Below are 41,104 nucleotides of genomic sequence, written 5' to 3' on the forward strand. Positions count from 1 at the left end.
CAGCGGTCTCCATGGCAGCGACCAGTGCGCGTACCTCATCTGCGGACCCGACCTTGGGAACCACGATGGCGTCCGGGCCGGCGGCGCACGCCGCCCGGAGGTCGTCGTCGTGCCACTGGGTGCCGATGCCGTTGATGCGGATCGTCAGCTCGCGCGAGCCGTACTCGCCGGATCGAGCTGCGGCGCAGGCATTCTCGCGCGCCTGGTCCTTCGCGTCAGGCGCCACTGCGTCCTCGAGGTCGAAGATCAGCGCGTCGACCGCGAGGGTCTTGGCCTTCTCCAGGGCGCGCTCGTTGGAGCTCGGCATGTAGAGCACCGAGCGGCGCGGGCGGTATGCCGTCCGGGCCGCCATCACGCACCCGCGCCTTCGCCGGAGGCGGAGTCGGAGTCGGGCTCGGCGGCATACAGCTCGGCCAGTGCAGGGTCGATCGCGGCCAGCCGCTCCGCCAGCTCGACGATGACCAGGCACTGCTTGACGCTGGCGTCGTCCTCCATCTTGCCGTCGATCATGACCGCACCGGTGCCGTCGCCCATCGCCTCGACGACCCGTCGCGCGTGGGCGACGTCCTCGACCGAGGGGCTGAAGACTCGCTTGGCGATCTCGATCTGCACCGGGTGCAGAGACCAGGTCCCGACACATCCGAGCAGGAACGCGTTGCGGAACTGGTCCTCGCAGGCGACGACGTCCTTGATGTCCCCGAACGGCCCGTAGAACGGCAGGATGCCGTGCATCGCGCACGCGTCGACCATGCGCGAGATCGTGTAGTGCCACAGATCCTGTTGGTACGTCTGGCGATCCGCGTTGATGTCGCCGTTCACGGGGTCCTGCCGCACGAGGTAGCCGGGATGTCCGCCGCCCACCCGCGTGGTCTTCATCCGGCGGTCGGCGGCGAGGTCGGCGGGCCCGAGCGACATGCCCTGCATGCGCGGGCTGGCGCCGGCGATCTCCTCGACGTTGGCGACACCGCGCGCGGTCTCGAGGATCGCGTGGACGAGGATCGGACGCGTCAGGCCGGCCTTGGCCTCGAGCTGGGCGAGCAGCCGGTCGACGTAGTGGATGTCCTCGGGGCCCTGGACCTTGGGCACCATGATGACGTCGAGCTTGTCGCCGACCTCGGTGACGAGCGTGGTCAGGTCGTCGAGCACCCACGGGCTGTCGAGGGCGTTGACTCGCGTCCAGAGCTGGGTGTTCTCACCGAAGTCGGTGGCCCGGGCGACCTGCACGAGCCCGGCGCGCGCGGCCTCCTTGCGGTCAGCCTTGACGGCATCCTCGAGGTTGCCGAGCAGGATGTCGACGGTGCCGACCATGCTCGGGATCTTGGCCGCCATCTTCTCGTTGCTCGGGTCGAAGAAGTGGATCACCCGGGACGGCCGAGCAGGCACCTCACGAAGGGGTGCGGGGGCACCGACGGCAAGCGGGGCGAAGAAGTCCTTGGGGCTGCGCACGCGGCGAAACTAGCAGCGACACCGGCGAAGCGGTTATGACACAGTTCACGGTGTGACCGACTCCCCGCCCGCGAACGTCACCCGGAACGTCACCGCGAACGTCACCCTGAACGTCACCGCGCTGTTCGCCGAGGCCGCGTCGAAGTCGGGCCTGCTCTGGGTCGACATCCCCGGGGACCGGGCGTGGCCGTTCTGGCACGCCTGGGACGGGGAGACCGTGTATGCCGTGTCCGGCCCGGGTGAGCAGACCCTCCCCTGGGTGCCCGAACGGGTCCACCTCATCGCCCGCAGCAAGGACAACGGTGGGCGGCTGTTGACGGTCCAGGCCGCCGCGCGCGAGCTGCGCCCCGAGGACGAGGAGTGGGGACCCGCGACGCAGGCACTGAAGTCCGAGCGCCTCAACGCGACCGACGACCTGCTGACCCGCTGGGCGGCGGAGTGCACGGTGCGCGCCTTCCGGCCGTTCGGATCCCCCGTCGAGGCCCCGGGCTCCTACCCCACCACCTCGGGCGCGGCCCCGGTCCCGCCAAGCGAGGCCACCACCGCAGGGTGGCGCCCCTGGCACTGGCGCGGGCGTCCGCGACGGCGGCGCGGTAACCGCCTCCCCGACGAGCACTGACCCGCCGGATAGCCTTACTGCGTGAGCACTCCGTCGCGCGTCTTCGTGGGCCGGCTGACCAACCTGAGCGTGTTCGACCCGCTCGGCGACCAGGTCGGCCGGGTCCGTGACGTCGTCGTCACCTTCGGCGCCTCCCGGCGTCGCCCCCGCGTCATCGGCCTGGTCGTCGAGGTGCCGGGCCGACGTAGGGTCTTCGTGCCCATGACCCGCGTGACCTCGGTCGACGGCGGCCAGGTCATCACCACCGGCCTGGTCAACATGCGCCGGTTCGAGCAGCGCACCAACGAGGAGCTCGTCATGGCCGAGCTCCTCGAGCGCACCGTCACGGTCCATGACCCCGAGGGCGACTACGAGGCCACCGTCGAGGACGTGGCCATCGAGCGCGAGCGTAACCGCGACTGGGTGGTCTCCAAGGTGTTCGTCCGCCAGGGGGCGACCCGGGCTGCGCTCGGGCCGTTCCGGCGTCGCCGCGGCGCGACGGTGCTGGTGCCCATCGAGGACGTCGAGGGTCTGCACCAGTCCGGCTCGGGCCAGTCCGCCGCGCGGCTGCTGGAGACCTACGACAACCTCAAGTCGGCCGACCTCGCCGACGTGATCCACGACCTGTCGCCCAAGCGCCGGGCCGAGGTCGCCGAGGCGATGGCCGACGAGCGCCTCGCCGACGTCCTGGAGGAGCTGCCCGAGGACGACCAGGTCGAGATCCTCGAGACCCTCCCCGTGGGTCGCGCCGCCGACGTGCTCGAGGCGATGGAGCCCGACGACGCCACCGACCTGCTGCACAACCTCACCGAGGAGAAGCAGGAGGAGCTGCTCCAGCTGATGGAGCCTGACGAGGCCGCAGACCTGCGCCGCCTGCTCACCTACGACGAGGAGTCGGCGGGCGGCATGATGACCACCGAGCCGGTGATCCTCGGCCCGGAGGCCTCGATCGCCGAGGCGCTGGCTGTGGTGCGCCGGGCCGAGATCTCCCCCGCCCTCGCCTCTACCGTCTATGTCTGCCGCGCCCCCCACGAGACGCCGACCGGCAAGTACCTCGGCATGGTGCACATCCAGCGTCTGCTGCGCGAGCCCCCGCACGGCGCGATCGGCAGCATCCTCGACAAGGAGATCGAGCCGCTGGGGCCCGAGGCGCCCCTCGGTCAGGTCACCCGCATCCTGGCGACGTACAACCTCGTCGGAGTCCCCGTGGTGGACGCCGACGGCCGGCTCCTCGGGGCCGTCACAGTGGACGACGTGCTCGACCACATCCTCCCCGACGACTGGCGCGAGGAGCGGCGCGAGGTGACCCATGCCTGACCGCCCCACCGCCCGCGCCAGCAGCGTGCGTCTCGACCAGCCGCGCGAGACGAGGCGACCACTCCTGCCGCGGCCCACCGTGTCCCAGGAGACCTTCGGCGTGTGGAGCGAGCAGTTCGCGCGCTTCATGGGCACCGCGAACTTCATCATCGCCATGACGGTGTTCGTCGTCCTGTGGATCGCGTGGAACGTCTTCGGTCCGAAGCAGTACCGCTTCGACCCCTACGCGTTCATCTTCCTCACCCTGATGCTGAGCCTGCAGGCCTCGTATGCCGCGCCTCTGATCCTGCTCGCTCAGAACCGTCAGGCCGACCGCGACCGGGTGGCCCTCGAGCAGGACCGGGCCCGCGACGAGCGCAACCTCGCCGACACCGAGTTCCTCACCCGCGAGGTGGCAGCGCTGCGGCATGCCCTGCGTGACTCGGTCACCCGCGACTTCCTGCGTTCCGAGCTGCGGAGCCTGCTCGATGAGATCGAGGAGCGCGGACCGGGCGGGCGGCGAGACGAGGACGACGCCGCCCAGGAGCCGGGCGGTGCGTCGGGCGACCATCCGGCGACCTAGCATGGGGGCATGCCCCAACCTGTCGCACCGGTGACCGACGAGGCGCTCCACCAAGCGCTGTCGACCGTCATCGACCCCGAGATCCGCAAGCCCGTCACCGAGCTCGGCATGGTCGAGAGCGTCGAGGTGGACGAGGCCGGCCGGGTCGCCGTGACGATCCTGCTCACCGTCTCGGGGTGCCCCATGAAGGACACCCTGACCAAGGACACGACCGCGGCCCTCGCCGCCGTGCCCGGTGTCACCGGCGTCAGTGTGAGCCTCGGCGTGATGAGCGACGAGCAGCGCGCGGGGCTGCGCCAGCAGCTGCGCGGCGGCAACCCTGAGCGCGAGATCCCCTTCGCTCAGCCCGGCTCGCTCACCCGGGTCTATGCCGTGGCCTCCGGCAAGGGCGGCGTGGGCAAGTCGTCGGTCACCGTCAACCTCGCGGCGTCACTGGCCCAGAGCGGGCTGAGGGTGGGTGTCGTCGACGCCGACGTCTACGGCTTCTCCGTGCCGCGCATGCTCGGGGTGGAGCACCGGCCGACCCAGGTCGACGACATGATCCTGCCGCCGGTCAGCCACGAGGTGAAGGTCATCTCCATCGGCATGTTCGTGCCCGGCAACCAGCCGGTCGTGTGGCGCGGACCCATGCTCCACCGGGCACTCCAGCAGTTCCTCGGGGACGTCTTCTGGGGCGATCTCGACATCCTGCTGCTCGACCTGCCGCCGGGCACAGGAGACATCGCGATCTCCGTGGCCCAGCTCATCCCCACCGCAGAGATCCTCGTCGTCACGACCCCGCAGCAGGCCGCGGCCGAGGTGGCCGAGCGCGCCGGGTCGATCGCCCTGCAGACGCACCAGCGCATCGTCGGCGTCATCGAGAACATGTCCTGGCTCGAGCTGCCCGACGGCACCCGCCAGGAGATCTTCGGCTCCGGTGGTGGCCAGGCCGTGGCCGACTCCCTCACCCGGTCCGTGGGTGCCGACGTCCCGCTGCTGGGCCAGATCCCGCTCGACACCAACCTCCGCGAGGGCGCCGACGAGGGCACCCCCGTTGTGCTGCGCAACCCGCAGTCGCCGGCGGCGGTGTCGCTGCGGGCCATCGCCCGTGGTCTGGGCACACGCTCACGTGGCCTGGCCGGTCGCTCCCTCGGCCTGTCGCCCGTCGGACGCTGACGGGCCTGCTCGGCCGCTGACCGGCCCGCTCCACCGGTGACGGCCGGGCGGGGGCTCAGGTGGCGTCGAGGTCGTACGGCGTCGGCGCGGCCGGGTCCCGTCGCACCCCGGACCCGTAGGTCGGCGCGACAGCAGGTTCGTCCAGCGGCGAGGGGTCCATCAGCGCCTCGCGCACGATCCGGCGGGGGTCGTACTGCCGCGGGTCGTACTGCCGCCAGTTGATGTCGTCGAACTCCGGCCCCATCTGCTCGCGCAGCTGACCCTTGGCGCCCTCGGCCATGGCCCGGGCCTGGCGGACGAGCCGGCCCAGCTTCGCGGCATACTCCGGGAGCCGTTCGGGGCCCAGGATCACCACCCCGAGCACGATCAGGATGACGAACTCCCAGCCGTTGATGTCGATCATCGTGGCCTCTGCTCGGTCAGCTGCCGGCGGCGCCGGTCAGGGTCATGGTGACCGTGATCGTCTGGCTGCCGCGCCGCACCTTCATCGTGACACGGTCGCCGACGTTCTTGGCGCGAATGGCCACCACGAGGTTGTCGGGGTCGTTGATCGGTCGCCCGTCGAACTCCACGATGATGTCGCCCGCCTTGACGCCGGCCTTTCCGGCGGGGCCGTTCGGGTCCACGGGGTTGCCAGTGGCGGACGTGCCCTGGGCCAGGATGCGGACGCCGTCTCCGGTGTACTGCCGGTCGAGGATGACGCCGATGACCGGGTGGACGGCCTTGCCCGACTTGAGCAGCTGCTCGGCCGTCTTGACGGCCTGGTCGCTCGGGATCGCGAAGCCCACGCCGATGTTGCCCGACTGGGTGTCGGTGGTGGCGCCGGGGATCCTGGCGATCGCCGAGTTGATGCCGATGACGTGGCCCTGCATGTCGAGCAGGGGACCGCCGCTGTTGCCAGGGTTGATGGCAGCATCGGTCTGGATCGCGTTGATGTAGGACTGCTGGTTGCCGTTGCCACCCGGGCTCACGGGCCGGTTGAGCGCGCTGACGATGCCGGTGGTCACGCTCGACTCGAGCCCGAGCGGAGCGCCCATGGCGATGACCTGGTCACCCACGACCACGTCCTTCGACACGCCCATGGTCAGAGGCGGCAGGTCGCTCCGGCCGGTCTTGAGGACGGCGAGGTCGTAGGACGCGTCCCGGCCCACGATCGAGGCGTCGATGGTGGACCCGTTGCTGAGCTCGACGGTGATCGAGCCACCGGAGGCGGCTCCCTCGACCACGTGGTTGTTGGTCAGGATGTGACCGCTGTGGTCGATGAAGAAGCCCGAGCCCGTGCCGGTGCCGTCGGCGCCGCTCACCTTGATCGTGACCACACTGGGCAGCGACCTGGCCGCGATGGAGGCGATGCTGCCCGACGGGCGCGAGGTCGCTCCGGCGCCTGCGGTGGGGATGGGTGACTGGCCTGCGCCCGTGCCGGCGAGGTCGGTCTGGTGCGTGGCGAGGTACCCGCCGAAGAGGCCACCGATGACGGCCGCGAGGAGCGCGGCGACCGCGACCAGGGCGATGACCGCGCCCCAGCCCGGCCCGGTATGCCGGCCAGCAGGGTCCACCCGCGCAGGCCCGAACGGCCCGTGGCCGCCAGGTCCCTGAGGCGGTGCCGGGTAGGGCGCACCCATCGGGAGCGCAGCTGCTTCCCAGCCTGGCGCGGCGGCCGGCGGCGGGGGGACGGACCCGGCCGCGGCGGCAGCGCCAGCACCGGCCCACGACCCCTGGGACGGCGCGCCCGGTGCAGCAGGCCACCCGGTCGGCTCCGAGGCCCATCCCTGGTCGTTGGCCCATCCCTGGTCGTTGGCCCATCCCTGGTCGTTGGACCATCCCTGCTCGTTGGCCCATACCCGGTCGGAGGACCAGTCTTGGTCAGAGGCCGCGCCGTGGTCGGCGGGTGCCGGTGGGGGTGGGCTGGGCTCAGACCGCTCCGGCAGCTCTTGGGTCTGGTCGAACCAGACCGGGGCCGTCTGGTCCCGGTGCGGCGCGTCGGACGCGGCCGGCGGCAGCGTTGGCGCAGCACCGGGCGTCCCCGGACCCTCACCGCGGCCCCTCGCGTCAGCCGCCCGCTCAACGGGGTCGGGCCCCGACTCTGGCGGAGTGCCGGCTGGGTCGCGCTCGTCGCTCATGGGGTCGATTCTGCCGAACGGACCGGCATACCGCTGACAGCGGGGCGCACGGTCGAGCCCACCGAGGCAGAGCGGAGGGCCGTCGCGGCACGGGCTGCGGGGGGACGCGCCGCGCCGGAGGCGAACGGGACGGCCGCGGTCCGGGCACGGCCCAGGTTGGCCACCATGAACGCGGCGGGGGCGAACGGCGAAGTGGCTGGCGGCGTCCCGTGGACCAGGCCCGGCGTCGCGGCCGGCCCCGGCAGCGGTGCGGTCGCGCCAGTCATCGCCACACCCCAGGCCGCCGCGGCGGTCGCGCCCGCGGCGAGGCCGGCGAACATCGTGGCCCTGCGCGCGGAGCGATGCATCGCGGGAGTGCCCCGGTCGACGACCCGGACCGGCGCGACGGGGATGCCTGGCGCGAAACCCTCACGACCATAGTCCGCAGCGTCGTCAGGGCCCCGGACGGCGCCCTCGGCACCGGACCGGTCCAGTGAGCCGGGCGCCGCCGAGCGCAGGCCCCTGGCGGAGGGGTCGGCGGCCAGCGCCAGCAGCATGCCGCGCAGGTCGCCAGGCACGGTCGGCGCCGCCGGGGCACGCAACGCCGCCAGCACGCGCCGCTCCTCTGCCACTGCGGCGCGGCAGCACGCGCAGGTGAGGACGTGCCGGTCCCAGTGCAGCAGGGTTACGGGGTCCATGGCCCGGTCGGCATAGGCCGTCAGGGCCGCACCCAGGCAGCGTCCGCGACCGGGTGAGACACCCGGCATGCCGCCCCAGAGCTGCCGTCCCACGGGCCGGTTCACCGCGCTCCTGGCACCGCCCGGCCCAGCACCGGAAGACGGCGCTTGGGGGCGGGCGCAGGCTCGAAGTCCGTCGCTGCGCGGCCGAGGGCGGGGTCACGGTGGGCCAGCGCCTCGCGCAGCTGGGCGCGGCCACGGTGGATCCGCGAGCGCACAGTGCCGAGCTTGACGCCGAGCGTGGCGGCGATCTCCTCGTACGAGAGACCCTCGATGTCACACAGCACCACTGCCGCGCGGAAGTCCGGCGACAGCGCGTCCAGCGCACGCTGGACGTCGTCATCGAAGTGGGTCGCGTCGAAAGTGGCTTCCGGCCCGGCGTCCTTGGTGGGCAGCCGGGCGGCGGACTCGTCGGAGAGCGCGTCGAACCGGATCCGTTGCTTGCGGCGCATCTTGTCCAGGAAGACGTTGGTCGTGATGCGGTGCAGCCAGCCCTCGAAGGTGCCCGGCTGGTAGGAGTGCAGCGACCGGAAGACGCGGATGAAGACGTCGTGGGTGAGGTCCTCCGCGTCGTGCTGGTTGCCGGTGAGGCGGTACGCCAGCCGGTAGACGCGGGCAGAGTGCTGCTCGACGATCTCCTCCCAGGTGGGAGGGACCCAGACCTGCTCAGCCCGCTCGCCGGGGGCGGTGGCCTGCTCCGCCGAGCCCCGCTGCGCGCCGATGGTGTCGGTCGCGGTCACGTCGTTCACCTCCGTTGGCCGCGCCGGTGCCGGCGCGGAGCGTGCACATCGGTCAAGACGACCGGACGTGTCTCATGGTTCCCCAACAACCTGAGCATCCCCTGTATGCCGCAGCGGCCGGTTCACCACCCTCGCCGCAGGTAGGGTTTGGCGCATGAGTGCACAGAAGCCCGCCAGCTGGGCGTACGCCGAGGAGTTCGTCACCGAGAACGAGGTGATCGAGCAGGCCCGGCGGCGCGGCGAGGAGCTCGGGGCGGTGCCGGTCGGCAACGGGGCCGGCGTGCTGCTGCGGCTGCTGGCGGCCGCTGTGAAGGCCAAGTCCGTCGTGGAGATCGGCACCGGCGCCGGCACCTCGGGCCTCTGGCTCCTGCAGGGCATGCCCGAGGACGGCATCCTCACCACCATCGACGTCGAGCCGGAGCACCAGCGCTCGGCGCGGCAGGCGTACGCCGAGGCGGGGATCGCCCACCAGCGGACCCGGGTGATCAGCGGGCGCGCCCTCGAGGTGCTCCCTCGCATGACCGACGGGGCCTACGACCTGGTCGTCATCGACGCCGACAAGAACGACTACCCCAGCTATGTCGACCACGCGATCCGGCTGCTGCGTTCGGGCGGAGTGCTGGTGCTCGACAACATGCTCTGGCACGACAAGGTCGCCGACCCCGCTGCCCGCGACGCCGAGACCGTGGTGCTGCGCGACCTCGGCAAACGGCTGCGGGACGACGAGCGACTCATCCCGGCGCTGCTCCCGGTCGGTGACGGGGTCTTCGCGGCCGTCAAGCGCTGAGGGTCAGGCGGTGCCCGGCCCGGGGCCCCGGCGGAACTTGGCCGGCCCCTCGGCGATGGCCACCACCTCGAACGGCTCGATCGACACCGGGGCGGAGCCGATGATCGCGCTGCCCGGCGCCGCCTCGGCCGTGCCCGTGAACTCCGCGGCGAAGTCGTCGCGATAGACCGCCTGGTCGAAGACATAGGTGCCCTCGAACCACCGGCCCTCCACCATCCGCCAGGTCTTGAAGGCGAGCCCGTCGAGGAACATGAACCTCGCCATCGACGTGCCGACCACATAGTCGCGGAGCTTGGGAGCCACATCCTGCGGGGCGTCCTCGAGCGACCAGCGCACCGAGAGCCCGTATCCGGCGTTCATGCCATGTCCTCCAGCCAGCTCAGCAGCAGCCGGGCACCGAAGCCCGTGCCGCCCTTGGTGAGGAGCCCGCGGTCCACGTCGGAGCGACCCACCCCGGCAATGTCGAGATGCGCCCAGCGACGTGAGCCCACGAACTCACGTAGGAACAATGCTGCCGAGATCGAGCCACCGCCGCCTCCAGTGCCCGCAATGTGGTTGATGTCGGCCACCTGGCTGTCGAGCTGGGGCCGGTAGTCCTCGACCAGCGGGAAGGGCCACAGCAGCTCGCCGGTGGCCTGGCCGGACCCCACCAGGGCGTCACGCAGGACGTCGTCGGTGGCGTACACGGGAGCCATCGACCGGCCCAGAGCCACCCGGGCGGCGCCCGTCAGGGTGGCGATGTCGAGGAGCAGGTCGGGCTCGAGGGTGAGGTCGGCGTAGGCGAGCGCGTCGGCCATGACCAGCCGGCCCTCGGCGTCGGTGTTGCCGATCTCGACGGTCGTGCCGCCGTACTGCGTGACCACGTCCGAGGGGCGGAACGACCCTCCCCCGACCGCGTTCTCGGCCAACGCCAGCAGTCCCGTGACGCGCACCCGCACACCCAGGTCCCGGCAGGCGGCGAGGACGGCCAGGACGACCGCGGCGCCGGTCATGTCCGTCTTCATCGCCAGCATGCCGTCGACGGGCTTGATGTCGAGGCCACCGGTGTCGAAGGTGATCCCCTTACCCACCAGGACCACCCGGCGCGTGTCGGCCGTCGATCCGGCCGGTTCGTAGTCGACCTGCACCAGCCGGGGCGGTGTCGCCGACCCTGCCCCCACGGCCAGAAGCCCACCGAAGCCCTCGCTCTTCAGCTCGCGCGGTGACCAGACCTTGACGCCCAGCCCGGCTCGCCGGGCGACCGTACGTGCCTGCGCGGCGAGCCATTCCGGACTCTTGATGTTGGAGGGGGTGACCGCGAGGTTGCGCGCCAGCATGGTGGCCCGCGCCCGCACGACCGCGGCGTCCACCCGGTCCTGGTCGTACGCCCCACACAGCACCACGGTGTCCACCGGTCGCTGGGGGGTCCGACTCGACGGTCCCAGCCAGCGCGGCGAGTCATATCCGCCGAGGGCCAACCCCTCGACGAGCGCCCCTTGGGCCTCGAGCGTGGACTCTGACCCGACCGTGGTCACGAGCACGGCGCGGCCCCGGCCGGCGCGCCCCAGCGCAGCGCCCGCCTCGCGCAGCGCCGCCGGCGACCCGTCGCCCACTCCGACGAGCAGCACCGCCCTGGCGGCCCGCTCTCCCGGGACCAGTGGGATGCACGTGACAGAGCCCGCCGCGGACGCGGGCTCGTAGGCAGCCAGGACCCCGGGCAGGTCCAGTCCCACCAGCGCGAGCGCCTCGCCGGTGGCGTCGGCATCGCCCGAGTGGTCTGTGTCGCCCGAGTGGTCTGTGTCGCCCGAGCGGTCTGTGTCGCCCGAGCGGTCTGCCGTCCCCGGGTCGGAGGACGGCACCGGGACCGCGAGGAGCAGGTCGTGAGCGTCGAGATCGGCCAGGGCGTCGGCCAGAGGCGTCGGCTGCACGACCCAGTGGCTGGAGGGGGGGCTCAGGAGGTCGGGAGCGGGCACGGGGGCGACCCTACCGACCTGCCCTGGGCTCCCCGGCATACCCACACCGTCGTGCCTGGTCCGAAGCCAGGTGCGAGGACAGACGAAGGCCCCCTCCGGCTGGTGTCGGAGGGGGCCTTCGTCTTGTCGCAGAGCTAGGAGGTCACTTGAGGCCTTCGCAGTTGTCGATGGCCTGGCCCAGGGCGCGCACCTCGTCGGGGGTCATCTCGACGACGAGACGGCCGCCGCCCTCGAGAGGCATCCGCAGAACGATGCCGCGACCTTCTTTGGTCACCTCGAGCGGACCATCGCCGGTCCTCGGCTTCATCGCCGCCATGGGTGCGTCCCTTCTGTCAGGCGTGGTCTTCTGCTGGGCACGCGGGTCCACGCCAGTGCTTGTGCTCATCCCGTGCGTGCCAGATTTGCTCCAGTATCTCGTGAACACGCTCGCAGGCGAAATCCGCCCTCCCCCCGCGGGACCCCTTGATCGGTGACACTGCAGGGGTGCAAGCCCGCTCCGCCCTCTTCGACCTGTACGGCGACCACCTCCTCGACCGGGGCGGCTGGGCGCCGATCTCGGCCTGCGTCGGACTGCTCGGCTCCCTGGGCATCTCGGCGCCCGCGGTCCGCACCGCGGTGTCGCGGATGGTGGGCGAGGGCTGGCTGGAGCCCCTGGAGCGCGACCTGCGCGGGTATGCCGTCTCAGCCCGCGGGCGTGAGCGGCTGAGCGAGGCGCACGCCCGGATCTACCGCACTGAGCCCGTCCACTGGGACGGGCAGTGGCATCTGGTCGTCGTGGAGCGCACGCCGGACCGCAACGTCCGCGCCCGGAGCGCCCAGGCCCTGGCCTACCTCGGCTACGGGCGGCTCTCGGGAGACACCTGGATCGCCCCCCGGCCCAGCCGCGAGCTCGGCTCCGCACTGGCCGCTGCCGGGGTGCGCTGGAGCGGCTTCACGGGCAGCGCCCAGGGCGACGCCCGGGAGGTGGTGGCCCGCGTCTGGGACCTGGAGTCGCTGGCGCAGGCGTACGGCGAGTTCCAGGAGGGCACTCTGCGATCCGGGGCGGTCTCCACGCCGGAGGAGGCGTTCGTGGTGCGCTCGACGCTGGTCCACGAGTGGCGTCTGTTCCTGTTCCGAGACCCGGGACTGCCCGACGAGGTGCTGCCGACCCGGTGGGCCGGCCGGGACGCGGCGAGGCGCTTCGACACCCGCGCCCGAGAGCTGCTCCCCGCAGCACGTGACTGGGTCGACACGTGGCTCGACGGCGCGGTGCGTCCCTGAGCCGTCATGATGAGCCCATGACAGAGCAGACCGCGTCCACCAGCCGCCCCAGCGACGAGCCCGCGGAAGAGCCCTCCCCGGTCGCGGTCGTGCGCGAGGGAGCCGTGGCCACCGTGCGGTTCAACCGTCCCGAGGCCATGAACGCCCTCGACATCGCCACCAAGGAGGCCCTGCTGGCCGCCCTGACCGACGTCGCCGAGGACCCCTCGGTGCGCTGCGTGGTGCTGACCGGCTCGGGCCGGGCGTTCTGCGTCGGCCAGGACCTGCGCGAGCACGTCGGGCTGCTCCAGCGCGACGACCCCTCGCTGTGGGAGACCGTGCCGCGGCACTACAACCCCGTGGTGGAGCTGATCGCGACGATGAACAAGCCCGTGGTCGCGGCTCTGAACGGGGTGGCGGCCGGCGCCGGCGCGGCGTTCGCGATGGCGGCGGACTTCCGGGTCATGGTCGACACTGCGGGCATCAACCTGGCCTTCGCCGGGATCGCGCTGTCGTGCGACTCGGGGTCGTCCTGGTGGCTGCCGCGACTGGTGGGCCCGGCCAAGGCGAAGGAGCTGCTCCTCCTGCCCCGGACGGTCGCAGCGGCAGAGTGCCTCGACCTCGGCCTGGTGACCACGGTCGTCGCTGCCGACGAGCTGGCCGCCACCGTGCGGGAGCTGGCGACCACCCTGGCAGACGGCCCGACCTTGGCCTACGGCTCGATCCGCCGGGCGGTGGCCTTCAGCTCGGGACACGACTTGAGTGCATCGCTGGCCCAGGAGGCCGAGTACATGGCGTTGACCGGCGCGAGCGAGGACCATCACGCGGCCGTGGCGGCCTTCCTGGCCAAGGAGCGGCCGGAGTTCAACGGACGCTAGACCCGGGCAGGGCCGTGGTCACGGGGGCGTCGCGGCCCAGGGCACGAACGTCAGCAGCGTGCAGGTGAACCACACCATCCCGCCCACCAGGACCAGCGCCACCACACCCACCCGGCGGCGCCAGTGTCCGACGACGCTGGCCCCGGTGGAGGTCCGCATCGCCACCGAGGCCACCAGGGCCGCGATCGGGAAGTCCAGGAGCAGGAAGCGCCACATGCTCGTGATCGGCCGCACCACGGCCAGCAGGTAGAGCGGGTAGGCCAGCGCCCAGACCCGCAGCTCCATGGCCAGCCACCGGCCGTGGCGCCCGAGGATCAGGGCGACGTACGTCGCGACGAGCGCGAGCAGGACCAGCACACCGGCGAGCCCGTGGGAGTCCCAGGCCCAGGACAGCCACAGCACGAACGGGCCCGACTGTGGTTTCTGGCCCCAGGCCGCCTGCACCTTGAAGAACGCCATGGGCAGCCCGCTCGCGACACCGACGACCACGGGCCAGGCGACGGACGACACGGCAGTCGCCAGGATCATGAGCGCCGCGCTGAGCCGCTGGCCGTACAGCGGTCGCAGCCCCGCCGCCCGGTCGTCGCGCCAGCGCAGCGCGAGCTGGGCCAGCACGGCGCAGGCGATGGCGGGCGCGGCGGCTCGCGTGAAGCCCAGTGCCAGGGCCACCAGCGCCACGAGGGCATAGCGCCGTTGCATCAGCAGCAGCAGGGAGGCGGCGACCAGCACGCACGCGAGCGCCTCGGTGTACGGCATGAGCATGATGCCCGTCGCGGGATAGAGGCACCACAGGGCGGCGGCGACGAGTGCGAGCCGCTCCCGGGCCGGCTGCGGGCTGGCGTGCAGGGCGAAGTGGAAGCAGCGCCAGACCAGGATGACCGCGCCTGCCCCGAGTACGAGGTTGAGCAGCACCGCTGCGGGCTCGAAGGGCAGCCCGGTGAGCATGAGGACGCGCACCATCATCGGGAAGGCCGGGTAGAAGGCCCACGCGCTGTACGTCAGCTGGCCCGTGTCCGGATCGGCCGGCAGCGGGATCGGGTACCCCGTGGTGGCCACGCGCTTGTACCAGACGCTGTCCCACGAGCCCAGGATGTCGCCGACCGTCGGGTGCAGGTGGCCCACCCCGGCCGGCGTCTGGAACCACAGCGCCGACACGACCATGGCCAGCAGCGCCAGGACGCGGCTCACGGCATACACGACGAGCAGGAAGGTCACGGGACGCGTCAGGGCATGGGCCGCCACGGCACTGCGTCCCTGCGAGGTGCGCAGCGAGGAGAGGGCGACTGGCGCGGTCACGGCGGGTAGTCCGAGGGGGGCACGAACACCAGCAGCGTCCACACCCAGACGACCTGCGCCACGACGCCCACGGCAACGAGCACGGCGGCCCTGGCCCAGAGCCAGCGTGCGGCGCGCCGGGCCCAGCCTCCGCCGAGCACGACGGCGACGAGGGGGAAGAGCGGGAGCGCATAGCGGACGATGCTCGTGAACGGGTCAAGGACCACGGCGAGGTATGCCGGGTAGGCCAGGCACCACGTTCGCAGCTCCGGTCCCAGCCGGGTGGCCCACGGTCCGAGCGGCAGCGCCACCAGTGTCACCGCGAGCGCTGCGAGGGAGATCGGACCCAGGACGTCCGCATTGGCGTAGTCGCGGAAGACCCACGTCGACATGGACAGCCACGGGGTGAACGGGACGATCTGGCCGCCGGCACGCCAGGCCGCCATCGTGTCGGTGTATGCCGTGCGCGAGCCCGTGACAGCCCAGGCCATCAGCGGCCAGGTCACCGCGGCGAGTCCGGAGGCGGCCAGCGCCAGCGCGCCACGCAGGTACTCACCCCCTGAGATGGGGTGGGTGCGGCGACCCCGCCATCGCACGAGGATTGCCACGGCCATGACCACGGCGACGGGCGCGGCGATGGGGCGGGTGATCCCGAGCAGCAGCACCAGGGCGGCGGCGGTGAGCCACGCCCGGCGCATGACCGCCCACAGCACCCCGCACAGCACGAGCATGGCGATCGACTCGGTGTAGGCCAGCTGCAACGAGACCGCAGCGGGGAATGCCGCCCAGACCGCGACCGTGGCCAGGGCCACCCGCTCGCCGACCCGTTCGGCCAGCAGCTGGGCCATGAGCATGCTGGCGCCCAGACCGCACACGAGCGCCAGGGTGCTGGCCACGACCGGGAAGGCGAGACCGGTCAGGTCCATCAGGGCGCGGGACAGCAGCGGGAACAGCGGGTAGAACGCCCAGGCGTTCTGCGCCACATGGCCCGAGGCCGGGTCGAGCGGCAGAGTCGTCGGATAGCCGTGCAACGCCACGGTGCGGTACCAGCTGCCGTCCCACAGGACCGTCATGTCGAGGTAGCCGACGTGCGGCCCCGTCCAACCGGGCACGGGAACCTGGCGGTGGCTGGCGGCGACCAGGATGACGGCCGACACGCCCCGCAGCGCGAGGTAGGCCAGGCCAGCCCATAGGGCGACCCGGCGCATCAGGGCCGACCGCCCACACCCGCACGGTGACAGCCGGCGAGGTGGTCGTCCACCAGACCGCAGGCCTGCATGGCGGCATACATGGTCGTGGGCCCGACGAAGACGAAGCCGGACTTCTTGAGCGCCTTGGCGAGGGCCACGGACTCGGGCGAGGTGGCCCGCAGGTCCTCGGTCCCGCGAGGGGGGACGTGGTCCGCGGGGGCATGCGACCAGAGGAGCTCGTCGAGGCCGCCGTGCTCGCGCAGCGCGAGCACGGCGGCCGCGTTGCGGATGGCGGCATCGATCTTCAGCCGGTTGCGGACGATGCCGGCATCGGCCATGAGCCGGGCGCGGTCGTCGTCGCCGAAGGCCGCGACCACCTCGGGGTCGAACCCGGCGAACGCGGCGCGGAAGGCCTCGCGCTTGCGCAGGATCGTCAGCCAGGACAGTCCTGACTGGAACGCCTCGAGGGTCAGCCGCTCGTAGAGGGCCTGCTCGCCGTGGACGGCCACACCCCACTCGGTGTCGTGATAGACGAGGTAGTCGGGCGTGCTCCCTGCCCAGGCGCAGCGCGACAGGCCGTCGGGGCCGACGAGCACCCCGGTCATGAGGCTCCCCCAGTGGTCGTCTCGGTGTGGGCCCTCCCGGCGTGGGCCAGCATGGCGTCGACGGCTCGCCCGTAGAGCCACCGGCTGACCCGGTCGAGTGCCGGTGCGAAGGCGGCTGGGAACGGCAGTGGGCGCACGACCACCTCCTCGACCCAGTCCACCCGGGTGCCACCGCCTTCGCGCGGGGTGAGGCTGATCTCGGCCCACCCCCCGAGGAGGCGCCCCGTCTTCACCACCCGGAAGCGCGCCGTGCCGCCGCCCTCGGTGGGCGGCACCCACGCACTGACGAGCATGGAGTCGGAGAACGTGAGCGGGCCCCACCCGCTGAGCCCGGCGAAACCCCACCCCAGCCGGACCGGGCCAGGGTCGACGCGCATCGAGGTCATGGGCATCCAGCGGCCATAGCCGGCGAAGTCGGTCAGGACGGCCCAGGCCACCTCAGGCGCAGCCGACGTCTCCCGGGTGAGGTGCAGGAGGCCCATGTCAGGTCGAGGGCTCGGGCCGAGCCTGACCGTCGGCGGCGGGAGCCTGACCGTCGGCGCCGTGGCCGGCCTCCAGCTCCGCGATCCGCCGCTGGAGCTGGTCGAGGACGGCGTCCACCTGGTCCATCCGGTAGCCGCGCAGTGCCGTGTCGAAATGCACGTCGGCCACGTCCTGCGCGTGGAGCTCCTCGGGGAGGGCGGCATCGTGCTGGGTCGTGGGCGCCTCGGCCAGCGGGTCGTACCCGACGCGGCCTGCGATCAGCGCCGCGAAACCAGCGACCAGCACGACCGCCACCGCGATGAAGAACACCCAGATCACGCAGGTGATCGTCGCACGAAGTGCGCGACAGACCTACTCAGCCCCCCGTGCCCGTGCCCAGACCGTGATGAGCGGGCTCGTGGTCGGCGGTCGAGGACTCGATGGCCGAGCGGGTCAGCATCTCGACGAACTGCGGCACGTCCTCCGGAACCAGCCGCAGCGTGGCGCGGCAGACGTTGTCCTGCCAGATCGACAGGACGACGCGACCGGTCCTCGGGTGACCGGAGATCCGCAGGGTGCGGCCGGCGACGTCACGCCCGACGATGACGTCACCATGGCTCGGCAGGGGCGAGATGGTCACCGCCTCATGATCGACGCTGGACCGCCCGCGCGTCCATGGCTCACTCGGGTCGTTTTGGCGACACGTGGTTCTCAGCGGCGACCACGAGCCGGACGGCCTCGTCCACGTCGTCCGTGAGATGCAGCAGGTCGATGTCCTTGGAGCTGACCGTGCCGGCCTCGAGCGCGGCCCCGCGCAGCCAGTCGAGCAACCCCGTCCAGTAGTCCCGGCCCAGCAGCACGATGGGGAACGACGTGACCTTCTGGGTCTGGACGAGCGTGACTGCCTCGAACAGCTCGTCGAGGGTGCCGAAACCACCGGGCAGGACGATGAAGCCCTGCGCGTACTTGACGAACATCGTCTTGCGGGCGAAGAAGTAGCGGAAGTTCACCCCGAGGTTGACGTACTCGTTGAGCCCCTGCTCGAACGGCAGCTCGATCCCCAGGCCCACGGAGGCACCGCTCGCCTCGAGGGCGCCCTTGTTGGCCGCCTCCATGGTGCCCGGTCCGCCACCGGTGATCACGGCATACCCGGCCTCCACCAGCCGCCGCGCGACCTGGGTGGCCAGCTCGTAGTACGGCGAGCCGGGGGCCGTCCGCGCCGATCCGAAGACGCTCACGGCCGGCCCCAGCTCGGCCAGCGCTCCGAAGCCCTCGACGAACTCGCTCTGGATGCGCATGACCCGCCAGGGGTCGGTGTGCAGCCAGTCGCTGGGCCCGTGGCTGTCGAGCAGCCGCTGGTCGGTCGTCGTGCCGGGGACGCGCGAACCCCGCAGCGTCACCGGGCCCGTGTGGTAGTCGAAGTCACGCCGGGTGGCTCCGCTGGTCTGGCTCTCCTCGCTCACGCGGGCCAACCTACGCGAGCCAGCGCAGCAGCGCGGCCTCCGCCGACTCCAGCTGGTCGACGGGGCATCGCTCGTCGTCGTGGTGGGCGAGGTTGGGGTCGCCCGGCCCGAAGTTGACCGCGGCGATCCCCATCGCCGAGAACCGGGCCACGTCCGTCCACCCCTCCTTGGCCACGACGGGCTGGCCGATGGCGTCGACGAACGCCTTGGCGGCCGGCAGGTCCAGCCCCGGCCGCGCGCCGGGCGCGTTGTCGTGGCAGACGAGCTCGTAGCCCTCGAAGAGCTCCTCGACGTGGTGCAGCGCCTCCTGCGGGGTCTTGTCCGGTGCGTAGCGGTAGTTCACCGTGACGACGCACTCGTCGGGGATGACGTTGCCGGCGATGCCGCCGCGGATGGCGGTGGCGTTCATGGCCTCGTGGTAGTCCAGCCCGTCGACCGTCGCCGTGGACGTCTCGTATGCCGTGAGCCGGGTGAGGATGCCGTTCGCCTCGTGGATGGCGTTGCGGCCGTTCCACGGGCGCGCCGAGTGGGCGGCGATGCCGCGGGCGGTGACGTCGACCCGCAGCGTGCCCTTGCACCCGCCCTCGACCCGGCTCGCGGTCGGCTCGAGCAGCACGGCGAAGTCCGCGTCGGCGATCAGCTCGGGGCGCTGCTGCTGGATGTGCATCAGGCCGTTGAACTGGCTGTCGATCTCCTCGCCCTCGTAGAACACGAACGTCAGGTCACGGCTGGGCTCGGGTAGCAGCGCCGCCTTGAGCTGCACGGCCACGCCGCCCTTCATGTCCACCGTGCCCCGGCCGACCAGGTCTCCGCCCTCGCGCCGCGTCGGCAGGTTGGCGGGGTCCCGGGTGAGCGGGACCGTGTCGATGTGACCGGCCAGGACGACCCGCTCCGGGCGTCCCAGGGAGGTGCGGGCGACCAGGGTGTTGCCGAGGCGGGTGACCTCCAGGTGAGCCAGCGGCGACAGGGCCGCCTCGATGGCGTCGCAGATGGCGGCCTCGTCGCGCGAGACCGACTCGATGTCGCACAGGGCGGCCGTGAGGGTCACGATGTCGGCGGACAGGTCGAGGGTCACGGGGTCTACGTGGGTGGTCGACATGGCCCGAGCCTAGCCGCGGCACGATGCCGGGCTCTCAGGCTCACTCTCGTAGGCTTGCCCCATGAGCAGCGAGCGCAGGGCATGGGGACACGGTCTGGCGACCGTCCACGACGACGGGCCCGTGCTCGACACCTGGTTCCCCCAACCCGCTCTCGGAGAGCGCCCGGCCGACGCGCGCCCGGCCCCGCAGCTCGAGACCCTCGTGGCCAAGGACGACGCGCGCCACACAAGGCGCGAGCTGGTGACGAAGGAGATCGACCTCGACGCGGCGCCGGCGGACCCGTCCGACGCCTACCTGCGCCTCCACCTGCTCTCGCACTGCCTCGTGCAGCCCAACAGCATCAACCTCGACGGCCTGTTCGGTGTGCTCGTCAACGTCGTCTGGACGACCCAGGGTCCGTGTGCCGTCGACGGCTTCGAGCTGACCCGGGCCGCCCTGCAGGCTCGGGGGCCGGTGCAGGTCCTGGGCATCGACAAGTTCCCGCGCATGACCGACTACGTGGTCCCCACGGGAGTTCGCATCGCCGACGCGGACCGCGTGCGGCTCGGCGCCCATCTGGCCCCCGGCACGACCGTCATGCACGAGGGCTTCGTCAACTTCAACGCCGGCACGCTGGGCACCTCGATGGTCGAGGGGCGGATCAGCCAGGGCGTCGTCGTCGGCGACGGCTCCGACATCGGTGGCGGCGCCTCGACCATGGGCACGCTCTCGGGCGGTGGCACCCAGCGGGTGAGCATCGGCGAGCGCTGCCTCCTGGGTGCCGAGTCCGGCCTGGGCATCGCCCTGGGCGACGACTGCGTCCTCGAGGCCGGCCTCTACCTCACGGCGGGGACCAAGGTCTCCCTCCCCGACGGCCAGGTCGTCAAGGCGCGCGAGCTGTCGGGCCAGGGCAACCTGCTGTTCCTGCGCAACTCCGTGACCGGCACCGTCGAGGCACGTCCGCGCGACGGCCATGGCATCGTCCTGAACTCGGCTCTTCATGCCAACGACTAGGCGCGGCGGCGTCGTCCTCGCGGAGGAGCGCCACCACACCACCGCCCGGCGCTTCGTCACCCGGGCGGTGCTGCTGGTCCTCGCCGTGGGCATCGTCGTCGCCGGCTGGGTCGGCGTCCGTGGGGTGGTCCGTAACTTCGGTGGGCCGCAGTGCCAGGCCACCGCGCTGGGGGCGAGCACGCAGTTCGACCCCAGCCAGACGGCCTACGCGGCCACCATCGAGGCGGTGGCCGAGAAGCGCGGGCTCCCGGCACGCGCGGCCACCATCGCGATCGCCACGGCCATCCAGGAGTCCAAGCTGCGCAACCTGCGCTTCGGCGACCTCGACTCGGTGGGTCTGTTCCAGCAGCGGCCCAGCCAGGGGTGGGGCACGGCCGAGCAGATCCTCGACCCGGTCTATGCGACGAACCGTTTCTACGACGCCCTCGTGAAGGTCCAGGGCTACGAGACGATGAAGATCACCGAGATCGCCCAGAAGGTCCAGAAGAGCGCCTACCCGGACGCCTATGCGAACCACGAGCAGGAGGGCCGCCTGCTGGCCTCGACCCTGTCCGGGCACTCGCCCGGCGGTCTGGGGTGCCGCCTCGACAACGCCGCGACCGGCAACCCGGCCGGCTTCCAGGCCGCACTGAGCCGGGAGCTGGGCGTGACCGCCCACGACGCGGGCCGCACCCTCACGGTGCACGCCGGGTCCGAGCGCGGAGCGTGGAACGTCGGTGCGTATGCCGTGGCGAAGGCCTCGCAGTTCGGCGTCACCGAGGTGCGGGTCGGCGCGAAGCAGTGGACGCGGACGCGGGACTCCTCGGGCTGGGCGTGGCAGAGCACCACCCGGCCGAGCGGTGCCGCTACGACGGTCACCGTGACCTTCGCCGGCTGACGCAGCGACGGTTCACCTTCCGCCGGCTGACGCCGATGACGCGACGCGGGCAGGACTCGGGCTCAGCGACCCGTCATCGCGACGTAGTCGCGCTCGGTGGCACCGGTGTAGATCTGGCGCGGGCGGCCGATCTTGGTCTGCGGGTCCTCGATCATCTCGCGCCACTGGGCGATCCAGCCGGGGAGCCGGCCGAGCGCGAACAGGACCGTGAACATCCTGGTCGGGAAGCCCATCGACTTGTAGATCAGGCCGGTGTAGAAGTCGACGTTCGGGTAGAGCTTGCGCTCCACGAAGTAGTCGTCCTCGAGGGCGCGCTGCTCGAGCTGCAGGGCGATGTCGAGCAGCGGGTCGGCGACACCGTCCTTGGTGAGGATGGTGTCGGCCGTCTTCTTGATGATGGCCGCGCGCGGGTCGTAGTTCTTGTAGACCCGGTGCCCGAAGCCCATGAGCTTCGCGCCCTTCTCCTTGTTCTTGACCTTCGTGACGAAGGTGTCGACGTCGCCGCCGTTGTCGTGGATCTGCTGCAGCATCTCGAGCACGGCCTGGTTCGCCCCACCGTGCAGCGGGCCGAAGAGGGCGTTGATGCCGGCGGAGATCGACGCGAAGAGGTTGGCGTTGGACGAGCCCACGAGCCGCACCGTCGAGGTCGAGCAGTTCTGCTCGTGGTCGGCGTGGAGGATGAGCAGGAGGTCGAGTGCCTTGACCATGTCCTCGTCGAGGTCGTACGGCTCGGCGGGGAACCCGAAGGTCATGCGCAGGAAGTTCTCGGGCAGCGACAGCGAGTTGTCGGGGTAGAGGAACGGCTGGCCGACCGACTTCTTGAACGCGTAGGCCGCGATCGTGGGCAGCTTGGCGAGCAGGCGCACGGTCGAGATCTCGACCTGCTCCTTGTCGAACGGGTCGAGGCTGTCCTGGTAGAAGGTCGACAGCGCCGACACCGCGGAGGACAGCACGGGCATCGGGTGGGCGTCGCGCGGGAAGCCGTTGAAGAACGCCCGCAGGTCCTCGTGGAGCAGGGTGTGCCGGCGGACCTTGGAGTCGAAGTCGTCGAGCTGCTCCTGGGTGGGCAGCTCGCCGTAGATGAGCAGGTAGGACACCTCGAGGAAGCTCGACTTCTCGGCGAGCTGCTCGATCGGGTAGCCCCGGTAGCGCAGGATGCCGGCGTCGCCGTCGATGTAGGTGATGGCGCTGCTGCACGAGGCGGTGTTGACGAAACCGGTGTCGAGGGTGACGTTGCCCGTGGTCTTCAGCAGCTTGGACACGTCGTAGCCGTTGTTGCCCTCGGTCGCCTTGACCAGCGGCAGCTCGAGCGTCGTGTCACCGGCCGTCAGGGTGGCGCCAGCAGTTGCGTCAGTCATGCGAAATCATCCTCCACGTCGTGCGGGCGCCCCACGCCCGGTGCGGCTGGCGCTCTTCGCGCACTGCGACGCTACCCCACGCTCCCGTGCGCCGCGGAATCGGTCCGCTAGGCCGTGAGACGCTCGGCGGCAGCGGCGATGCGCTCGTCGCAGGCGGTCAGGGCGATGCGCACGTGCTCTCGGCCGGCCTGTCCGTAGAAGGTGCCCGGGGCGACGAGTATGCCGCGCGCGGCCATGGCCTCGACAGTCGCCCAGGCGTCCTCGCCCCGGGTCGCCCAGAGGTACAGCCCGGCGTCCGAGTGGTCGACGCGCAGCCCGAACGCCTCCACGGCCGCACGCAGGGTGGCCCGCCGGGCGGCATACCTGGCCTTCTGTCCGGCGACGTGGGCGTCGTCACCGAGCGCGGCCGTGAGGGCCTGCTGCACCGGCCAGGGCACGATCATGCCGGCGTGCTTGCGCACCTCCAGCAGCTGGCGGACCAGGGTGACGTCGCCCGCGACGAAGGCCGCGCGGTAGCCCGCGAGGTTGGACTGCTTGCTCAGCGAGTAGACCGCCAGGAGCCCCTCGTGGCTGCCGCCGGTGACTCGCGGGTCGAGGATGCTGGGGGTGGTCGGCTCGGTCGAGTCCGCGCGCCAGTCGAGCTCGGCATAGCACTCGTCGCTGGCGACGACGACGCCGTGCTCGCGAGCCCAGGCCACCACCTTGGCGAGGTGGTCGACGCCGAGGACCCGGCCGGTCGGGTTGCCGGGACTGTTGAGCCAGAGCAGCTTCGGGGTGGTCGACGGGGTCAGCGGCCCGAGGGCAGCAAGGCCGTCGACCACCAACGGGGTGGCGCCGGCCAGCCGCGCTCCGACGTCGTAGGTGGGGTAGGCGACGCCGGGGAAGCCCACGATGTCACCGGGTCCGAGACCGAGCAGGCTCGGCAGCCACGCGACCAGCTCCTTGCTGCCGATGGTCGGCAGCACGCCGTCGGGGTCGAGGTCGGGCACACTGCGGCGGCGGGCGAACCACGCGGCGACGGCTTCTCGCAAGGCGGGCGTGCCATAGGTCTGCGGGTATCCCGGCGCATCGGCGGCCGCCCTCAGGGCGTCCTGCACCACGACGGGGGTGGGGTCCACGGGCGTCCCCACTGAGAGGTCCACGAGACCACCGGATACGGCACTCGCCCGCTCCTTGAACGGAGCGAGCGAGTCCCAGGGGAAGTCAGGCAGCGAGCGCAGGCTCACGCGAGGCTGCTCACTCGTCGTGCTCCTGGGGGGGCAGGTCAGCGATGATCGGGTGGTCCTTGTTGATGAGGCCGAGCTTGGCCGCGCCGCCGGGGCTGCCCAGGTCGTCGAAGAACTCGACGTTGGCCTTGTAGTACTGGGCCCACTGCTCGGGCACGTCGTCCTCGTAGTAGATCGCCTCGACGGGGCACACCGGCTCGCACGCACCGCAGTCCACGCACTCATCGGGGTGGATGTAGAGCGACCGCTCACCCTCGTAGATGCAGTCGACCGGACACTCCTCGATGCAGGCCTTGTCCTTGAGGTCCACACAAGGCTGCGCGATCACGTACGTCATGGCGCACATACTATGCGGCCCATGTCGAGCGACGTACGCAGCCTCCCCCTCGGGTCTCGGGTGGTGGTCAGATGGCGGCTGGATGCGCCGGACCCCATCAGCGGCGCGACGCTGACGGACGCCGTGGGCACTCTTCTCACGGTCGACGACGCCCGGGTGACGGTCGAGACCGCACGCGGCACGGTGGACATCCCCCTCGAGCGGGTGACTGCGGCCAAGGAGGTCCCGCCGAAGCCGGCGCGCCGGGGAGCCGCCCATCTGGCCGTGTCCGTCGACGACCTACAGCGCGTGATGGCGCCCTCGTGGGGCGCCGTCGACCGCGAGCAGGTGGGCGACTGGCTCCTGCGGGCGTCGGCCGGCTTCACCCAGCGGGGCAACTCGGTGGTCCCGGTCGGCGACCCTGGCCTACCGCTCGCCCGGGCCGTGGAGCGCGTGGAGCGGTGGTATGCCGCGCGCGGGCTCCCGGCGAAGTTCGCCCTCGCCGGCCCACAGGGCTTCGACCCCGCCGACGACCGTCTGGGGGCGCTGCTCACCGACCGTGGATACACCGTCGGGAGCCTCACCCTGAACCTCACAGCGTCGACCGTGACCGTGGCAGCGGCCGACCCCGGCGGTCCGAACGTGACGACCACCCCGGCCCTCACGACCGCCTGGCTGGACGCGTACCGCATGACCCGGGCCACGGTCCCCGAGGTGACCGAGACGGTGCTCACGGGCAGTCCCCGGCAGGTGTTCGGGCAGATCACCCCGGGCGGCGGCCTCTCGCAGCAGCTCGGCCTCCGGGCGGCCGATGCGGCCGGGACGACACCGATCGCCTTGGCCCGATTGGCCTCGGCCTCCGGATGGGCGGGGTTGGGGGCGGTCTGGACCGACCCGGCCTATCGTGGGCGCGGGCTCGCGGCGCACCTCACCGCGCACCTGGCCGGGGAGGCCGCCCGTGAGGGCATCCACCTCATGCACCTCCAGGTGGAGCACGACAACCTGGGCGCCATCCGGCTCTACCACCGGCTCGGCTTCGCCACTCACTCGTCCTACGCGTACCTCACCCAGCCGGACGAGCCGCAGCCGTAGCCGTAACCGGCGTCACTGCAGCGTGGTGTACCGGCTGCGGTAGTAGACGAGGGCGTCCCCCGGATGGTCGGTCGTCGACAACGACACCACCTCGCCGACGACGATGCTGTGGTCACCGGCGGGATAGAGGTCAGTCGTGCGGCACTCGATCGAGGCGAGCGCGCCGTCGAGCAGGGCAACCCCCGTGGCCGCGCCGCGGCTGTGCGCCACCCGGTCGAGCTGCCCATGCAGCGGCCGCCCCCTGGTGGCCAGCCACTCGGCCACAGGTCGCTGCCGGGCGGACAGCACGCTGACGCCCCAGACGCCGGCCTCGGCGACGGCGTCGTGGAAGCGCGCCTCCACCTCGACGCAGACCAGCACCAGCAGGGGGTCCATCGACACCGACGTGATCGCGTTGGCCGTCATCGCGTGGTCGTGGCCGCCGGCGAAGGTCGTCAGGACGGTGACGCCCGTGGCGAAGCGTCCCATGGCGAGGCGGAACTCGTCGGCGAGCACGTCGCCCGAGGGGCTGCTGCTCATCGGCTGTCCCGCGACAACAGTCCCGTATGCCGCGGCTGCCCGCCGGACGCCTCGACCAGGTCACCCGTGGTGGGGTCGAGGAGGGCGAACCCCTCGCGGCCGGACAGCCGGGCGGCGATGTCGTTGGAGAGGGCGTAGGACAGGCCGTCCGGCGCCACCGTCACCTGGGTGCGGTGTCGCCGGAGCGCCTCGGCCTGCAGGGAGACCTGCTCGGGCAGCACCAGCTCGTGAGTCACCACGTCATCGTCGACCACGGACGGAGGGTACGCGCCGTCGGGGTCCGGCACCGTCCAGCCGGCCGGGATGTCGTGGTCGGCCAGCCACCGACGGTCCTCGCGGGCCCACGACGCCGGCGTGAGCACGGCATACAGGGGCGGCCGGTCCTGCGCGTCCAGGGAAGCGAGCGCCGCGCAGGTGACACGGTGGGTCTGGATGTGGTCGGGGTGGCTGTAGCCGCCGTGCCGGTCATAGGTCACCACGGCTGCGGGCCGGACGCGCCGGACCACCGCCGCCACCAGTGCTGCGACCTCGTCGAGATCGGCGTTCGCGAAGGCAGCCGGGTTGGCGGCCGTGGGGGTGCCCGCCATGCCCGAGTCGCGGTACCGCGAGCGGACGCCGTCGACGGAGCACTCACCGAGCACCTCGTGCTCCACGCCGAGAACCTCCATCGCGGCCCGCAGCTCCTCGCGCCGGTAGGCGCCCAGCCGGTCGCCGTGCGCGGCGTCGAGCTCCACGAGCTCGGGCGGGATCACCTCGCCCTCTTCGCCCAGCGTGCAGGTCAGGAGGTGCACCGGATGCCCCGCGCGGGCGTAGTGGCCCATCGCCACGCCCGTCGTCAGCGTCTCGTCGTCGGGGTGCGCGTGGACGAACAGGATCGGGACAGCACCTGCGGGGGCATCGGCCGTCCCGCTGTCGCTCGTCGGGACAGCACTCACCGGACGCCGATCGTCGCCAGGTCGACGAAGCCACCCAGGGCCTCGTTGGCCGTCAACCCGGTCACGCCACTGCCCTCGACGTAGAGGGAACGCCGCTGCGCCAGGGCGATGAAGGCGCCGCGCCTGGCCAGAGAGGCGTCGAGGTCGGCCCAGGCCTTGGCCTGGGCCGAGGCATCGGCCAGCCCGAGGATCCGCGTCATCTCGGCGTTGACCTTGGCATCGGCGAAGCCGCCGAGGTCGAGGCCCTTGCCACTGGGGGTCAGGTTGATCCGGCTGTCGAACAGCGGCGGGATGACCGTCGAAGCCGAGGGCCAGGCCGGGGCCCAGTTGGCCCAGAAGACGTCGGTCCGGGCCGTGGCCCCCGGCGCGCTCACGGTCTGGAAGTAGTTCTTCGCGATCGGCTGCAGGACGATGTCGAATCCGGCGTCGCTCCAGCCGTTCTTCAGAGCGGCCATCGCCTTGTCGGCCGTAGGCGTGGAGCGGTAGGCGACCTGGACCTTGACAGGCAAGGTGAGTCCGGACGCGCGGAGGGCGGCCCGGGCGGCTCCGGGGTCACCGGAGGCGCCGGCGCCGAGCGGATCGGCGTCTCGGTGACCGGGAAGCGCGGGACCGATGAGCGTGGAGCTGGGCGCGGCGGCACTGGGGCCGCCCAGCGCCGTGACATATCCGTCGCGGTTCGTCGCCAAGGCGAAGGCCTTGCGGACCTGCGCGTTCTTCATGACCCCCGAGACCATGTTGGGGGCGAGGTAGTCGACGAACTGGCTCCACGGGTTCACCGAACGGTCTTGCAGGCGAGGGTCCGACAGCACGTGCTGCTGCAGGGCCGGTGGCGCGGGATCCCAGGTGACGGCGGCGGTGCGCCCTGTCGTGCCGTCGATGACCTGCTGCACCGCGGTCTGCGACTCAGTCCCCTGGACATAGCTGATCGCCTGGGGCTGGGCCTGGCGGATCGGGTCGGAAGCCTTGTCCCACCTGGGGTTGCGCACCAGCGTGCCGCCCGAGCTCGGATCCCAGGGCCCCTTGAGCATGTACGGTCCGCTGGAGAACATGGCGTAGGTCCCCGCGCGACCCCGGTCCTGGGACTTCTTGAAGGGCGCGAACACGGGCATGGCCAGCGCCTGGTTGAAGTCCACCATGGGGGTGGTGAGCCGGAAGGTGATCGTCTTGCCGGCGCAGGAGACCGCCTTGTCGAAAGCCGCCGCGCCCCGGCTGTCGCCGGGACCGGCATACGTACTCGTTCCGTCACTCTTGCGGGGGATGTCGAGGTAGGCCAACGGGTAGTTGAGCCCCTCGGTCGCGAACGGCTCGGCGAACGACCTCGAGATGCCGTAGCGGACGTCGTCGCAGGTGACGGGCGAGCCGTCCTGCCAGGTGATGCCGTCACGCAGGGTGAAGGTCCAGGTCTTGAGGCTCGCGTCGTGCGTCCCGGCGTCGGTGGCCAGGTCGCCGACCACGCGTCGCTGAGCCGCCGCGTCACGCCCGGGCGGGAACGCCGTCAGCGTGCGCAGGTAGGTCCGGCCCGCGAAGGCGATGTCCTGCGCGGCCGACATCCGCTGGGGGTCCCAGGTCTCCACCGGCCCCAGGGACAGGACGGTGAGCCGGCCGTCGGAGGTCGAGGTGCTCTGGCCGCCCACGACGACGGCCTGGTTGCAGGCGGACAGCAGCCCGACCGAGACCACACCGGCCGCCAGGAGGGCGCCGGTCCGACCGGCGAACCGCCGCGAGGCACCACGCCGCAGGCGGGGGCCCCGCACGACTGGGAGCCTCATGCGCTCAGGCGTTGCGCGCCCGGGCAGCGGCGCGGGCCCGCAGGGTCTGGTCGAGCTCGACCTTGCGGATGCGCACGGCCTCGGGCGTCACCTCGACGCACTCGTCCTCGCGGCAGAACTCGAGCGACTGCTCGAGGCTGAGCTTGCGCGGCGGCACGATCTTCTCGAAGTTGTCGGAGGAGGAGGCGCGCACGTTGGTGAGCTTCTTCTCCTTGGTGATGTTCACGTCCATGTCGTCGGCGCGCGAGTTCTCGCCGATGATCATGCCCTCGTAGACCTCGGTGGTCGGGTCGACGAAGAGCGTCCCCCGCTCCTGCAGGTTGACCATCGCGTATGCCGTGACGACACCGGAGCGGTCGGACACCAGGGAGCCGCTCGTGCGGGTGGTGATCGTGCCGAACCACGGCTCATAGTCCTCGAACACGTGGTGGGCGATGCCCGTGCCGCGGGTCTCGGTGAGGAACTCGGTGCGGAAGCCGATCAGGCCGCGCGACGGGACCAGGAACTCCATGCGGATCCAGCCCGTGCCGTGGTTGGTCATCTGCTCCATGCGGCCCTTGCGGGCGGCGAGGATCTGGGTGATGGCGCCGAGGAACTCCTCGGGGGTGTCGATGGTGAGGCGCTCCACCGGCTCGTAGGTCTTGCCGTCGACCTGGCGGGTCACGACCTGGGGCTTCCCGACGGTCAGCTCGTAGCCCTCGCGGCGCATCTGCTCGACCAGGATGGCGAGCGCCAGCTCGCCGCGGCCCTGCACCTCCCAGGCGTCGGGGCGCTCGGTCGGCAGGACCCGCAGCGACACGTTGCCGATGAGCTCCTTGTCGAGGCGGTCCTTCACCATGCGAGCGGTGACCTTGGAGCCGCGAGCCCGGCCCACCATGGGGCTGGTGTTGGTGCCGATGGTCATCGAGATCGCCGGCTCGTCGACCGTGATGACGGGCAGCGCGATGGGGTTGTCGGGGTCCGCCAGGGTCTCGCCGATCATGATGTCGGGGATGCCCGCGATGGCGATGATGTCGCCGGGGCCGGCCGACTCGGCGGGCTTGCGCTCCAGCGCCTCGGTCATGAGCAGCTCGGTGATCTTGACCCGCTCGACGGTGCCGTCGGTCCGGATCCAGGCCGCCTGCTGCCCCTTCTTGATGGTGCCGTTGTGCACCCGCAGCAGGGCCAGGCGACCGAGGAAGTTAGAGGCGTCGAGGTTGGTGACGTGCGCCTGCAGCGGCGCCTCGTCGTCGTAGGTCGGCGCCGGGATCGTGGACAGGATCGTGGCGAAGAGCGCCTCGAGGTTGTCGGCGTCGGGCAGGCCGCCGTTCTCGGGACGGTTCATCGAGGCGCGACCGTTCTTGGCGGAGGCATAGACGATGGGGAACTCGATCTGGTGCTCGTCCGCATCGAGGTCCATGAACAGCTCATAGACCTCGTCGACGACCTCGGCGATGCGGCTGTCGGGTCGGTCGACCTTGTTGATGCACAGGACCACGGGCATCTTGGCGGCCAGCGCCTTGCGCAGCACGAAGCGCGTCTGCGGCAGCGGGCCCTCGGAGGCGTCGACGAGCAGCACGACGCCGTCGACCATGCTCAGACCGCGCTCGACCTCACCGCCGAAGTCGGCGTGACCGGGGGTGTCGATGATGTTGATGGTCGCGCCGTCGGCCAGGCCCGCATCCGCGGCCGCCTTGCCGGCGTAGTGGATGGCGGTGTTCTTCGCGAGGATGGTGATGCCCTTCTCGCGCTCGAGGTCGCCGGAGTCCATGGCCCGCTCGTCGACGTGCTGGTGCTCACCGAAGGCACCGGCCTGCCAGAGCATCTTGTCGACCAGCGTGGTCTTTCCGTGGTCGACGTGGGCAACGATGGCGACATTGCGGATGTCACCGCGGGTCTTCATGGGCATGAGCACCATTGTCTCAAACATTCATGGCCCTGCTGACCACGCGCACGATCGGGAGGTCGGCCGGGAGCCAGGGCACGGCATACAGGTCGGTCGCGTCCAGCCACTGCAGCCGGTCGTGGTCCTCGATCGGCCGCGGCTCTCCCGACGTCACCCGCGCGATCCACACCCGCATGGCGAACCGGTCGCCCAACGGCCATCGGCCGTCGGGCAGCGGGCCCTCGACGAGCGCTCCGAGCTCGACCACGACCCCCAGCTCCTCGTGGAGCTCCCGGTGCACGGCCTCGACCTCGGTCTCGCCGGGATCGACCTTCCCACCGGGCAGCTCCCACCCGCCCGCGAGCTCGGGCGGCTCGGTCCGGCGGGCCGCGAGCAGCATCGAGGGCCGGGTCAGGTCGTCGACGAGCGCCGCGCCGACGACTGCCCTGCGCGGCTGCGTCGGGCCCTGCGCGGCCACCTCAGGATCTGGCACGGTCACGAAAGTTCCTGCTGCCCTCTTGCATTGCGGGGCAAAACCTTTCGGCGCGTCACGATTTCGCATCGGACTGTTGCTGGCAGGCTCCATGGCATCCATGATGGGCGCCGAGCCCCGCAGAGTTGCAGGGCGCGAGACCCGCGCCGTCGCACTCCCACACCATCGACGAACCGCCGCACCCGGCGTCTGGAGGACGATTTCGTGAGCGCTCCGCTCGAGTTCGGGCCGGGGGCCAGCATCGCTGAGCCCGAAGCGGTCCTCGTCGGCGAGAAACGGATCGAGGGACGCTCGCTGGGCCAGATCGCCTGGACGCGCCTCAAGCGGGACAAGGTCGCGGTCACGGGCTTCTTCTTCCTCATCTTCCTGATCCTGGTCGCCATCCTGGCGCCCGTGATCACGCATTTCGTCGGTGGCGACCCCAACGCGTTCCATCAGGACCTCATCGACACCGCCACCGGCACACTCGGCCCCAAGGGCGCGTACGGCGGCATCAGCAGTGCCCACCCGCTGGGCATCGAGCCCGTCAACGGACGCGACATCTTCTCGCGCATCGTCTACGGCTCCCGGATCTCGCTGCTCATCGCGTTCCTCGCGACCCTGCTGTCGGTCGCCATCGGCACCACGATGGGCATCGTCGCCGGCTTCTTCGGCGGTTGGGTCGACGCCGTCATCGGCCGCACCATGGACATCTTCCTGGCGTTCCCCCTGCTCGTGTTCGCGATCGCCCTGGTCGGCGTCATCCCCGACAAGGCCTTCGGCCTGAGCGGTGACTCACTGAGGATCACGCTGCTGGTCTTCATCATCGGTTTCTTCAACTGGCCCTACATCGGTCGCATCGTGCGCGGCCAGACGCTGTCACTGCGCGAGCGTGAGTTCGTCGACGCCGCCCGCAGCCTGGGGGCCCGCAGCCCCAGCATCCTGCGCTCCGAGCTGCTCCCGAACCTCCTGGCGCCCATCCTCGTCTACTCGACCCTGCTGATCCCGACCAACATCCTGTTCGAGGCGGCCCTGTCGTTCCTCGGAGTCGGCGTCCAGCCCCCCACCTCGTCGTGGGGCGGCATGCTCAGCGAGGCCGTGAACTTCTACACCATGCCCTACTTCATGGTGTGGCCCGGGCTGGCGATCTTCCTGACCGTCATGGCCTTCAATCTGTTCGGCGACGGGCTGCGCGATGCGCTCGATCCCCGAGCACGCTAGATGCGAGGAACCGCGCATCAACTTCCGTATCCAGAAGGGTGCACTATGAAAAACACGAAACTGATGGGCGCCGCCAGCATGATCGCTGTCGCCGCCCTCGGCCTGAGCGCATGCGCGGGAAGCTCGAGCAACCCGGGAACCGGTGGCTCCAGTGGCTCCTCGAGCGGAGGCACCACCAAAGCCTCCTTCAACGCCGCGCTCAACGCTGTCTACAACCCGTCGACCAAGACGGGGGGCACGCTGAAGTTCGCGGACGACGCGCAGCCCGACAGCACCGACCCCGGTGACACCTACTACGGGTACATGTGGGACTTCATCCGCCTCTACGGACGCTCCCTGACGATGTTCAAGGTGGTCCCCGGCCAGGCGAGCTCGGAGCTCGTGGGCGACCTCGCCACCGGCAAGGGCACCTCGCCTGACCAGGGCAAGACCTGGACCTACCACCTGCGCCCCGGCCTGAAGTTCGAGGACGGCACCCCGATTACGTCCAAGGACGTGAAGTACGCCGTCGAGCGCCAGTACGACAAGACGGTCTTCCCCGACGGCCCGACCTACCTCAACGACATGCTCAACTGGCCGGCCGGCTACAAGGGCGTCTACCAGTCCAAGGGTGTCAACACGGACTCGGCGATCACCACGCCTGACGACCTGACGATCACCTTCCACCTCAAGTCCGCGTTCTCGGGCTTCGACTACGTCGCCATGACGCCCCAGGTGATGCCTGTGGAGCAGGCGAAGGACACCGGCGCCAAGTACAAGGAGCACCCGATCTCCTCGGGTCCCTACATGTTCAAGCCCGGCTCCTACGTCGAGGGCAAGGGCTACACGCTGGTCCGCAACCCGAACTGGAGCAAGGCCACCGACCCGAACCGGCCGGCGCTCGTCGACGAGATCGACATGCAGTTCAACCAGAACGCCGAGGACATCGACAACCGGATCATCGCCGGTGACCTCGACGTCCACGTGACCGGTACCGGTGTCACGTCGGCCACGCAGAGCCGCGTCCTGACGACGCCGGACCTCAAGGCCCGCGCCGACAACCCGACGATCGCGCGTCTGTGGTACGTCTCGATCCCGAGCACGGTCAAGCCGTTCGACAACAAGGACTGCCGCATCGCCGTGCAGTACGCCATGGACCGCACGTCCTACCAGACGGCATACGGCGGCGAGTTCACCGGCGGCCAGCTCGCGACGACCCTGCTGCCCCCGATGATCCCGGGCTACCAGAAGTTCGACCTGTACCCGACCCCTGGCAACAAGGGTGACGTCACCAAGGCGAAGGCCGAGCTCGCCAAGTGCGGCCAGCCCAACGGCTTCACGACCAACATGGGGTACCGCGCCGAGCGCCCGAAGGAGAAGGCCGTCGCCGAGGCCTTCCAGCAGGCTCTCGCCAAGGTCGGCATCACCGTCAACCTCAAGGGCTACCCGAAGAAGGACTACTTCTCGACCTACTGCGGCAACCCGCCCTACGTCGTGAAGAACGACCTCGGCCTCTGCGTCAACGGCTGGGGCGCCGACTGGAACGACGGCTACGGCTTCCTGGCCCAGATCGTCGACTCCCGGGTCATCCGCGACTCGGGCGGCTCGTCCAACATCTCGGTGCGCAACCCCGCGGTGGACAAGCTCCTGGACCAGGCTCAGAACGAGCTGGACGTGTCCAAGCGCAACGCCATCTGGGGCCAGATCGACAAGATGGTCATGGAGGACGCCACGATCTACCCGGGCGTCTACGCCAACGCACTGCTGCTGCGCGGCAAGAACCTGACCAACGTGTTCATCAACCAGCAGTTCGGCTACTACGACTACGTGGCCCTCGGCAAGTCGTCCTAGCTCTAACGTCCCTCCGCACAGAGAGCGGGTGAAGGCAACAGCGGGTGGCCGGCCCTGACCGGGCCGGCCACCCCTGCCGCACCGTAGTGATCACCTACATCATCCGGCGACTGATCGCCGCCGTCGGCCTCCTGCTGGTCGTCACGATCATCACCTTCGCCATCTTCTACCTCCTCCCCCGGCTCGCGGGCGCGTCGCCAGAGACCCTGGCTGCCCGCTACGTCGGACGCTCCGCCACCGCCCAGACGGTGCACCTCATGGCTCAGAACCTCGGCTTCTACGACCCGATCTGGGTCCAGTACTGGCACTGGCTCAAGGGCATCTTCACGGGTGTCGACTACAACATCGGCACCGGCATCGACCACTGTCCGGCCCCCTGCCTCGGCTACTCCTTCCAGACCAAGAGCCCGGTGCTGCCGGACATCCTGCGGGTGACCCCGGTGACGTTCTCGCTGGCGATCGGCGCCGCTGTGATCTGGCTCCTCGTCGGAGTCGCGACCGGTGTCCTCTCGGCTCTGCGCCGCGGCACCTTCTTCGACCGGGCGGCCATGACGATCTCCCTCGCAGGCGTGTCGCTCCCCGTCTTCTGGACCGGCCTGATGGTTCTGTCCTTCTTCGCCTACAACTGGGGTCTGATCCCACCCGGCGGTAGCTATACGCCCATCACCCAGAACCCGTTGCTGTGGGCCAGCGACCTCATGGCGCCGTGGATCACGCTGGCGTTCCTCTTCTCCGCCCAGTACGCGCGACTGACCCGTGCTGGCATGCTCGAGACGATGAACGAGGACTACGTCCGCACCGCCCGCGCCAAGGGCCTGTCCGAGCGCACGGTGGTGCTCAAGCACGGCCTGCGCGCGGCACTGACGCCCATCGTGACCATCTTCGGTCTCGACCTGGGCCTGCTGCTCGGTGGCGCGGTGCTCACCGAGACCGCCTTCGGCCTCGACGGGCTGGGCCACTACGCCATCCTCGCCATCGGCGACGAGGACCTGCCACGCATCCTCGGCGTGGTACTCGTCGCATCGATCTTCGTCGTGCTGGCGAACCTGATCGTTGACCTGTTGTATGCCGTCGTCGACCCGAGAGTGCGTGTCCAGTGAGCGAGCCCTTCCTCGACGTGCGTGACCTGCACGTCTCCTTTCCCACCATGGACGGGCTGGTCAAGTCGGTCGACGGCCTGTCCTTCCAGCTCCAGCGCGGCAAGACGCTGGGCATCGTCGGCGAGTCCGGCTCGGGCAAGAGCGTGACGAGCCTGTCCATCATGGGCCTGCACCACGGCAGCAACGCCCAGATCACCGGTCAGATCCTGCTCGACGGCACCGACCTGGTCGGCGCCACTCCGGAGCAGGTCCGGGCCCTGCGGGGCAAGAAGATGGCGATGATCTTCCAGGACCCGCTGTCGGCGATGCACCCCTTCTACACCGTGGGCCACCAGATCATCGAGGCCTACCGGGTGCACAACGACGTCTCCAAGTCGGTGGCACGCAAGCACGCCATCGACATGCTCGACCGCGTCGGCATCCCCCAGGCGAGCTCGCGGGTCGACGACTACCCGCACCAGTTCTCCGGCGGGATGCGGCAGCGGGCCATGATCGCCATGGCGCTGTCCTGCGACCCCGACCTGCTCATCGCCGACGAGCCGACCACGGCGCTCGACGTGACGGTCCAAGCGCAGATCCTCGACCTCATCCGCGACCTGCAGAGCGAGTTCAACTCGGCGGTCATCATCATCACCCACGACCTCGGTGTCGTCGCCGAGCTGGCCGACGACATCATGGTGATGTATGCCGGGCGGTCCATGGAGTACGCCTCGGGCCAGGAGGTCTTCGAGCGTCCGCAGCACCCGTACACCTGGGGCCTGCTGGGCTCGATGCCCCGCATGGACCGCGAGCGCACCGAGCGGCTGATCCCCATCAAGGGCTCTCCCCCGAGCCTGATCAACGTGCCGAGCGGGTGTCCGTTCCACCCGCGCTGCGCCTTCGAGAGCCTCACCAACGGCGCATCGCGCACCGAGCGCCCTGACTTCCGGGAGGTGCTGCCCGGCCACTTCGTCGCGTGCCACCTGACCGACGAGGAACGCCGTCGGATCTGGGAGTCCGAGATCCGGCCGATGCTGTGACGCGCCGCCATCTCGCCTCCGGACCCACCGACCTGCACGACCTGGGAGCCCCTCAGTGAACCTGACGACCGAGACCACCGACGCGTCCACGCAGCCGCGCACCGACGCACTCCTGTCGGTGAGCGGCCTGACCAAGCACTTCCCGATCCGGCGCGGCCTCCTGCAGCGCCAGGTCGGCGCCGTGCAGGCCGTGGACGGGTTGACGTTCGACGTCGCCCGTGGCGAGACCTTGTCCCTGGTCGGCGAGTCCGGCTGTGGCAAGACGACCACGGGCCGCATGCTGACCCGGCTCATCGAGCCCACGGACGGTCAGATCCTCTTCGAGGGCAGGGACATCACGCACCTGTCGACCGCCGAGATGCGGCCGCTGCGCCGCGACGTGCAGATGATCTTCCAGGACCCCTACGGCTCGCTGAACCCGCGGCACACGGTCGGCACGATCGTCGGCGCACCGTTCCGGATCCAGAAGGTCAAGACCGAGCACGGCACCAAGCGTGCCGTGCAGGAGCTGCTCGAGCTCGTCGGTCTGAACCCGGAGCACTACAACCGCTACCCACACGAGTTCTCCGGCGGCCAGCGGCAGCGCATCGGCATCGCCCGGTCCCTGGCCCTGCGACCCAAGCTGATCGTGGCCGACGAGCCGGTCTCCGCGCTGGATGTCTCGATCCAGGCGCAGGTCATCAACCTGCTCGAGGACCTGCAGAACGAGTTCGGGCTGACTTACGTCGTCATCGCCCACGACCTGTCCGTCGTGCGGCACATGTCCGACCGCGTCGCGGTGATGTACCTCGGCAAGATGGTCGAGCTGGCTGACCGCGACTCGCTCTACTCGCGGCCGATGCACCCCTACACCACGGCGCTGATGTCTGCCGTGCCGCTGCCCGACACCAACCGTCGGACCAAGCGCGAGCGCATCCGGCTCCAAGGGGACGTCCCGAGCCCGATCAACCCTCCACCGGCCTGCCGCTTCCATACCCGCTGCTGGAAGGCGCAGGAGATCTGCAAGACGGTGGAGCCGCCGCTGGTCCAGCTGGCACCGGGTCACCAGGTGGCGTGCCACTTCCCGGAGAACGCCTCCCCCGCCGAGCAGGCGACCGCGACGGCTGCAGCCGATCGGGGCTGAGCCGAGCCGACCCGTAGGAGAGCCTTTCCTTCGATGACAGGGCTCGGACCGGTTTGGGAGAGTGGGACCATGGCGCGCCTTCTGACTGACGACGAGATCGAGCGCCAGCTCGGTGACCTGACTGACTGGACCCGTGACGGCGCGACGCTGCGCGCCGCGTTCGACGCCCCGGACTTCCCCACGGCGGTCACGCTGGTCGACGAGGTGGCGCTCGAAGCACAGCAGATGGACCACCATCCCGACATCGACATCCGGTGGGTCACGACGAGGTGGGCCCTGTCGACCCACTCCGAGGGCGGCCTGACCCAGCTGGACATCGAGCTGGCCCATCGCATCTCGCAGGCCGCCGCTCGTCTGGGGGCGGTGCGTCATGGCTGACGCCACGATGCCCGACCTGGAGCCCCATGGCGGCGAGGAGCACACCCAGTCGATCGGGTCGCGCCTGAACTGGCTGCGGGCCGGTGTCCTGGGCGCCAACGACGGCATCGTGTCTACCGCCGGCATCGTCATCGGTGTGGCGGCCGCGACCACGAACCGCGGAGCCATCCTCACCGCCGGCGTGGCTGGGCTCGCCGCCGGCGCCATGAGCATGGCGTCGGGCGAGTACGTCTCGGTGAGCACGCAGCGTGACACCGAACAGGCGCTCCTGGCCAAGGAGCGCCGCGAGCTCCATGAGATGCCCGACGAGGAGCTCGCCGAGCTCACGGCGATCTACGAGGGCAAGGGCCTGAGCGCCGAGCTGGCCCGCGAGGTGGCCGTGCAGCTCACCCACCACGACGCCCTGGGCGCCCACGCCGAGGCCGAGCTGGGCATCGACCCCAACGAGCTCACCAACCCCTGGCATGCCGCCTGGGCGTCCATGATCAGCTTCACCTGCGGCGCCTTGCTGCCCCTGCTGGCGATCCTGATCACCCCGGTGACCGCGCGGGTGCCGGTCACCGCCGTCGCCGTGGTGGTCGCCCTGAGCCTCACCGGGTGGGCGAGCGCTGCGCTGGGTGATGCGCCCCGATGGCCCGCCGTCGTGCGCAACATCCTCGGGGGCCTGGTCGCCATGGGCGTCACGTATGCCGTGGGTCGACTGGTCGGCCCCCACGTCTAGACCGTTCGGTCAGCTTTGGCGACGAAGGTCGTGCGCGTACGGCCCCGGGAGCTAGCGTTTGGCCCCGAGCCGATCCTTTTGCGCACGATCTCGAGATGGAGCCTGCATGAACCTGCGACGCGCCCTGGCCGTCCTTGTCGTCACGACCGCAATGGTCTCGGGGAGCGCCCTGACGGCCGGTGCCATCACGGGCGGCCAGTCGGACGGCGCCGCACACCCCAACGTGGCGATCGTGGCGTACTACGACGCCAACGGACGACAGCGGTGCACCGCCACCCTGGTCTCGCCCACCGTGCTCGTCACCGCTGCGCACTGTGCCGATGGTGCGGTCGGGGCGACCGCCGTCTCGTTCAACTCCGTCATCGCGCAGTCGCCGGCGGAGTCACTGCCTCCGGCCCAGGACCCCACGGTCGGCTACTCCAGCTCCGAGCTGGCCGCTGACGGCTGGCTCAGCGGGCAGGCCTTCGCCGACCCGGCATACTCGCACTTCACGGACAAGGCCAGCTGGAACGACGTCGGGGTGGTCGTCCTCGACCAGCCCGTCACCGGCATCGCGCCCGCGACCATCGCACCGGTGGGCTACCTCGACCAGTTCACACCGAACCTCCTGCACCACACGCTGTTCACCACCGTGGGCTACGGCGTCGAGATGGGCCACGCGCCGTCCGGCCCGCAGAACCCCACGCCGCTGTCCTACCCGATCCTGCGTCGAAACGCCGACGAGCCGGGGCAGAAGCTGACCTCCCAGATCCTGCAGGTCAACGGCAACCCGAACGACCCGTTCGGCACCGGCGGCACGTGCTTCGGCGACTCCGGCGGCCCGTCCTTCAACGGCGGCTACCAGGTGACCGTGACGAGCTACACCCTCACCAACAACTGCCGCTACATCGCCGGCTTCCAGCGGCTCGACATCCCCGCCGTGCAGAGCTGGCTCGCGACGTTCGGCGTCCAGCCGGCCAGCTGAGGCGTCCCATACGGGGGGCGCGCCCCCGCGCGCGTCTCTCAGCGAAGGTTCACCCGATGCGCCTTATGCTCTCTGGACCGATGCCCACGCCACCTGAGGTCAGGTGATCATAGGGGCCCTCGACACCGGGAGTAGCTTTGCTGGACGAGACCCCGAGCCTCGATCATGCGAGCCCAGACGAGCCGATCGTCGTGCGCGGACGGCGCCGCCTCACGCGGCGGGGGCGGGTTCTCCTCATCGCCGCCGGGGTCGTCGTGGCCCTGGTCGCTGGCGGAACCCTCTACGCAGGGATGCAGTACACGAGCCTGATCGACAGCATCAAACGGTCGATCAGCCTGTCCGGACCGAAGTCCACCCACGGTGACACGAACATCCTCGTCATGGGCCTGGACAGCCGGGTGGACGAGAACGGCAAGCCGCTGCCCAAGGCGCTGTACGACGCCCTGCATGCCGGTGACTCCTCCAACGGCGGCCTCAACTCCAACGTCCTCATGCTTCTGCACATCCCGGGCGACGGGCACGGTGCCACCGCGATCTCCATCCCCCGCGACGACTATGCCGCCTTGTCGGGCTGCCCGGACGGCCAGTGCATGGGCAAGATCAAGCAGGCGTACGGGCTGGCGTTCGACCAGGCGACCAAACGGTTGGCGCAGCAGGGCGTGAACGGCACGGCACGTGAGCAGCAGGCCCGCAACGCCGGCCGCCAGGCGGAGATCGCGACCGTCCGCGACTTCCTCGGAGGCGTGCCGATCGACCACTTCATCGAGGTCACCATGGTGGCCTTCTTCCAGATCTCACAGGTGGTGCAGCCGATCACGGTCTGCGTGAAGGAGAACACCCAGGACTCCTACTCGGGGGCGATGTTCCACGCGGGCACCCAGCAGATCAGCGCCTCACAGGCCCTGGCCTTCGTCCGGCAGCGCCGTGACAACGTCCACCCCGACCTGAACTTCACCGACCTCGACCGGTCCCGACGCCAGCAGGCGTTCATCGCCTCGCTCTTCCACCAGCTGAAGCAGGCCGACACGTTCACGAACCCGTCGAAGATCGCGGGCATCCTCGACGTGGCCAAGAAAAACACCGCCGTCGACAAGGACCTCGACATCCTGTCGTTGGTGAGCCAGGCCAGCCAGCTCTCCGGCAGCAACCTGCACTTCTTCACCCTGCCGATCAAGGGCTTCGGCACCGACCCGCTCGGTGAGTCGGTCAACCTCGTCGACCTCCCCCTGATCAGGGCGACCACGCACCAGCTGCTCTACGGGAGCAGCAAGAGCTCCACGCCGAGCTCGAGGCCCACGACAAGCCAGCCAGCCTCGAGGCCCCACGCACTCGTCGACGTCGTGAACGCCTCCGGACGCTCCGGCGTCGCCCACGCGCTGCTGGCCCGCCTCGTGGCCAAGGGCTACACCGGTGGCACTGCCAGCACGTCGTCCTTCCGCCGCAGCACCTCCGTGGTCGAGTACGCGCCCGGCGAGGGCTCCGCAGCCTCCGCGCTCGCGGCGTCCTTGGGCGGCCTTGCCGTCGAGCCCCGCTCGACTCTCGCTGCTGGCACCCTGCGGGTCGTGATCGGCAGTGACTTCTCCGCGTCCGCCCCCTCCACCAGCGCGACCACCGCGCCCGCCCCGGCTCACGCCGTGGCTGCGACCGGGGGCGGGCGCAGCGGACCGCCGCCGACCGCCCTGACCGACCTCTCGGGGGTCGGCATCCCCTGCGTGAAGTAGC

44 protein-coding genes (1 of these 44 cut by a window edge) are annotated in these 41,104 nt (G+C 70.7%); 19 read left to right on the top strand and 25 right to left on the bottom strand.

The annotated features are described in order from the left end of the window. Both VGN50_RS11185 and VGN50_RS11190 read right to left on the bottom strand, forming a co-directional pair. Positions 1-352: the 5' portion of a CoA ester lyase gene (locus VGN50_RS11185; protein ID WP_327444900.1), read on the bottom strand. 536 nt of this gene lie to the left of the window's left edge; the window shows 352 of its 888 coding nt (coding positions 1-352); the start codon lies at positions 350-352; its stop codon lies off the left edge, out of view. Then, positions 352-1,446, bottom strand: a complete 1,095-nt coding sequence (locus VGN50_RS11190) for a CoA ester lyase (protein ID WP_327444854.1) — start codon at positions 1,444-1,446, stop codon at positions 352-354. The genes VGN50_RS11185 and VGN50_RS11190 overlap by 1 nt, the downstream gene beginning before the upstream one ends. A 52-nt stretch (positions 1,447-1,498) precedes the next feature. On the opposite strand from VGN50_RS11190, the gene VGN50_RS11195 reads away from it, so the two are divergent. From VGN50_RS11195 to VGN50_RS11210, 4 genes are read left to right on the top strand one after another with little or no spacing between them, the layout of a single operon-like run. After that, positions 1,499-2,065 carry a hypothetical protein gene (locus VGN50_RS11195; RefSeq protein ID WP_327444855.1) on the top strand — a complete coding sequence of 189 codons (567 nt, stop codon included), beginning with the start codon at positions 1,499-1,501 and terminating at the stop codon, positions 2,063-2,065. A gap of 21 nt (positions 2,066-2,086) precedes the next feature. After that, entirely contained in the window at positions 2,087-3,361 is a 1,275-nt protein-coding gene (locus VGN50_RS11200; RefSeq protein WP_327444856.1) for a magnesium transporter MgtE N-terminal domain-containing protein, read from the top strand. Next, positions 3,354-3,923 carry a DUF1003 domain-containing protein gene (locus VGN50_RS11205; protein ID WP_327444857.1) on the top strand — a complete coding sequence of 190 codons (570 nt, stop codon included), beginning with the start codon at positions 3,354-3,356 and terminating at the stop codon, positions 3,921-3,923. The genes VGN50_RS11200 and VGN50_RS11205 overlap by 8 nt, the downstream gene beginning before the upstream one ends. Before the next feature lie 9 nt (positions 3,924-3,932). Next, on the top strand, positions 3,933-5,078 hold the full coding sequence (locus VGN50_RS11210; protein WP_327444858.1) for an Mrp/NBP35 family ATP-binding protein: 1,146 nt from the start codon (positions 3,933-3,935) through the stop codon (positions 5,076-5,078). A 55-nt stretch (positions 5,079-5,133) separates the two neighbouring features. Here VGN50_RS11210 and VGN50_RS11215 read toward each other — a convergent pair whose 3' ends face one another. The 4 genes from VGN50_RS11215 to sigE are packed head-to-tail and all read right to left on the bottom strand — an operon-like array spanning position 5,134 to position 8,654. After that, the gene (locus tag VGN50_RS11215) at positions 5,134-5,481 is read right to left on the bottom strand and encodes a twin-arginine translocase TatA/TatE family subunit (RefSeq protein ID WP_327444859.1); all 348 of its coding nucleotides are present in this window, start codon (positions 5,479-5,481) and stop codon (positions 5,134-5,136) included. Positions 5,482-5,497: 16 nt separating this feature from the next. After that, positions 5,498-7,198, bottom strand: a complete 1,701-nt coding sequence (locus tag VGN50_RS11220; protein WP_327444861.1) for a S1C family serine protease — start codon at positions 7,196-7,198, stop codon at positions 5,498-5,500. Then, on the bottom strand, positions 7,195-7,980 hold the full coding sequence (locus tag VGN50_RS11225) for a hypothetical protein (RefSeq protein ID WP_327444862.1): 786 nt from the start codon (positions 7,978-7,980) through the stop codon (positions 7,195-7,197). Before VGN50_RS11225 ends, VGN50_RS11220 begins: the two co-directional genes overlap by 4 nt. Further along, positions 7,977-8,654: an RNA polymerase sigma factor SigE gene (gene sigE, locus VGN50_RS11230; RefSeq protein ID WP_414694593.1), complete on the bottom strand. Its 678-nt coding sequence runs from the start codon at positions 8,652-8,654 to the stop codon at positions 7,977-7,979. The genes VGN50_RS11225 and sigE overlap by 4 nt, the downstream gene beginning before the upstream one ends. Before the next feature lie 154 nt (positions 8,655-8,808). On the opposite strand from sigE, the gene VGN50_RS11235 reads away from it, so the two are divergent. Beyond that, entirely contained in the window at positions 8,809-9,441 is a 633-nt protein-coding gene (locus tag VGN50_RS11235; RefSeq protein WP_327444863.1) for an O-methyltransferase, read from the top strand. Positions 9,442-9,444: 3 nt separating this feature from the next. Here the strand turns inward: VGN50_RS11235 and VGN50_RS11240 are convergent, their stop codons facing one another. The 3 genes from VGN50_RS11240 to VGN50_RS11250 all read right to left on the bottom strand — a co-directional run bounded on the left by VGN50_RS11240 (position 9,445) and on the right by VGN50_RS11250 (position 11,709). Next, entirely contained in the window at positions 9,445-9,801 is a 357-nt protein-coding gene (locus VGN50_RS11240; protein ID WP_327444864.1) for a hypothetical protein, read from the bottom strand. Further along, entirely contained in the window at positions 9,798-11,393 is a 1,596-nt protein-coding gene (locus VGN50_RS11245) for a leucyl aminopeptidase family protein (protein ID WP_327444865.1), read from the bottom strand. The genes VGN50_RS11240 and VGN50_RS11245 overlap by 4 nt, the downstream gene beginning before the upstream one ends. Positions 11,394-11,535: 142 nt before the next feature. Beyond that, positions 11,536-11,709, bottom strand: coding sequence for a DUF3117 domain-containing protein (locus VGN50_RS11250; RefSeq protein WP_327444866.1), 174 nt, complete (start codon positions 11,707-11,709; stop codon positions 11,536-11,538). A 167-nt stretch (positions 11,710-11,876) separates the two neighbouring features. On the opposite strand from VGN50_RS11250, the gene VGN50_RS11255 reads away from it, so the two are divergent. Together VGN50_RS11255 and VGN50_RS11260 are read left to right on the top strand one after the other, a co-directional pair. Beyond that, positions 11,877-12,653, top strand: coding sequence for a PaaX family transcriptional regulator C-terminal domain-containing protein (locus tag VGN50_RS11255; RefSeq protein WP_327444867.1), 777 nt, complete (start codon positions 11,877-11,879; stop codon positions 12,651-12,653). 17 nt (positions 12,654-12,670) lie between these two features. Continuing rightward, on the top strand, positions 12,671-13,510 hold the full coding sequence (locus VGN50_RS11260) for an enoyl-CoA hydratase/isomerase family protein (RefSeq protein WP_327444868.1): 840 nt from the start codon (positions 12,671-12,673) through the stop codon (positions 13,508-13,510). A gap of 18 nt (positions 13,511-13,528) precedes the next feature. Here the strand turns inward: VGN50_RS11260 and VGN50_RS11265 are convergent, their stop codons facing one another. Genes VGN50_RS11265 through dapE form a run of 8 tightly spaced genes read right to left on the bottom strand, consistent with a single transcriptional unit; the run spans position 13,529 to position 19,604 of the window. Continuing rightward, positions 13,529-14,806: a hypothetical protein gene (locus tag VGN50_RS11265; protein WP_327444869.1), complete on the bottom strand. Its 1,278-nt coding sequence runs from the start codon at positions 14,804-14,806 to the stop codon at positions 13,529-13,531. After that, positions 14,803-15,993, bottom strand: coding sequence for a hypothetical protein (locus VGN50_RS11270; protein ID WP_327444870.1), 1,191 nt, complete (start codon positions 15,991-15,993; stop codon positions 14,803-14,805). The genes VGN50_RS11265 and VGN50_RS11270 overlap by 4 nt, the downstream gene beginning before the upstream one ends. Beyond that, positions 15,993-16,580 carry a DNA-3-methyladenine glycosylase I gene (locus VGN50_RS11275; RefSeq protein WP_327444871.1) on the bottom strand — a complete coding sequence of 196 codons (588 nt, stop codon included), beginning with the start codon at positions 16,578-16,580 and terminating at the stop codon, positions 15,993-15,995. Before VGN50_RS11275 ends, VGN50_RS11270 begins: the two co-directional genes overlap by 1 nt. Next, positions 16,577-17,062 carry an SRPBCC family protein gene (locus tag VGN50_RS11280; RefSeq protein ID WP_327444872.1) on the bottom strand — a complete coding sequence of 162 codons (486 nt, stop codon included), beginning with the start codon at positions 17,060-17,062 and terminating at the stop codon, positions 16,577-16,579. Before VGN50_RS11280 ends, VGN50_RS11275 begins: the two co-directional genes overlap by 4 nt. Before the next feature lies 1 nt (position 17,063). Continuing rightward, positions 17,064-17,381, bottom strand: a complete 318-nt coding sequence (locus tag VGN50_RS11285; RefSeq protein WP_327444873.1) for a DivIVA domain-containing protein — start codon at positions 17,379-17,381, stop codon at positions 17,064-17,066. A gap of 37 nt (positions 17,382-17,418) precedes the next feature. Continuing rightward, positions 17,419-17,682 carry a hypothetical protein gene (locus VGN50_RS11290; protein ID WP_327444874.1) on the bottom strand — a complete coding sequence of 88 codons (264 nt, stop codon included), beginning with the start codon at positions 17,680-17,682 and terminating at the stop codon, positions 17,419-17,421. A gap of 40 nt (positions 17,683-17,722) precedes the next feature. Beyond that, the gene (locus tag VGN50_RS11295; RefSeq protein ID WP_327444875.1) at positions 17,723-18,505 is read right to left on the bottom strand and encodes a TIGR00730 family Rossman fold protein; all 783 of its coding nucleotides are present in this window, start codon (positions 18,503-18,505) and stop codon (positions 17,723-17,725) included. Between the two features lie 10 nt (positions 18,506-18,515). Beyond that, a complete protein-coding gene (dapE, locus tag VGN50_RS11300) occupies positions 18,516-19,604 on the bottom strand; it encodes a succinyl-diaminopimelate desuccinylase (protein ID WP_327444876.1) in 1,089 nt (362 codons plus the stop codon). 61 nt (positions 19,605-19,665) lie between these two features. On the opposite strand from dapE, the gene dapD reads away from it, so the two are divergent. Further along, positions 19,666-20,598: a 2,3,4,5-tetrahydropyridine-2,6-dicarboxylate N-succinyltransferase gene (gene dapD, locus VGN50_RS11305; RefSeq protein WP_327444877.1), complete on the top strand. Its 933-nt coding sequence runs from the start codon at positions 19,666-19,668 to the stop codon at positions 20,596-20,598. Continuing rightward, positions 20,585-21,475: a hypothetical protein gene (locus VGN50_RS11310; protein WP_327444878.1), complete on the top strand. Its 891-nt coding sequence runs from the start codon at positions 20,585-20,587 to the stop codon at positions 21,473-21,475. Before dapD ends, VGN50_RS11310 begins: the two co-directional genes overlap by 14 nt. A gap of 62 nt (positions 21,476-21,537) precedes the next feature. Here the strand turns inward: VGN50_RS11310 and VGN50_RS11315 are convergent, their stop codons facing one another. The 3 genes from VGN50_RS11315 to fdxA all read right to left on the bottom strand — a co-directional run bounded on the left by VGN50_RS11315 (position 21,538) and on the right by fdxA (position 24,396). Beyond that, complete coding sequence (locus tag VGN50_RS11315; RefSeq protein ID WP_327444879.1) at positions 21,538-22,833, bottom strand: citrate synthase; 1,296 nt, start codon at positions 22,831-22,833, stop codon at positions 21,538-21,540. Between the two features lie 107 nt (positions 22,834-22,940). After that, positions 22,941-24,059 (bottom strand): succinyldiaminopimelate transaminase, encoded by a 1,119-nt coding sequence (dapC, locus tag VGN50_RS11320; RefSeq protein ID WP_327444880.1) that lies wholly within the window; start codon positions 24,057-24,059, stop codon positions 22,941-22,943. Between the two features lie 10 nt (positions 24,060-24,069). Continuing rightward, positions 24,070-24,396 carry a ferredoxin gene (gene fdxA / locus VGN50_RS11325; protein ID WP_327444881.1) on the bottom strand — a complete coding sequence of 109 codons (327 nt, stop codon included), beginning with the start codon at positions 24,394-24,396 and terminating at the stop codon, positions 24,070-24,072. Positions 24,397-24,417: 21 nt separating this feature from the next. On the opposite strand from fdxA, the gene VGN50_RS11330 reads away from it, so the two are divergent. Continuing rightward, complete coding sequence (locus tag VGN50_RS11330) at positions 24,418-25,467, top strand: GNAT family N-acetyltransferase (RefSeq protein ID WP_327444882.1); 1,050 nt, start codon at positions 24,418-24,420, stop codon at positions 25,465-25,467. Positions 25,468-25,479: 12 nt separating this feature from the next. Here VGN50_RS11330 and VGN50_RS11335 read toward each other — a convergent pair whose 3' ends face one another. From VGN50_RS11335 to VGN50_RS11355, 5 genes are read right to left on the bottom strand one after another with little or no spacing between them, the layout of a single operon-like run. After that, on the bottom strand, positions 25,480-25,986 hold the full coding sequence (locus VGN50_RS11335) for a flavin reductase family protein (RefSeq protein ID WP_327444883.1): 507 nt from the start codon (positions 25,984-25,986) through the stop codon (positions 25,480-25,482). Next, entirely contained in the window at positions 25,983-26,921 is a 939-nt protein-coding gene (gene mshB / locus VGN50_RS11340; RefSeq protein WP_327444884.1) for an N-acetyl-1-D-myo-inositol-2-amino-2-deoxy-alpha-D-glucopyranoside deacetylase, read from the bottom strand. Before mshB ends, VGN50_RS11335 begins: the two co-directional genes overlap by 4 nt. Next, positions 26,918-28,675 carry an ABC transporter substrate-binding protein gene (locus tag VGN50_RS11345; protein ID WP_327444885.1) on the bottom strand — a complete coding sequence of 586 codons (1,758 nt, stop codon included), beginning with the start codon at positions 28,673-28,675 and terminating at the stop codon, positions 26,918-26,920. Before VGN50_RS11345 ends, mshB begins: the two co-directional genes overlap by 4 nt. 19 nt (positions 28,676-28,694) lie before the next feature. Next, entirely contained in the window at positions 28,695-30,578 is a 1,884-nt protein-coding gene (gene typA, locus VGN50_RS11350; protein WP_327444886.1) for a translational GTPase TypA, read from the bottom strand. 13 nt (positions 30,579-30,591) lie between these two features. Next, a complete protein-coding gene (locus VGN50_RS11355) occupies positions 30,592-31,053 on the bottom strand; it encodes a (deoxy)nucleoside triphosphate pyrophosphohydrolase (protein ID WP_327444887.1) in 462 nt (153 codons plus the stop codon). Positions 31,054-31,251: 198 nt separating this feature from the next. Between VGN50_RS11355 and VGN50_RS11360 the strand changes: the two genes are divergently transcribed. The 9 genes from VGN50_RS11360 to VGN50_RS11400 all read left to right on the top strand — a co-directional run bounded on the left by VGN50_RS11360 (position 31,252) and on the right by VGN50_RS11400 (position 41,103). Then, positions 31,252-32,247 carry an ABC transporter permease gene (locus VGN50_RS11360; RefSeq protein WP_327444888.1) on the top strand — a complete coding sequence of 332 codons (996 nt, stop codon included), beginning with the start codon at positions 31,252-31,254 and terminating at the stop codon, positions 32,245-32,247. A gap of 45 nt (positions 32,248-32,292) precedes the next feature. Further along, positions 32,293-34,077, top strand: a complete 1,785-nt coding sequence (locus VGN50_RS11365; protein WP_327444889.1) for an ABC transporter substrate-binding protein — start codon at positions 32,293-32,295, stop codon at positions 34,075-34,077. 44 nt (positions 34,078-34,121) lie between these two features. Further along, complete coding sequence (locus VGN50_RS11370; RefSeq protein WP_327444891.1) at positions 34,122-35,177, top strand: ABC transporter permease; 1,056 nt, start codon at positions 34,122-34,124, stop codon at positions 35,175-35,177. Then, entirely contained in the window at positions 35,174-36,196 is a 1,023-nt protein-coding gene (locus tag VGN50_RS11375) for an ABC transporter ATP-binding protein (RefSeq protein ID WP_327444892.1), read from the top strand. The genes VGN50_RS11370 and VGN50_RS11375 overlap by 4 nt, the downstream gene beginning before the upstream one ends. A gap of 61 nt (positions 36,197-36,257) precedes the next feature. Further along, complete coding sequence (locus VGN50_RS11380) at positions 36,258-37,319, top strand: ABC transporter ATP-binding protein (RefSeq protein WP_414694594.1); 1,062 nt, start codon at positions 36,258-36,260, stop codon at positions 37,317-37,319. A gap of 69 nt (positions 37,320-37,388) precedes the next feature. After that, positions 37,389-37,697 (top strand): 4a-hydroxytetrahydrobiopterin dehydratase, encoded by a 309-nt coding sequence (locus VGN50_RS11385; protein ID WP_327444894.1) that lies wholly within the window; start codon positions 37,389-37,391, stop codon positions 37,695-37,697. Then, positions 37,690-38,418: a VIT family protein gene (locus VGN50_RS11390; protein ID WP_327444896.1), complete on the top strand. Its 729-nt coding sequence runs from the start codon at positions 37,690-37,692 to the stop codon at positions 38,416-38,418. The genes VGN50_RS11385 and VGN50_RS11390 overlap by 8 nt, the downstream gene beginning before the upstream one ends. 106 nt (positions 38,419-38,524) lie before the next feature. After that, entirely contained in the window at positions 38,525-39,382 is an 858-nt protein-coding gene (locus VGN50_RS11395) for a trypsin-like serine protease (protein ID WP_327444897.1), read from the top strand. A 191-nt stretch (positions 39,383-39,573) separates the two neighbouring features. Further along, complete coding sequence (locus VGN50_RS11400) at positions 39,574-41,103, top strand: LCP family protein (RefSeq protein ID WP_327444898.1); 1,530 nt, start codon at positions 39,574-39,576, stop codon at positions 41,101-41,103. Position 41,104 lies beyond the last annotated feature (1 nt).

This window comes from Pedococcus sp. (assembly GCF_036000045.1).
Classification (GTDB): Bacteria; Actinomycetota; Actinomycetes; order Actinomycetales; family Dermatophilaceae; genus Pedococcus.

Bases quoted from the DNA above. Each gene is read 5' to 3' on its own strand.
- VGN50_RS11235 (WP_327444863.1), top strand. From the start codon at position 8,809: ATGAGTGCACAGAAGCCCGCCAGCTGGGCGTACGCCGAGGAGTTCGTC.
- VGN50_RS11275 (WP_327444871.1), bottom strand. From the start codon at position 16,580: ATGACCGGGGTGCTCGTCGGCCCCGACGGCCTGTCGCGCTGCGCCTGG.
- VGN50_RS11395 (WP_327444897.1), top strand. From the start codon at position 38,525: ATGAACCTGCGACGCGCCCTGGCCGTCCTTGTCGTCACGACCGCAATG.
- VGN50_RS11315 (WP_327444879.1), bottom strand. From the start codon at position 22,833: ATGACTGACGCAACTGCTGGCGCCACCCTGACGGCCGGTGACACGACG.
- VGN50_RS11390 (WP_327444896.1), top strand. From the start codon at position 37,690: ATGGCTGACGCCACGATGCCCGACCTGGAGCCCCATGGCGGCGAGGAG.
- VGN50_RS11270 (WP_327444870.1), bottom strand. From the start codon at position 15,993: ATGCGCCGGGTCGCCCTATGGGCTGGCCTGGCCTACCTCGCGCTGCGG.
- dapD (WP_327444877.1), top strand. From the start codon at position 19,666: ATGAGCAGCGAGCGCAGGGCATGGGGACACGGTCTGGCGACCGTCCAC.
- VGN50_RS11250 (WP_327444866.1), bottom strand. From the start codon at position 11,709: ATGGCGGCGATGAAGCCGAGGACCGGCGATGGTCCGCTCGAGGTGACC.
- VGN50_RS11205 (WP_327444857.1), top strand. From the start codon at position 3,354: ATGCCTGACCGCCCCACCGCCCGCGCCAGCAGCGTGCGTCTCGACCAG.
- VGN50_RS11220 (WP_327444861.1), bottom strand. From the start codon at position 7,198: ATGAGCGACGAGCGCGACCCAGCCGGCACTCCGCCAGAGTCGGGGCCC.
- VGN50_RS11215 (WP_327444859.1), bottom strand. From the start codon at position 5,481: ATGATCGACATCAACGGCTGGGAGTTCGTCATCCTGATCGTGCTCGGG.
- VGN50_RS11335 (WP_327444883.1), bottom strand. From the start codon at position 25,986: ATGAGCAGCAGCCCCTCGGGCGACGTGCTCGCCGACGAGTTCCGCCTC.
- VGN50_RS11385 (WP_327444894.1), top strand. From the start codon at position 37,389: ATGGCGCGCCTTCTGACTGACGACGAGATCGAGCGCCAGCTCGGTGAC.
- dapE (WP_327444876.1), bottom strand. From the start codon at position 19,604: ATGTCGACCACCCACGTAGACCCCGTGACCCTCGACCTGTCCGCCGAC.
- VGN50_RS11280 (WP_327444872.1), bottom strand. From the start codon at position 17,062: ATGGGCCTCCTGCACCTCACCCGGGAGACGTCGGCTGCGCCTGAGGTG.
- VGN50_RS11330 (WP_327444882.1), top strand. From the start codon at position 24,418: ATGTCGAGCGACGTACGCAGCCTCCCCCTCGGGTCTCGGGTGGTGGTC.
- VGN50_RS11260 (WP_327444868.1), top strand. From the start codon at position 12,671: ATGACAGAGCAGACCGCGTCCACCAGCCGCCCCAGCGACGAGCCCGCG.
- fdxA (WP_327444881.1), bottom strand. From the start codon at position 24,396: ATGACGTACGTGATCGCGCAGCCTTGTGTGGACCTCAAGGACAAGGCC.
- VGN50_RS11240 (WP_327444864.1), bottom strand. From the start codon at position 9,801: ATGAACGCCGGATACGGGCTCTCGGTGCGCTGGTCGCTCGAGGACGCC.
- VGN50_RS11365 (WP_327444889.1), top strand. From the start codon at position 32,293: ATGAAAAACACGAAACTGATGGGCGCCGCCAGCATGATCGCTGTCGCC.
- VGN50_RS11310 (WP_327444878.1), top strand. From the start codon at position 20,585: ATGCCAACGACTAGGCGCGGCGGCGTCGTCCTCGCGGAGGAGCGCCAC.
- typA (WP_327444886.1), bottom strand. From the start codon at position 30,578: ATGCCCATGAAGACCCGCGGTGACATCCGCAATGTCGCCATCGTTGCC.
- VGN50_RS11210 (WP_327444858.1), top strand. From the start codon at position 3,933: ATGCCCCAACCTGTCGCACCGGTGACCGACGAGGCGCTCCACCAAGCG.